General features: G+C 48.4%; 68 protein-coding genes, 1 rRNA gene and 1 other annotated feature (1 of these 70 running past the window's edge). Of the genes, 4 read left to right on the top strand and 65 right to left on the bottom strand.

Annotated elements, in window-relative coordinates; genetic code table 11:
* From secY to cysE, 43 genes are all read right to left on the bottom strand, one after another.
* On the bottom strand, positions 1–44 hold the beginning of the coding sequence (secY, locus tag AB4124_RS31915; RefSeq protein WP_076326217.1) for a preprotein translocase subunit SecY. It extends 1,255 nt beyond the left edge of the window; 44 of the gene's 1,299 nt are visible here — the first part of the coding sequence; the start codon lies at positions 42–44; the stop codon falls past the left edge of the window.
* Entirely contained in the window at positions 44–484 is a 441-nt protein-coding gene (rplO, locus tag AB4124_RS31910; RefSeq protein ID WP_006212903.1) for a 50S ribosomal protein L15, read from the bottom strand. Before rplO ends, secY begins: the two co-directional genes overlap by 1 nt.
* A gap of 46 nt (positions 485–530) precedes the next feature.
* Complete coding sequence (gene rpmD, locus AB4124_RS31905; protein WP_076326218.1) at positions 531–716, bottom strand: 50S ribosomal protein L30; 186 nt, start codon at positions 714–716, stop codon at positions 531–533.
* A 12-nt stretch (positions 717–728) separates the two neighbouring features.
* Entirely contained in the window at positions 729–1,226 is a 498-nt protein-coding gene (rpsE, locus tag AB4124_RS31900; protein ID WP_009589212.1) for a 30S ribosomal protein S5, read from the bottom strand.
* 26 nt (positions 1,227–1,252) lie between these two features.
* A complete protein-coding gene (rplR, locus tag AB4124_RS31895) occupies positions 1,253–1,621 on the bottom strand; it encodes a 50S ribosomal protein L18 (RefSeq protein ID WP_076326219.1) in 369 nt (122 codons plus the stop codon).
* Between the two features lie 111 nt (positions 1,622–1,732).
* A complete protein-coding gene (gene rplF, locus AB4124_RS31890; RefSeq protein WP_076326220.1) occupies positions 1,733–2,275 on the bottom strand; it encodes a 50S ribosomal protein L6 in 543 nt (180 codons plus the stop codon).
* A gap of 29 nt (positions 2,276–2,304) precedes the next feature.
* Positions 2,305–2,703, bottom strand: coding sequence for a 30S ribosomal protein S8 (gene rpsH / locus AB4124_RS31885; RefSeq protein WP_006212908.1), 399 nt, complete (start codon positions 2,701–2,703; stop codon positions 2,305–2,307).
* Between the two features lie 33 nt (positions 2,704–2,736).
* Complete coding sequence (locus tag AB4124_RS31880) at positions 2,737–2,922, bottom strand: type Z 30S ribosomal protein S14 (protein ID WP_074961883.1); 186 nt, start codon at positions 2,920–2,922, stop codon at positions 2,737–2,739.
* A 46-nt stretch (positions 2,923–2,968) separates the two neighbouring features.
* Entirely contained in the window at positions 2,969–3,511 is a 543-nt protein-coding gene (rplE, locus tag AB4124_RS31875; protein WP_076326221.1) for a 50S ribosomal protein L5, read from the bottom strand.
* A gap of 28 nt (positions 3,512–3,539) precedes the next feature.
* Complete coding sequence (gene rplX / locus AB4124_RS31870; RefSeq protein WP_076326222.1) at positions 3,540–3,896, bottom strand: 50S ribosomal protein L24; 357 nt, start codon at positions 3,894–3,896, stop codon at positions 3,540–3,542.
* 78 nt (positions 3,897–3,974) lie between these two features.
* Positions 3,975–4,343, bottom strand: a complete 369-nt coding sequence (rplN, locus tag AB4124_RS31865; RefSeq protein WP_006212911.1) for a 50S ribosomal protein L14 — start codon at positions 4,341–4,343, stop codon at positions 3,975–3,977.
* Between the two features lie 36 nt (positions 4,344–4,379).
* Positions 4,380–4,646, bottom strand: coding sequence for a 30S ribosomal protein S17 (rpsQ, locus tag AB4124_RS31860; protein ID WP_009589223.1), 267 nt, complete (start codon positions 4,644–4,646; stop codon positions 4,380–4,382).
* A 44-nt stretch (positions 4,647–4,690) separates the two neighbouring features.
* Positions 4,691–4,888 carry a 50S ribosomal protein L29 gene (rpmC, locus tag AB4124_RS31855; RefSeq protein ID WP_007132561.1) on the bottom strand — a complete coding sequence of 66 codons (198 nt, stop codon included), beginning with the start codon at positions 4,886–4,888 and terminating at the stop codon, positions 4,691–4,693.
* Positions 4,878–5,312 (bottom strand): 50S ribosomal protein L16, encoded by a 435-nt coding sequence (gene rplP, locus AB4124_RS31850; protein WP_009589221.1) that lies wholly within the window; start codon positions 5,310–5,312, stop codon positions 4,878–4,880. Before rplP ends, rpmC begins: the two co-directional genes overlap by 11 nt.
* Positions 5,313–5,314: 2 nt before the next feature.
* Positions 5,315–5,980 (bottom strand): 30S ribosomal protein S3, encoded by a 666-nt coding sequence (rpsC, locus tag AB4124_RS31845; RefSeq protein ID WP_006212915.1) that lies wholly within the window; start codon positions 5,978–5,980, stop codon positions 5,315–5,317.
* A gap of 13 nt (positions 5,981–5,993) precedes the next feature.
* A complete protein-coding gene (gene rplV / locus AB4124_RS31840; RefSeq protein WP_015737624.1) occupies positions 5,994–6,326 on the bottom strand; it encodes a 50S ribosomal protein L22 in 333 nt (110 codons plus the stop codon).
* A gap of 36 nt (positions 6,327–6,362) precedes the next feature.
* Complete coding sequence (gene rpsS, locus AB4124_RS31835; RefSeq protein ID WP_023964919.1) at positions 6,363–6,638, bottom strand: 30S ribosomal protein S19; 276 nt, start codon at positions 6,636–6,638, stop codon at positions 6,363–6,365.
* A 71-nt stretch (positions 6,639–6,709) separates the two neighbouring features.
* Positions 6,710–7,540 carry a 50S ribosomal protein L2 gene (gene rplB / locus AB4124_RS31830; protein WP_076326223.1) on the bottom strand — a complete coding sequence of 277 codons (831 nt, stop codon included), beginning with the start codon at positions 7,538–7,540 and terminating at the stop codon, positions 6,710–6,712.
* 29 nt (positions 7,541–7,569) lie between these two features.
* Positions 7,570–7,863: a 50S ribosomal protein L23 gene (gene rplW, locus AB4124_RS31825; protein WP_006212919.1), complete on the bottom strand. Its 294-nt coding sequence runs from the start codon at positions 7,861–7,863 to the stop codon at positions 7,570–7,572.
* Positions 7,863–8,486 carry a 50S ribosomal protein L4 gene (rplD, locus tag AB4124_RS31820; RefSeq protein WP_076326224.1) on the bottom strand — a complete coding sequence of 208 codons (624 nt, stop codon included), beginning with the start codon at positions 8,484–8,486 and terminating at the stop codon, positions 7,863–7,865. Before rplD ends, rplW begins: the two co-directional genes overlap by 1 nt.
* A 26-nt stretch (positions 8,487–8,512) precedes the next feature.
* Positions 8,513–9,136, bottom strand: coding sequence for a 50S ribosomal protein L3 (rplC, locus tag AB4124_RS31815; protein WP_076326225.1), 624 nt, complete (start codon positions 9,134–9,136; stop codon positions 8,513–8,515).
* A gap of 41 nt (positions 9,137–9,177) precedes the next feature.
* Positions 9,178–9,486: a 30S ribosomal protein S10 gene (rpsJ, locus tag AB4124_RS31810; RefSeq protein WP_006212922.1), complete on the bottom strand. Its 309-nt coding sequence runs from the start codon at positions 9,484–9,486 to the stop codon at positions 9,178–9,180.
* A gap of 456 nt (positions 9,487–9,942) precedes the next feature.
* Entirely contained in the window at positions 9,943–11,133 is a 1,191-nt protein-coding gene (gene tuf / locus AB4124_RS31805; RefSeq protein ID WP_076326226.1) for an elongation factor Tu, read from the bottom strand.
* 95 nt (positions 11,134–11,228) lie between these two features.
* A complete protein-coding gene (gene fusA, locus AB4124_RS31800; RefSeq protein ID WP_339268319.1) occupies positions 11,229–13,310 on the bottom strand; it encodes an elongation factor G in 2,082 nt (693 codons plus the stop codon).
* A gap of 48 nt (positions 13,311–13,358) precedes the next feature.
* Positions 13,359–13,829: a 30S ribosomal protein S7 gene (gene rpsG / locus AB4124_RS31795; RefSeq protein WP_006212929.1), complete on the bottom strand. Its 471-nt coding sequence runs from the start codon at positions 13,827–13,829 to the stop codon at positions 13,359–13,361.
* A gap of 53 nt (positions 13,830–13,882) precedes the next feature.
* Complete coding sequence (gene rpsL / locus AB4124_RS31790; protein WP_006212930.1) at positions 13,883–14,302, bottom strand: 30S ribosomal protein S12; 420 nt, start codon at positions 14,300–14,302, stop codon at positions 13,883–13,885.
* A gap of 140 nt (positions 14,303–14,442) precedes the next feature.
* Positions 14,443–14,694 carry a ribosomal L7Ae/L30e/S12e/Gadd45 family protein gene (locus tag AB4124_RS31785; protein ID WP_006212931.1) on the bottom strand — a complete coding sequence of 84 codons (252 nt, stop codon included), beginning with the start codon at positions 14,692–14,694 and terminating at the stop codon, positions 14,443–14,445.
* 168 nt (positions 14,695–14,862) lie between these two features.
* Positions 14,863–18,477: a DNA-directed RNA polymerase subunit beta' gene (gene rpoC, locus AB4124_RS31780; RefSeq protein ID WP_441975277.1), complete on the bottom strand. Its 3,615-nt coding sequence runs from the start codon at positions 18,475–18,477 to the stop codon at positions 14,863–14,865.
* Positions 18,478–18,570: 93 nt separating this feature from the next.
* Positions 18,571–22,116, bottom strand: coding sequence for a DNA-directed RNA polymerase subunit beta (gene rpoB / locus AB4124_RS31775; protein ID WP_076326229.1), 3,546 nt, complete (start codon positions 22,114–22,116; stop codon positions 18,571–18,573).
* 348 nt (positions 22,117–22,464) lie between these two features.
* Entirely contained in the window at positions 22,465–23,070 is a 606-nt protein-coding gene (locus tag AB4124_RS31770) for a class I SAM-dependent methyltransferase (protein WP_098749104.1), read from the bottom strand.
* Between the two features lie 183 nt (positions 23,071–23,253).
* Positions 23,254–23,616, bottom strand: coding sequence for a 50S ribosomal protein L7/L12 (gene rplL, locus AB4124_RS31765; protein WP_076326231.1), 363 nt, complete (start codon positions 23,614–23,616; stop codon positions 23,254–23,256).
* Positions 23,617–23,684: 68 nt separating this feature from the next.
* The gene (gene rplJ / locus AB4124_RS31760; RefSeq protein ID WP_090914113.1) at positions 23,685–24,188 is read right to left on the bottom strand and encodes a 50S ribosomal protein L10; all 504 of its coding nucleotides are present in this window, start codon (positions 24,186–24,188) and stop codon (positions 23,685–23,687) included.
* Positions 24,189–24,246: 58 nt separating this feature from the next.
* Positions 24,247–24,405: a sequence feature (ribosomal protein L10 leader region), on the bottom strand.
* A gap of 69 nt (positions 24,406–24,474) precedes the next feature.
* On the bottom strand, positions 24,475–25,167 hold the full coding sequence (gene rplA, locus AB4124_RS31755) for a 50S ribosomal protein L1 (RefSeq protein ID WP_009591966.1): 693 nt from the start codon (positions 25,165–25,167) through the stop codon (positions 24,475–24,477).
* An 80-nt stretch (positions 25,168–25,247) separates the two neighbouring features.
* Positions 25,248–25,673 carry a 50S ribosomal protein L11 gene (gene rplK / locus AB4124_RS31750; RefSeq protein WP_076326233.1) on the bottom strand — a complete coding sequence of 142 codons (426 nt, stop codon included), beginning with the start codon at positions 25,671–25,673 and terminating at the stop codon, positions 25,248–25,250.
* 71 nt (positions 25,674–25,744) lie between these two features.
* Positions 25,745–26,278: a transcription termination/antitermination protein NusG gene (gene nusG, locus AB4124_RS31745; RefSeq protein ID WP_006212939.1), complete on the bottom strand. Its 534-nt coding sequence runs from the start codon at positions 26,276–26,278 to the stop codon at positions 25,745–25,747.
* Between the two features lie 21 nt (positions 26,279–26,299).
* Entirely contained in the window at positions 26,300–26,491 is a 192-nt protein-coding gene (secE, locus tag AB4124_RS31740; RefSeq protein WP_006212940.1) for a preprotein translocase subunit SecE, read from the bottom strand.
* Between the two features lie 24 nt (positions 26,492–26,515).
* Positions 26,516–26,665, bottom strand: a complete 150-nt coding sequence (gene rpmG, locus AB4124_RS31735; protein ID WP_006212941.1) for a 50S ribosomal protein L33 — start codon at positions 26,663–26,665, stop codon at positions 26,516–26,518.
* Positions 26,666–27,238: 573 nt separating this feature from the next.
* Positions 27,239–27,883, bottom strand: a complete 645-nt coding sequence (gene sigH / locus AB4124_RS31730; protein WP_006212942.1) for an RNA polymerase sporulation sigma factor SigH — start codon at positions 27,881–27,883, stop codon at positions 27,239–27,241.
* 205 nt (positions 27,884–28,088) lie between these two features.
* Positions 28,089–28,607, bottom strand: a complete 519-nt coding sequence (locus tag AB4124_RS31725) for an NYN domain-containing protein (RefSeq protein WP_076326260.1) — start codon at positions 28,605–28,607, stop codon at positions 28,089–28,091.
* Between the two features lie 5 nt (positions 28,608–28,612).
* Complete coding sequence (rlmB, locus tag AB4124_RS31720; protein ID WP_076326234.1) at positions 28,613–29,365, bottom strand: 23S rRNA (guanosine(2251)-2'-O)-methyltransferase RlmB; 753 nt, start codon at positions 29,363–29,365, stop codon at positions 28,613–28,615.
* A gap of 87 nt (positions 29,366–29,452) precedes the next feature.
* The gene (locus AB4124_RS31715) at positions 29,453–29,896 is read right to left on the bottom strand and encodes a Mini-ribonuclease 3 (protein ID WP_339268328.1); all 444 of its coding nucleotides are present in this window, start codon (positions 29,894–29,896) and stop codon (positions 29,453–29,455) included.
* Complete coding sequence (cysS, locus tag AB4124_RS31710; RefSeq protein WP_441975276.1) at positions 29,893–31,299, bottom strand: cysteine--tRNA ligase; 1,407 nt, start codon at positions 31,297–31,299, stop codon at positions 29,893–29,895. Before cysS ends, AB4124_RS31715 begins: the two co-directional genes overlap by 4 nt.
* 58 nt (positions 31,300–31,357) lie before the next feature.
* A complete protein-coding gene (gene cysE / locus AB4124_RS31705) occupies positions 31,358–32,047 on the bottom strand; it encodes a serine O-acetyltransferase (protein WP_076326261.1) in 690 nt (229 codons plus the stop codon).
* A gap of 181 nt (positions 32,048–32,228) precedes the next feature.
* Between cysE and AB4124_RS31700 the strand changes: the two genes are divergently transcribed.
* Positions 32,229–32,444, top strand: coding sequence for a hypothetical protein (locus AB4124_RS31700; protein WP_379415338.1), 216 nt, complete (start codon positions 32,229–32,231; stop codon positions 32,442–32,444).
* Between the two features lie 276 nt (positions 32,445–32,720).
* Here the strand turns inward: AB4124_RS31700 and gltX are convergent, their stop codons facing one another.
* The 4 genes from gltX to AB4124_RS31680 form a co-directional block, all read right to left on the bottom strand.
* On the bottom strand, positions 32,721–34,184 hold the full coding sequence (gltX, locus tag AB4124_RS31695) for a glutamate--tRNA ligase (RefSeq protein ID WP_441975275.1): 1,464 nt from the start codon (positions 34,182–34,184) through the stop codon (positions 32,721–32,723).
* A gap of 69 nt (positions 34,185–34,253) precedes the next feature.
* Positions 34,254–34,742 carry a 2-C-methyl-D-erythritol 2,4-cyclodiphosphate synthase gene (ispF, locus tag AB4124_RS31690; protein WP_441975274.1) on the bottom strand — a complete coding sequence of 163 codons (489 nt, stop codon included), beginning with the start codon at positions 34,740–34,742 and terminating at the stop codon, positions 34,254–34,256.
* On the bottom strand, positions 34,739–35,434 hold the full coding sequence (gene ispD, locus AB4124_RS31685) for a 2-C-methyl-D-erythritol 4-phosphate cytidylyltransferase (RefSeq protein WP_430113181.1): 696 nt from the start codon (positions 35,432–35,434) through the stop codon (positions 34,739–34,741). Before ispD ends, ispF begins: the two co-directional genes overlap by 4 nt.
* A gap of 76 nt (positions 35,435–35,510) precedes the next feature.
* Entirely contained in the window at positions 35,511–36,599 is a 1,089-nt protein-coding gene (locus AB4124_RS31680) for a PIN/TRAM domain-containing protein (protein ID WP_441975273.1), read from the bottom strand.
* 385 nt (positions 36,600–36,984) lie between these two features.
* Here AB4124_RS31680 and AB4124_RS31675 point away from each other — a divergent pair, with 385 nt between their 5' ends.
* On the top strand, positions 36,985–37,380 hold the full coding sequence (locus AB4124_RS31675; protein WP_076326241.1) for a DUF1573 domain-containing protein: 396 nt from the start codon (positions 36,985–36,987) through the stop codon (positions 37,378–37,380).
* Between the two features lie 123 nt (positions 37,381–37,503).
* Here AB4124_RS31675 and pssA read toward each other — a convergent pair whose 3' ends face one another.
* The 17 genes from pssA to AB4124_RS31590 all read right to left on the bottom strand — a co-directional run bounded on the left by pssA (position 37,504) and on the right by AB4124_RS31590 (position 54,792).
* Positions 37,504–38,238 (bottom strand): CDP-diacylglycerol--serine O-phosphatidyltransferase, encoded by a 735-nt coding sequence (pssA, locus tag AB4124_RS31670; protein WP_076326242.1) that lies wholly within the window; start codon positions 38,236–38,238, stop codon positions 37,504–37,506.
* Positions 38,239–38,289: 51 nt separating this feature from the next.
* The gene (disA, locus tag AB4124_RS31665) at positions 38,290–39,366 is read right to left on the bottom strand and encodes a DNA integrity scanning diadenylate cyclase DisA (protein ID WP_076326243.1); all 1,077 of its coding nucleotides are present in this window, start codon (positions 39,364–39,366) and stop codon (positions 38,290–38,292) included.
* Positions 39,367–39,379: 13 nt separating this feature from the next.
* Positions 39,380–40,747, bottom strand: coding sequence for a DNA repair protein RadA (radA, locus tag AB4124_RS31660; RefSeq protein ID WP_009594669.1), 1,368 nt, complete (start codon positions 40,745–40,747; stop codon positions 39,380–39,382).
* Positions 40,748–41,061: 314 nt separating this feature from the next.
* Positions 41,062–43,518 (bottom strand): ATP-dependent protease ATP-binding subunit ClpC, encoded by a 2,457-nt coding sequence (gene clpC / locus AB4124_RS31655; protein WP_076326245.1) that lies wholly within the window; start codon positions 43,516–43,518, stop codon positions 41,062–41,064.
* A 110-nt stretch (positions 43,519–43,628) separates the two neighbouring features.
* A complete protein-coding gene (locus AB4124_RS31650) occupies positions 43,629–44,693 on the bottom strand; it encodes a protein arginine kinase (protein WP_441975272.1) in 1,065 nt (354 codons plus the stop codon).
* A gap of 38 nt (positions 44,694–44,731) precedes the next feature.
* Complete coding sequence (locus AB4124_RS31645) at positions 44,732–45,256, bottom strand: UvrB/UvrC motif-containing protein (RefSeq protein WP_430113177.1); 525 nt, start codon at positions 45,254–45,256, stop codon at positions 44,732–44,734.
* A gap of 24 nt (positions 45,257–45,280) precedes the next feature.
* Positions 45,281–45,742, bottom strand: coding sequence for a CtsR family transcriptional regulator (locus AB4124_RS31640; RefSeq protein ID WP_006212959.1), 462 nt, complete (start codon positions 45,740–45,742; stop codon positions 45,281–45,283).
* Positions 45,743–46,102: 360 nt separating this feature from the next.
* Positions 46,103–46,819 (bottom strand): GntR family transcriptional regulator, encoded by a 717-nt coding sequence (locus AB4124_RS31635; RefSeq protein WP_441975271.1) that lies wholly within the window; start codon positions 46,817–46,819, stop codon positions 46,103–46,105.
* 8 nt (positions 46,820–46,827) lie between these two features.
* The gene (locus AB4124_RS31630; RefSeq protein ID WP_339291813.1) at positions 46,828–47,844 is read right to left on the bottom strand and encodes a sugar kinase; all 1,017 of its coding nucleotides are present in this window, start codon (positions 47,842–47,844) and stop codon (positions 46,828–46,830) included.
* Positions 47,837–48,592, bottom strand: coding sequence for a 2-dehydro-3-deoxy-phosphogluconate aldolase (dagF, locus tag AB4124_RS31625; protein ID WP_076326250.1), 756 nt, complete (start codon positions 48,590–48,592; stop codon positions 47,837–47,839). The genes AB4124_RS31630 and dagF overlap by 8 nt, the downstream gene beginning before the upstream one ends.
* A 1-nt stretch (position 48,593) precedes the next feature.
* A complete protein-coding gene (locus tag AB4124_RS31620) occupies positions 48,594–49,697 on the bottom strand; it encodes a DgaE family pyridoxal phosphate-dependent ammonia lyase (protein ID WP_441975270.1) in 1,104 nt (367 codons plus the stop codon).
* A complete protein-coding gene (locus AB4124_RS31615) occupies positions 49,675–50,778 on the bottom strand; it encodes an amidohydrolase/deacetylase family metallohydrolase (protein ID WP_441975283.1) in 1,104 nt (367 codons plus the stop codon). The genes AB4124_RS31620 and AB4124_RS31615 overlap by 23 nt, the downstream gene beginning before the upstream one ends.
* Before the next feature lie 346 nt (positions 50,779–51,124).
* Positions 51,125–51,871 (bottom strand): hypothetical protein, encoded by a 747-nt coding sequence (locus tag AB4124_RS31610; protein WP_441975269.1) that lies wholly within the window; start codon positions 51,869–51,871, stop codon positions 51,125–51,127.
* Positions 51,868–52,569, bottom strand: a complete 702-nt coding sequence (locus AB4124_RS31605; RefSeq protein WP_179090740.1) for an ABC transporter ATP-binding protein — start codon at positions 52,567–52,569, stop codon at positions 51,868–51,870. The genes AB4124_RS31610 and AB4124_RS31605 overlap by 4 nt, the downstream gene beginning before the upstream one ends.
* 23 nt (positions 52,570–52,592) lie before the next feature.
* Complete coding sequence (locus AB4124_RS31600; protein ID WP_076326254.1) at positions 52,593–52,958, bottom strand: GntR family transcriptional regulator; 366 nt, start codon at positions 52,956–52,958, stop codon at positions 52,593–52,595.
* Between the two features lie 45 nt (positions 52,959–53,003).
* Positions 53,004–53,762: an ABC transporter permease gene (locus AB4124_RS31595; RefSeq protein ID WP_076326255.1), complete on the bottom strand. Its 759-nt coding sequence runs from the start codon at positions 53,760–53,762 to the stop codon at positions 53,004–53,006.
* Positions 53,755–54,792, bottom strand: a complete 1,038-nt coding sequence (locus tag AB4124_RS31590) for an ABC transporter ATP-binding protein (protein WP_441975268.1) — start codon at positions 54,790–54,792, stop codon at positions 53,755–53,757. The genes AB4124_RS31595 and AB4124_RS31590 overlap by 8 nt, the downstream gene beginning before the upstream one ends.
* A gap of 193 nt (positions 54,793–54,985) precedes the next feature.
* Between AB4124_RS31590 and AB4124_RS31585 the strand changes: the two genes are divergently transcribed.
* A complete protein-coding gene (locus AB4124_RS31585) occupies positions 54,986–55,285 on the top strand; it encodes a metalloregulator ArsR/SmtB family transcription factor (RefSeq protein WP_441975282.1) in 300 nt (99 codons plus the stop codon).
* 2 nt (positions 55,286–55,287) lie between these two features.
* Positions 55,288–55,998: an SRPBCC domain-containing protein gene (locus AB4124_RS31580; protein ID WP_441975267.1), complete on the top strand. Its 711-nt coding sequence runs from the start codon at positions 55,288–55,290 to the stop codon at positions 55,996–55,998.
* Positions 55,999–56,093: 95 nt separating this feature from the next.
* On the opposite strand, the gene rrf is transcribed toward AB4124_RS31580, so the two are convergent.
* Positions 56,094–56,207, bottom strand: a 5S ribosomal RNA gene (rrf, locus tag AB4124_RS31575); the annotation flags it as partial.

Raw genomic sequence — 56,207 nt, 5'->3', positions numbered from 1 at the left:
CGAAGGTCATCCACACGCCATATATTTTTCAGGGTCTTAAACATTAGATCACCTCGGTTTTACCGCCGGCAGCCTCGATCTTCTCTACCGCAGATTGAGAAAACTTATTAGCTTTTACAGTCAAAGAAACGGTAACCTCACCGTTGCCAAGAATTTTGATTCCGCTCTTTGTATTGTTAACAATACCGCTCTCAACCAAAACTTCTGGAGTCACTTCAGTACCTGCTGCAAAGCTGTTAAGTTCTTCGATGTTCACAATCGCGTACTCTTTCCGAGTTGGGTTTACGAAACCGCGCTTCGGAAGACGACGGTACAATGGGTTCTGTCCACCTTCGAAGCCTGGACGTACACCACCGCCGGAACGAGAGTTTTGTCCTTTGTGACCGCGACCCGATGTTTTACCCGTACCACTACTAGTACCGCGTCCAACGCGCTTGCGCTCTTTGCGGGATCCAGGTGCCGGGCTCAGCTCATGTAACTTCATCGTTCGTTGCACCTCCTTAATATGTCCGGGAATACGTTGCCCGGGATTAACCTTCGATTTCTTTAACAGAAACCAGGTGATTTACTTTCTTGATCATTCCGCGAATTGCAGCATTGTCGCTTTGAACCACGGAATGGTTGAGTTTACGAAGTCCGAGTGTTTTCACGGTTGCACGCTGATCCTCTGGACGACCAATCACGCTGCGTACGAGGGTGATTTCAAGTTTAGCCATGAGATTCCCTCCTTAACCCAACAGCTCTTCGACGGATTTGCCGCGAAGCTTGGCAACATCTTCAACACGCTTCAGGCGGGACAATCCCTCCAAAGTCGCATTGACCATGTTCATGGAGTTCGAAGAACCTAGAGATTTTGTCAAAATGTCGCCTACGCCAGCCAGTTCAAGTACTGCACGAACCGGTCCGCCAGCGATAACTCCAGTACCTTCAGATGCCGGCTTCAACAATACTCGGCCTGCTCCGAAGTGACCTGTTACGAGGTGAGGAATAGTTGTTCCAACAAGTGGAATGTGAATCAGGTTTTTCTTAGCATCTTCAATACCTTTGCGGATTGCATCCGGTACTTCGCCTGCTTTACCGATACCTGCTCCTACCCAACCTTTGCCATCACCGACAACTACCAGTGCGCTAAAGCTAAAGCGACGTCCGCCTTTTACAACTTTAGCAACGCGGTTAATGTTTACTACTCTTTCAGTCAGTTCTAAAGTGTTAGGATCTACACGCAAGTCGTTTACCTCCTTTTGAAAATATCTTAGAATTCAAGGCCTGCCTCGCGAGCTGCCTCTGCAAGTGCTTGAATACGTCCATGATACAAGTATCCACCGCGATCGAATACGATCACTTTGTAACCTTTGTCTGCAGCACGTTTTGCAACGAGTTCGCCGACTTTACGAGCGGATTCAACGCTTCCGCCGTTCTTGATATCAGTAGCCAATTCTTTATCCAACGTAGAAGCTGATGCCAAAGTCACGCCAGCCACATCGTCGATCAATTGAGCATAGATGTGTTTCGAAGAACGGAACACGTTCAGACGTGGACGTTCTGCTGTGCCTTGGATTTTCTTACGGACACGCAGGTGTCTTTTCAGACGAGCTTTGTTCTTGTCTTGTTTCGTGATCATGTTTCCATTTCCTCCCTTCAGTTTTGCCTTAAGAGCTTCGCTTTTAGACGCATCGGGTAAGTATGGGAGAAGAAGCAAGTTATCCACCAGGTGAGACCCCGGTTAGCTAACTTATTTCTTCTTACCAGCTTTACCTTCCTTACGGATAATGCGTTCACCTTCGTATTTAATACCTTTACCTTTGTATGGCTCAGGCTCACGTACGGAACGGATCTTAGCTGCGTATGCACCTACGCGCTCTTTATCGATACCGCGAACGGTGATTTTTGTGTTTGTTGGTACTTCGAATTCGATACCAGCTTCCGGTGTAATTTCAACTGGGTGGGAGTAACCCACGTTCAGAACGATTTTATCTCCGGTTTTGCTTGCACGGTACCCGACACCTACCAACTCAAGGTTTTTCGAGAATCCTTCAGTTACACCGTTGACCATATTTGAGACAACGCTGCGGGTCGTGCCGTGAAGAGAGCGATGTGTTTTGTTGTCGGAAGGACGAACAACATTGATCTCGTTGTTTTCTACTGTAATTTGCATGTCTTTATGCAGTTCACGAGTCAAGGTACCTTTAGGTCCTTTTACAGTGATTACAGTGTTATCCAGTGTGACTTCCACACCGTTAGGAATAGCAATTGGTTTACGACCAATACGGGACATTCATTACACCTCCTATCTTGTGACGTTGATTACCATACGTAGCAGAGAACTTCTCCGCCAGCTTTGGATTGACGAGCTTCTTTGTCGGTCATAACTCCCTTAGACGTGGAGATGATCGCAATACCCAAACCACCAAGTACGCGAGGTACTTCGTTGCTCTTCGTGTAAACGCGAAGACCTGGTTTGCTGATTCTTTTCAGACCTGTGATTACACGTTCGTTGTTGGAACCATATTTCAGGAATACACGAATGATCCCTTGTTTATTGTCTTCCACAAACTCTGCATCACGGATGAAGCCTTCACGCTTCAAAATGTCAGCGATTTGTTTTTTAATCGTCGAAGCAGGCATTTCTACTGTTTCGTGGCGAACCGTGTTCGCGTTACGAATACGAGTTAGCATATCTGCAATTGGATCGGACATAGTCATGTAGGATAAACCTCCTTCCCGTTTATAAACTTCTTACCAGCTTGCTTTTTTCACGCCAGGAATCTGGCCTTTATAAGCTAATTCACGGAAACAAATTCTGCAAATTTTAAACTTCTGCAGTACCGAATGTGGGCGACCACAACGTTCACAACGGGTATATGCCCGTACTTTATATTTCGGTGTACGTTGTTGTTTAACTTTCATCGAAGTTTTTGCCACTTAGCCTGACACCTCCTAAATAGTTTCGGAGAAAAGGACAACCGTCTTATTTCGCGAAAGGCATGCCCAGTTGAGCAAGCAGTTCACGGGATTCTTCGTCGGTTTTAGCAGTCGTTACGATAACGATGTCCATACCGCGAACTTTATCCACTTTGTCATACTCAATTTCAGGGAAAATGAGTTGCTCTTTCAGACCGAGCGTATAGTTACCGCGTCCGTCAAATGCTTTCGTGGACACGCCTTGAAAGTCACGTACACGTGGAAGTGTAACGTTGAACAGCTTGTCGAGGAAGTAGTACATACGCTCACCGCGCAGCGTTACCTTCACACCGATAGGCATGTTCTCACGCAGTTTGAATCCCGCGATGGATTTCTTCGCACGGGTGATAACCGGTTTTTGACCAGCAATCAGCTGCATGTCGTTCACAGCGGAATCAAGCACCTTCGAGTTAGCTACAGCGTCACCTACACCCATGTTGACGACAACCTTCTCGATTTTTGGTACTTGCATTACTGTCTTATAGCTAAACTTCTGCATCAGAGCAGGAGTTACTTCGTTCAAAAAACGTTCTTTCATTCTTGCTGCCATGATTCAAGGACCTCCTTTCTAAACCGTCTTATTTATCGATAACTTCTCCGGATCTTTTTGCTACGCGAACTTTTTTACCGTTGTCCAGTACTTTGTAACCGATACGGGTTACTTTTCCGCTCTTCGGATCAACGTGCATAACGTTCGATACATGGATCGGAGCTTCCTTCTCGATGATACCGCCTTGTGGGTTCATTTGGTTTGGCTTCTGGTGCTTCTTGATCATGTTCACACCTTCAACCAAAACACGATTTTCACGAGGGTACGCTGCGATGACACGGCCTTTTTTGCCTTTGTCTTTACCGCTGATGACGATAACAGTATCATCCTTTTTCACGTGCAGTTTGTTGCTATGGGATTCCAGATCTTTTTTCACTTTAGGCATTCGTTACACCTCCTATGACTAGCCAGTTCAACTATTTATCGGGTTCCCGAAAAGTTACGTCACTTTTTGGGGTGTTATTTAGATTACTTCCGGAGCCAAGGAAACGATTTTCATGTAGTCTCTTTCGCGAAGTTCGCGAGCAACTGGTCCGAAAATACGAGTTCCGCGTGGGCTTCTGTCGTCTTTAACAACAACAGCTGCATTCTCGTCAAATGAGATGTAGGATCCGTCTTTACGACGTACAGAACGTTTCGTACGAACGACTACCGCTCTTACTACATCACCCTTTTTGACAACGCCGCCTGGTGTTGCTTGTTTGACGGAACATACGATCAAATCACCGATTTGAGCTGTACGACGACCAGTACCACCCAATACGCGGATACACATCAGTTCCTTCGCACCGGAGTTGTCAGCAACAGCTAAACGTGTAAATGGTTGAATCATTTAAATTTCCTCCTTCCATCAAAAACTGATCATATCTTAGATGATAACCGCTTTTTCAACCACTTCTACCAATCTCCAGCGCTTGTCTTTGGAGAGAGGGCGAGTTTCCATGATTTTAACGGTATCTCCGATTTGAGCTTGATTGTTCTCATCATGCGCTTTAAATTTTTTCGTGTATTTAATGCGTTTGTGATACAAGTCATGCTTCTTATAAGTTTCAACAGCTACAACAATGGTTTTATCCATTTTATCGCTGACAACTTTACCAATTTGCACTTTACGAGCATTGCGTTCTTCGCTCATTTGTTAGCCTCCTTCCTGAATTCAGAACAGTGAGTTCCGTTTCATTAACTAATCCCAAGTTCTCTTTCACGGATAACGGTTTTAGCACGAGCTATTTCTTTGCGAACGTCACGGATCCGAGTCGGGTTGTCAAGCTGGCCTGTGGCCAATTGAAAACGGAGGTTAAAGAGTTCCTCTTTAAATCCGGCGATTTTTTGCTCGATTTCTGCAGTGGTTAAGTTGCGCAGTTCATTAGCTTTCATTTGCTTCACCACCCACTTCTTCTCGTTTCACAAACTTCGTTTTAACAGGCAGCTTGTGAGCGGCGAGACGCATCGCTTCGCGGGCGATTTCCTCGGACACGCCTCCAAGTTCAAACATGATCTTGCCTGGTTTTACAACGGCAACCCATTTCTCTACGTTACCTTTACCGCTACCCATCCGCACTTCGAGAGGCTTTTGAGTAATCGGCTTATCTGGGAAAATCTTGATCCATACTTTACCGCCACGACGAATGTAACGAGTCATCGCGATACGAGCAGCTTCGATCTGACGGTTCGTGATCCAGCCTGGTTCTGTAGCTTGCAGACCGAATTCGCCGAAGTTCAGTTCAGTACCGCCTTTAGCTTGACCTCTCATATGGCCGCGCTGTTGTTTGCGGTGTTTTACACGTTTTGGTACCAACATGATTAGTTGCCTCCTTCCTGAGCAGCTTGTTTCTTAGCCGTAGGAAGAACCTCTCCACGATAGATCCATACTTTCACGCCGATACGGCCGTAAGTCGTATGCGCTTCTGCTGTACCATAGTCGATGTCTGCACGAAGCGTATGAAGTGGAACAGTTCCTTCACTGTAGCCTTCCGTACGAGCAATCTCGGCTCCGCCAAGACGTCCGCTGACCGATGTTTTAATCCCTTTAGCTCCAGAGCGCATAGTTCTTTGAATCGCTTGTTTCAGTGCACGACGGAAAGACACACGACGTTCCAACTGTTGTGCAATGCTTTCAGCAACAAGAATAGCGTCCAGCTCAGGGTTTTTAATTTCAGAAATGTTGATGTGAACTTTTTTACCGCCGGCAATTTTAGTCACTTGTCCGCGCAGTACTTCTACTTCGGAACCACCTTTACCGATAACCATACCAGGCTTCGCAGTGTGGATCGTCACGTTCACACGATTAGCCGCTCTCTCGATTTCGATACGAGATACAGCGGAGTCTTTCAATTTATTTTTCAGGTATTCACGGATTTTCACGTCTTCCAGCAAAAGATCACCGAAGTCTTTGCCTGCATACCATTTGGATTCCCAATCACGGATAATACCGATACGGAGTCCTACTGGATTTACCTTTTGGCCCACACGTTTTCCCTCCTTATTTTTCAGCTACCACCAAAGTAATGTGGCTGGTGCGTTTATTGATCCGGCTTGCACGTCCCATCGCACGCGGGCGGAAACGTTTCATAGTCGGTCCCTGGTTGACATAAGCTTGCGTCACAACCAATTTAGTTACATCCAAAGAGTAGTTATGCTCAGCGTTTGCGATAGCCGAGTTCAAAAGCTTCTCAACAACCGGAGATGCAGCTTTCGGAGTGTGACGAAGAATTGCGATCGCTTCGCCCACTTGCTTACCGCGGATCAAGTCAACAACGAGTTGAGCTTTACGAGGAGCAATACGAATCGATCTAGCATGTGCTTTTGCTTCCATATGTTTAACCTCCTCTCAAACAAAGAGCTTCATTAATTATCTTCTTGTTTTCTTATCATCTTCATGACCTTTGTAAGTACGAGTTGGAGCGAACTCACCCAACTTGTGTCCTACCATGTCCTCTGTTACATATACAGGTACATGTTTACGGCCATCGTATACTCCGAACGTGTGACCGATAAATTGCGGGAAAATAGTGGAGCGGCGGGACCAGGTTTTGATCACAGCCTTTTTGCTTGCGCTGTTCATGTCCTCCACTTTTTTGAGCAGATATCCGTCAATAAAAGGTCCTTTTTTCAAACTACGGCTCATATTGAAATCCTCCCTTCACCAAATTGTCTCGTTACCTTCGAGCCTGTCACGAAGCTATGCACAATCGCGCATTACTTCGTGCGGCGGCGAACGATATATTTGTCAGAAGCTTTACCTTTTTTACGTGTTTTGTAACCAAGGGTTGGTTTACCCCATGGAGACATAGGCGATTTACGTCCGATTGGAGCGCGGCCTTCACCACCACCGTGAGGGTGATCGTTAGGGTTCATTACCACACCACGTACTTCAGGACGTTGTCCAAGCCAGCGGCTACGACCAGCTTTACCGATTTTGATCAACTCATGGTCTTGGTTACCCACAGAACCGATGGTTGCACGGCAAACTTTCAGGATGCGGCGAACTTCACCGGAAGAAAGACGAACAGTTACGTACTTATCTTCTTTACCGAGAAGTTGAGCTTCTGTACCAGCAGCACGAACCAATTGTCCGCCTTTACCTGGTTTCAATTCGATGTTGTGGATAACGGTACCTACTGGAATGTTTTCCAGTGGAAGTGAGTTACCAATCTTGATGTCAGCACCTACTCCAGATACTACTTGGTCTCCAACTTTCAGACCTTTAGGAGCGATGATATAACGCTTTTCACCATCTACATAGTGAATCAGAGCGATGTTGGAAGTACGGTTCGGGTCGTATTCGATTGTAGCAACGCGACCTGGAATGCCGTCTTTATTCCGTTTGAAGTCGATGATACGGTATTTACGCTTGTGTCCGCCGCCATGGTGACGAACTGTAATTTTACCTTGGTTGTTACGGCCAGCTGTTTTGCTCAGCGGAGCCAGCAACGATTTCTCCGGCTGATTCGTGGTGATTTCTTCGAAAGTCGACACGGACATGTTGCGTCGAGCCGGGGATGTCGGTTTATACTTTTTAATAGGCACTGAATTTTCCCTCCTTACTTAAGAAATTCTTATTCAACCGATTCAAAGAACTCGAGCGGTTTGCTGTCTGGAGCCAAAGTCACGATCGCCTTTTTCCATTCGGTTGTGTAACCGGAATAACGGCCATAACGCTTTGGTTTAGCAGGGACACGCATCGTATTCACGTTCGATACTTTAACTTTAAAAATAGATTCGACAGCTTGCTTGATCTCGGTCTTGTTAGCGCGGATATCCACTTCAAAAGCATATTTCAGCTCTGCCATGTAGTCAGCCGTACGTTCCGTGATCACCGGGCGCTTGATTATATCGCGTGGGTCTTTCATTACGCGAGCACCTCCTCTACCTTCTGAACTGCTTCCTTCGTAATGATCAGTTGATCGTACGACATTACGTCAAGAACATTAATGCCGTCAGCCGCTACGAATTTCACACCAGGAATATTACGTGCGGAAAGGGCTACATTATCATCATAGCTTGGAGCAACGATCAGAGCTTTACGGCCTATTTTCAGGTTGCTAAGGATGTTAGCAAACTCTTTCGTTTTCGGCGTATTCAGCGTCAATTGATCCAATACGATAATTGCGTTGTCAATCACTTTGGAAGACAATGCGGATTTGATAGCCAAACGACGAACTTTCTTAGGAAGTTTAAACGTGTAGCTGCGCGGAGTTGGTCCAAATACCACACCGCCGCCTTTCCATTGTGGAGAACGGATCGAACCTTGACGAGCACGGCCAGTACCTTTTTGTTTCCAAGGCTTACGTCCGCCGCCGCGTACTTCAGAACGTCCTTTTACTTTGTGGGTACCACGACGAAGGGAAGCGCGCTGCAACAATACTGCACTGTGCAGTACGTGTACGTTCGGCTCGATGCCAAACACAGCTTCATTCAATTCTACTTCGCCAACTTGGCTACCGCTGACATTATAAAGTGCTACTTTAGGCATTCTTTGTTCCTCCTTTCTTTAGGCGATTATTTCTTCACCGTTTCTTTGATTTGAACGAAACCTTTTTTAGGTCCAGGAATGGAGCCTTTAACAAGGATTACGTTACGCTCTGTGTCGACTTTGACAACCTCGAGCTTTTGAATCGTAACTGTCTCATTGCCCATGTGACCTGGCAGGCGTTTTCCTTTAGGAACACGGTTTGCCTGGATCGAACCCATGGAACCTGGTCTACGGTGATAACGGGAACCGTGAGACATTGGTCCGCGGCTTTGGCCCCAACGTTTGATTACACCTTGGAAACCTTTACCTTTGGAAATACCCGTTACGTCAACAAATTCGCCTTCTGCGAAGACATCAGCCTTCAGCTCTTGTCCAACCTCGACACTCGCGAGGTCAACACCGCGAATTTCGCGAACGTAGCGCTTAGGCGCAGTGTTTGCTTTTTTCGCATGGCCTGCTTCTGGTTTGTTAGATCTGTTCTCTTTCTTATCAGAGAAACCGACTTGAATCGCTTCGTATCCGTCGTTTTCCAGATCTTTCTTTTGAAGAACAACACAAGGACCTGCTTCGATAACCGTTACAGGAATTACAACACCCTCAGGGGTAAACACTTGAGTCATTCCGAGCTTTCTACCTAAGATACCTTTCATGTTGACACCTCTTTTCTCTTCTCTAATTCATTATGCAATGCTTACAGTTTGATTTCGATATCTACACCGGACGGCAGGTCCAAGCGCATCAAGGCATCCACAGTTTGTGGAGTCGGGTTCACGATGTCGATCAAGCGTTTATGTGTACGCATTTCGAACTGTTCCCGAGAATCCTTATACTTGTGCACCGCACGGAGAATGGTAATTATTTGTTTCTCAGTTGGAAGCGGGATCGGACCGGATACACCAGCACCCGAACGTTTTGCTGTCTCAACAATTTTCTCAGCGGATTGATCAAGAACTCTGTGGTCGTATGCTTTCAAGCGAATACGAATTTTTTGCTTTGCCATTTTATTCCCTCCTTCTATCGCCCAATTTGGTATCGGACATACTCCGCGAAAATTTTCCAACCACCCACCTCATGGCAAAGGGGCCGGGTGTGTCGGTAACCTCTCACATCATCGCAACGTCGCAGAACAACATTCACTATTATATATAAAAGATAGGCGTATTGCAAGCACTAATTCATAATTAATATGTATTTACATCTTTAACCGAAGGTTGCAGAACTTGGCTAATAGATTTCATCGCTTTTCGCATATCATATTGTAACGCACTCTCTATTCTATATAATAGAAAGTTTCGAATTAAATAACTGATATCCATCAGAGAATGTAATCAGATTATTGGGCTGATCCCTAAAGAAAAGAGCCTGATCCAAAGGATCAGACTCTTTTATCAGGACATCACATTGTTGCTCGTTACAATATACTGTTGCTATATTCAAGGCTATTTGTAAGCCTTAATTATTTAATGATGGAAGCAACGGAACCAGCACCTACGGTACGGCCGCCTTCACGAATGGAGAACTTAGTTCCTTCTTCAATCGCGATTGGGTTGATCAGGTTAACCGTTACAGTGATGTTATCACCAGGCATAACCATTTCAGAACCCTCTGGCAAGTTGATCACACCAGTTACGTCCGTAGTACGGAAGTAGAACTGTGGACGGTAGCCAGTGAAGAAAGGCTTATGACGTCCGCCTTCTTCTTTGCTCAGTACGTATACTTGAGCTGTGAACTCTGTGTGTGGTTTAACGGAAGCAGGCTTAGCAAGTACTTGACCGCGCTCGATTTGAGTACGCTCAACACCACGAAGCAATGCACCGATGTTGTCACCAGCTTGTGCGGAATCCAGCAATTTACGGAACATCTCAACGCCCGTAACAACGGATTTCTTAGTTTCTTCAGCAATACCAACGATTTCGATCTCGTCACCAACTTTGATCGTACCACGCTCTACACGACCTGTAGCAACGGTACCACGACCAGTGATGGAGAATACGTCCTCGACAGGCATCAAGAAAGGCTTGTCAGTGTCGCGCTCAGGCAATGGGATGTACTCGTCGATTGTTTTGAACATTTCAACGATTTTTTGTGCCCATTCGCCATCTGGGTTTTGCAGAGCTTCACGAGCGGAACCACGAGTGATCGGAGTGTCGTCGCCTGGGAAGTCATACTCGTTCAGCAGGTCGCGAACTTCCATCTCAACCAATTCCAAGAGCTCTTCGTCTTCAACCATGTCGCATTTGTTCAAGAATACAACGATGTAAGGAACGCCTACTTGGCGGGACAACAGGATGTGCTCGCGAGTTTGCGGCATTGGGCCGTCAGCTGCGGATACAACCAGAATTGCTCCGTCCATTTGAGCTGCACCAGTGATCATGTTTTTAACATAGTCAGCGTGACCTGGGCAGTCAACGTGTGCATAGTGACGAGCGTCAGTTTCATACTCTACGTGGGAAGTAGAGATTGTGATACCGCGTTCGCGCTCTTCTGGAGCTTTGTCGATTTGATCGAAAGACATTGCAGCACCACCGTAAGTTTTGGACAATACAGATGTGATTGCAGCTGTCAAAGTTGTTTTACCATGGTCAACGTGACCGATAGTACCGATGTTAACATGGGGTTTCGTACGTTCGTATTTAGCCTTTGCCATTTGAACAATTCCTCCTTAAGGGGATATATATGTTGGGCCGGAAGCGGAGTTAACGGGATGTTGATCCCGCCTCCTATCCAGCAGGTAAAACGTTATTACTCTCCGCCTTTGATCTTGGACACAATTTCATCGGAGATATTTTTAGGAACTTCTTCGTAGTGGGAGATTTCCATGGAGAACACACCGCGTCCTTGTGTACCGGAGCGAAGGGTAGTGGAGTAACCGAACATTTCGGAAAGAGGTACTTTCGCACGGATAATTTGAGTACCACCACGGGAGTCCATACCTTCGATACGTCCACGGCGGGAGTTCAGCATACCCATTACGTCGCCCATGTATTCCTCAGGCACGGTAACTTCAACTTTCATAATAGGCTCGAGCAGGACAGGCTTACACTTGTCTTTAGCTGCTTTCAAAGCCATGGAACCGGCGATTTTAAACGCCATTTCATTGGAGTCAACATCATGGTATGAACCGTCGACGATGGTTGCTTTAACGTCAACAAGCGGGAAGCCGGCGAGTACACCGTTCTTCATTTGCTCTTCAATACCTTGTTGAGCTGGACCAATGTATTCTCTTGGTACAGAACCACCGACAACCTTGCTCTCGAATTGATTACCGCTACCTGCTTCCAGAGGTTCGAACTCAACCCATACGTGACCGTATTGACCACGACCACCGGACTGACGAACGAATTTACCTTCAACGCGAGCTGGTTGACGGAATGTTTCGCGGTAAGCTACCTGTGGTTTACCCACGTTGGTTTCTACTTTGAACTCACGACGCATACGGTCGATGATAATGTCCAAGTGAAGCTCACCCATACCTGCCAGGATCGTTTGGCCTGTTTCTTCATCGGTATGTGCACGAAGAGTTGGATCCTCTTCAGTCAACTTACCGAGAGCTACACCCAATTTATCTTGGTCAGCTTTTGTTTTAGGCTCAACTGCGATTTCGATAACCGGATCAGGGAAGTTCATGGACTCCAAGATAACCGGGTCCTTCTCATCACATAGTGTATCACCTGTACCCGTATCTTTCAAACCTACGGCAGCTGCGATATCTCCGGCGAATACTTCGGAAATTTCTTGACGGCTGTTCGCATGCATTTGAAGGATACGACCAATGCGCTCACGTTTGCCTTTAGTTGCATTCAGTACGTAAGAGCCGGATTGCAGTACACCGGAATATACGCGGAAGAATGTCAGCTTACCAACATAAGGGTCCGTAGCGATTTTGAATGCCAAAGCCGAGAACGGCTCTTCATCGGAAGAATGCCGGATAGCTTCAGTTCCATCTTCATGGGTACCCTTGATGTCTGGAACATCAGTTGGAGCCGGCAAATAATCGATTACGGCATCAAGCATCAACTGAACGCCTTTGTTACGGTAAGAAGATCCACAGATAACTGGGAAGATCTTAACTTCGACAACACCTTTACGCAGAGCAGCTTTCAACTCAGCTATGGTGATTTCTTCACCTTCAAGATATTTCATTGTCAAGTCTTCGTCAAGTTCTGCTACCTTCTCAACAAGCTCGTTGCGTAGCTCTTCCACTTGATCCTTGAATTCTGCTGGAATTTCGGTTTCTTCGATGTTTTGACCAAGGTCATCCTTATACATAAAGGCTTTTTCCTCGATAACATCGATGATGCCAATGAAATCATTCTCTGCACCGATCGGAAGCTGAATCGCTACCGCGTTCGCTTGCAGACGCTCTCTCATATCTTTAACTACGTTCAAGTAGTCGGCACCGATAATATCCATTTTGTTTACGTATGCGATCCGCGGTACACCGTAACGGTCTGCTTGTCTCCAAACCGTCTCCGACTGAGGTTCTACGCCCTCTTTCGCACTGAATACACCTACTGCCCCATCCAATACACGAAGGGAACGTTCAACTTCTACTGTGAAGTCAACGTGCCCCGGGGTGTCGATAATATTAACGCGGTGACCCTTCCAAGAAGCGGTAGTCGCGGCGGAAGTAATGGTAATTCCGCGCTCCTGCTCTTGCTCCATCCAGTCCATAGTAGCGGAACCCTCATGGGTTTCACCGATTTTATGAGTACGGCCTGTGTAGAACAAAATCCGCTCTGTTGTGGTCGTTTTACCAGCATCAATATGCGCCATGATCCCGATATTACGTGTATTTTTCAAGGAGAACTCTCTTGTCGCCATGCGAATAGTCTCCCTTCAAAATTAAAGTGTAAAATTAGTTGCTGAATCCTACCAACGGTAGTGAGCAAACGCTTTGTTCGCTTCAGCCATTTTGTGTGTATCTTCGCGTTTCTTAACGGAAGCGCCTGTGTTGTTGGAAGCATCGATGATCTCAGCCGCCAAACGCTCTTCCATGGTTTTCTCGCCGCGGTTGCGGGAGTAGTTTACGAGCCAACGTAATCCAAGGGATGTACGTCTCTCTGGTTTAACTTCGATTGGAACCTGGTAGTTAGCACCACCGACACGACGAGCTTTAACTTCCAATACTGGCATGATGTTCTTGATAGCTGCTTCAAACACTTCCATCGGATCATTACCAGTACGTTCCTTGATGATGTTGAACGAATTGTAAAGGATGCTTTGAGCAACACCTCTTTTACCATCCAACATGATGCGGTTGATCAGACGAGTTACCAGCTTGCTGTTATACACTGGATCTGGCAGCACGTCTCTTTTAGTTACTGGACCTTTGCGTGGCATGGATATCCCCCTTTCTTCAGTCATGAGTCATGTTACGAAAACATGAGCATCAATTAGCTTTTTGCTTTAGGACGCTTCGTGCCGTATTTGGAACGAGCTTGCATCCGGTTGTTTACACCAGCGGTATCAAGTGCGCCGCGAACGATATGGTAACGTACACCCGGAAGGTCTTTTACCCGTCCACCGCGAACCAATACAACACTGTGCTCTTGCAAGTTATGTCCGATACCCGGAATGTAAGCCGTCACCTCAATGCGGTTCGTCAAGCGAACACGAGCATATTTACGAAGTGCGGAGTTCGGTTTTTTCGGCGTCATTGTGCCTACACGAGTGCATACACCGCGTTTTTGCGGAGCACTCAAGTCGGTCTCCTCACGTTTCAAAGCGTTAAAACCTTTTTGAAGAGCTGGAGATTTCGATTTGTAAACTTTAGCTTGACGGCCCTTGCGAACCAGTTGGTTAATTGTTGGCATGCTAGCCACCCCCTTCCCGTATTTATCATCCTAATTACAACCCCGTTTAAGTCCACAGACCCAGGCGGTTCATAAAAGGACAAATGAAAAGTTTTTGCCGAGAGAAGTAACGCCTTCTCCAACAAAAACGATTTCTCAAATCATGATTTCAAGACAGCTACCATAGCTGCACCAACTTCAATACCGCATGCTTCTCCAAGCTCTATCATCGTGGGTACATAGTTGATATGCACACCATTCTTATCACACTCGGATACGACTTTTGAAATCAAACGCTGGTCGCAATCTTCAGCCACATAAACCTCTGCAGCCAAACCGGATTCAACGGCCTTCATCGTTTGTTTGGTGCCAATCTTGATGTGTGCATCCTGTAATCCTTTATCATTAGACACAAGTCATTCCTCCAAAAGAACAGGGAACAAAGAAACTATTCACGCACCTTTGCTATATTAGCATCTGCCCTAAGCGATGTCAAGCTATTAAATCAGGAAAAAGAAACATTGGGACGGAGAAATTCAGCATCTTACGACGCGAAAATCTCCCCGTCACCTGACTGTCTCTTAATCTATAGAAGCTGTTTCGAGTTCCTGACTTTCGTCATTCACATCGTTTTGTCCCGCGAACTTCACGCTGCGATAACGGTTCATACCCGTTCCCGCAGGGATCAGTTTACCAATGATAACATTCTCTTTCAGACCAAGCAGTTGATCGACTTTACCTTTGATTGCAGCGTCAGTCAACACGCGAGTTGTCTCCTGGAAGGAGGCCGCTGACAAGAACGAATCGGTTTCGAGAGATGCTTTTGTAATCCCGAGGAGAATCGGTTTGGCAACCGCTGGTTCTTTCCCGGAGAGAATAGCGTCTTTATTGGCTGTCTCGTATTCATGCATATCCACGAAGGAGCCAGGCAACAGGTTCGTATCTCCCGCATCCACGATACGGAATTTACGCAGCATCTGTCTGATCATAACTTCAACGTGCTTATCGTTAATTTCTACGCCTTGGTTACGGTATACGCGTTGTACTTCCTGAAGGATGTAGTTCTGCACACCACGGATACCTTTGATGCGAAGCATTTCCTTCGGATCAATGGAACCATCGGTCAGTTCATCCCCGGCTTCAATGTGCTTGCCTTCGCTTACGCGCAGACGGGAACCGTAGGTAACTGCGTAAACCTTAGTTTCAGCTTCACCTTGAATTTCGATTTCACGACGGTCCTTCGTTTCGCGGATTTCTTTAACCACACCATCAATCTCACTAATGGTCGCTTGACCTTTAGGATTTCGGGCTTCAAAGAGCTCCTGGATACGCGGAAGACCTTGTGTAATATCATCACCGGCAACGCCGCCTGTGTGGAACGTACGCATCGTGAGCTGTGTTCCCGGTTCGCCGATGGATTGAGCTGCGATAATACCAACCGCTTCACCAATCTCAACATGCTTACCAGTAGCCAGGTTACGACCGTAACATTTTTTGCAGACGCCATAACGTGCACGGCAGCTCAAGATGGAACGAATTTGCAGCTTCTCAACACCAGCTGCTACGATTTCCTCAGCTTTGTCGGAGTCAATCAATTCGTTGCGATTCACGATGATCTCTTTCGTTTCCGGATGACGAACGGTCTCAAATGCATAACGTCCCTCGATACGATCATAGAGATCCTCGATAACTTCTTTACCGTCCTGAATACGGCTAACGGTAAAGCCTTTATCCGTGCTGCACTCATCTTCGCGAACGATAACATCCTGGGCCACGTCAACAAGTCGACGAGTCAAGTAACCGGAGTCAGCGGTACGAAGCGCTGTATCGGCAAGACCTTTACGCGCACCGTGCGTGGACAGGAAGTACTCGAGTACCGTCAGTCCTTCACGGAAGTTCGATTTGATTGGGAGTTCGATGATACGACCCGACGGGTTCGCCATCAGACCCCGCATACCACCGAGCTGAGTGATCTGCGATTTGTTACCCCGCGCTTTGGAATCCACCATGAGCATGATGGAGTTAAAGCGATCCATCGATTTCATGAGTACTTCCGTAATATCATCCTTGGTCTTGGACCAGATGTCGATTACACGGTCATAACGCTCTTCATTCGTAATCAAGCCGCGGCGATATTGGTTCGTTACCACTTTAACCTTCTCGTCGGACTCTTTCAGAATTTCATTCTTCTCGTCAGGTACGATAACGTCGGATACCGCAACGGTTACGCCTGCACGAGTAGAGTATGTGAAACCGATCTGCTTGATTTTATCCAAAATCACAGAGGTTTCGGTTGTATGGTACGTTTCAAAGCAGCGTGCAATGATGGAACCCAGATATTCCTTACCAACAGCACCGCTGATTGGCAGTTCTTGAATCACTTTTTGAATATCTGCACCCTTCTCATATACGAAATACTTCTCAGGCGTACCTTGCAGCAGGTTCGTACGAGTCGCTTCATTGATATAAGGGAAGCTGGCAGGGAAAATCTCGTTAAAGATAATCCGGCCGATCGTCGTAACCAACATCGCATTCTGCTGTTTTTCCGTAAAGCATGTTTTGCCCAGGGCTTTAACCGGAATCGCTACGCGTGCATGCAGACCAGCTGCTTCACGCTGATAAGCGGAAACCGCTTCGTTCACGCTGCCCAGAATCATGCCGGTACCTTTCTCTTCCTTGTTATCCATCGTGAGATAGAAGGAACCCAGTACCATATCCTGAGAAGGCGTAACAACTGGCTTACCGTCTTTCGGGTTCAGAATGTTACCCGATGCCAGCATCAAAAGACGCGCTTCAGCTTGAGCTTCGGCAGACAAAGGAACGTGAACCGCCATTTGGTCACCGTCAAAGTCAGCGTTATATGCTGTACATACGAGCGGATGAAGACGGATCGCATGGCCCTCAACCAGAATCGGTTCAAATGCTTGGATACCGAGTCTGTGAAGCGTCGGTGCACGGTTCAGAAGAACCGGATGCTCTTTAATAACCTCTTCGAGCACATCCCATACTTCTGGACTTACACGTTCTACTTTGCGCTTCGCACTCTTGATATTATGTGCAAGGCCTTTGTTGACCAATTCTTTCATAACGAACGGCTTGAAGAGCTCAAGCGCCATTTTCTTAGGCAGACCGCATTGGTACATTTTCAGGTAAGGACCTACAACGATAACGGAACGACCAGAATAGTCAACCCGTTTACCGAGCAAGTTCTGACGGAAACGTCCTTGTTTACCTTTCAGCATGTGGCTGAGGGATTTAAGCGGACGGTTACCAGGACCTGTGACCGGACGACCGCGACGGCCGTTATCGATCAGTGCATCGACAGCTTCCTGCAGCATGCGCTTCTCGTTCTGTACGATAATATCCGGCGCACCGAGATCCAGCAATCTTTTCAGACGGTTGTTCCGGTTAATAACGCGACGGTACAGATCGTTCAAGTCGGAGGTCGCAAAGCGTCCACCATCAAGTTGAACCATCGGACGAAGCTCCGGTGGAATGACGGGCAGCACATCCATGATCATCCACTCCGGATTGTTGCCGGAGTTACGGAACGCCTCAATCACTTCCAGGCGTTTGATGGCCCGGTTGCGGCGTTGACCCTGTGCAGTGCGCAGTTCTTCTTTAAGGAACTCAAGCTCTTTGTCAACATCGATGTCTTGAAGAAGCTTCTTAACCGCTTCAGCACCCATGCCTGCTTGGAATCCGTAGCCGTACTTTTCACGGTAGCTGCGGTATTCCTTCTCGGACAACAGCTGCTTCTTCTCCAGCGGTGTATCTCCTGGATCGGTTACAACATAAGATGCGAAGTAAATGATCTCTTCAAGAGATCTTGGGGACATATCCAGAGCCAGACCCATACGGCTTGGAATCCCTTTGAAATACCAAATATGCGATACAGGAGCCGCAAGCTCGATATGGCCCATCCGTTCACGACGGACTTTAGCGCGTGTTACTTCAACGCCACAGCGATCGCAGACTACTCCCTTATAACGGACACGCTTATACTTACCGCAATGACATTCCCAGTCCTTCTGCGGACCGAAAATCCGCTCACAGAACAGGCCTTCTTTCTCCGGCTTCAATGTACGGTAGTTAATCGTTTCCGGCTTCTTCACCTCTCCGCGAGACCAAGAGCGAATTTTTTCCGGTGAAGCAAGACCGATTTTCATGTACTCAAAATTGTTAACGTCCAACAAGGAGCAACCCTCCTCAACCTAGTCCTATTTATGTGCTATACGACCATAACACCACCGCCGACCTATAAGCCGACGGGGGTGAATGATTGACCGTTATTCCACTCCGACTTCAGTGCCTTCCAAGTTAAGGCTCAGTTTATCACCTTGAGCATCGTCTTCGTCATCGAGTTCTTTCATCTCGATTTCCTCTTCATTCTCGCTCAGGATTTTGACATCCATACCGAGAGACTGAAGCTCTTTAATCAATACCTTGAACGATTCAGGAACACCCGGTTCCGGAACGTTCTCGCCCTTGACGATGGATTCGTAGGTTTTCACCCGGCCGACCACGTCATCCGACTTGACGGTAAGAATTTCTTGCAGGGTATAGGCAGCACCGTAAGCTTCAAGTGCCCATACTTCCATCTCACCGAAGCGCTGTCCACCGAACTGAGCTTTACCACCCAGCGGCTGCTGTGTAACGAGTGAGTATGGTCCCGTAGAACGGGCGTGAATTTTATCATCAACCATGTGCGCGAGTTTGATCATATGCATGACGCCGACGGTAACTTCACGTTCAAAACGTTCACCCGTCCGTCCGTCGTACAATACGGTCTTACCATTGCGCTGCATGCCTGCTTCTTCCATCGTATCAAACACGTCATACTCGCTTGCGCCGTCAAATACCGGTGAAGCCACGTGAATGCCGAGCTGGAGCGCGGCCATACCCAAGTGAACCTCGAGCACCTGACCGATGTTCATCCGTGATGGAACCCCTAGAGGGTTCAACACAACTTGAACCGGTGTGCCATCTGGCAGGAACGGCATATCTTCTTCAGGCAAAATACGGGCAACGACACCTTTGTTACCGTGACGTCCGGCCATTTTGTCACCTTCGGAGATTTTACGTTTCTGTGCGATGTAAACGCGAACCAGTTGGTTAACGCCCGGCGGCAATTCGTCACCGTTCTCACGTGTAAACACCTTCACATCCACAATGATCCCGTCACTACCGTGAGGAACGCGCAGCGAGGTATCGCGCACTTCGCGAGCCTTCTCACCAAAGATCGCATGCAGGAGACGCTCTTCCGCCGTCAGTTCGGTTACACCCTTAGGCGTTACCTTACCCACGAGGATGTCTCCGGCGCTGATTTCGGCACCGATGCGGATAATTCCGCGCTCGTCAAGGTTCTTCAGTGCTTCTTCCCCTACGTTAGGAATATCACGCGTAATTTCTTCTGGTCCGAGCTTCGTGTCACGAGCTTCGGATTCGTACTCCTCGATATGAATCGAAGTGTACACGTCCTCTTTGACCAGTTTCTCGGAGAGAAGAATCGCATCCTCGTAGTTGTAACCTTCCCAAGTCATGAACGCCACAACGACGTTGCGGCCCAGTGCCAATTCGCCCATCTCCGTAGATGGACCGTCTGCGAGAATATCACCTTTTTTGATGACATCGCCGCGTTTAACGATTGGACGCTGATTGATGCATGTTCCTTGGTTCGAACGCATAAATTTGTGTAATTTATGTTTAATAAGATCGCCTTTGACTTCTTGTCCGTCGACATTTTCCACACGGCGGACCCAGATTTCATTAGCGGATGAACGTTCAATAATCCCGTCATGTTTGGACACAATACATACACCGGAGTCTTTTGCAGACTTGTGTTCCATTCCAGTTCCGACCAGTGGAGCTTTAGGAATAAGAAGTGGAACAGCCTGCCGCTGCATGTTGGATCCCATCAGCGCGCGGTTGGAGTCATCGTTCTCAAGGAACGGAATGAGCGCCGTCGCTACCGACACTACCTGCTTCGGCGAAACGTCCATGTAGTCTACACGGTCGCTCGGCATAGGAAGGATGTTATCGGATTGTTTGTTATAACGGACGATAACCATTTCGTCAGTGAAGGTACCATCTTCGTTGAGCTCGGCGTTCGCCTGGGCAACGATATAGTTATCCTCTTCGTCTGCAGTCAGGTAATCGATTTGGTCCGTTACTTTACCGGTCTTCGGATCCACCCAACGATACGGAGCTTCAATGAAGCCATATTCGTTGATGCGCGCAAACGTCGACAAGGAGTTGATCAGACCGATGTTCGGTCCCTCCGGCGTCTCTATCGGACACATACGGCCATAGTGACTGTGGTGAACGTCCCGCACTTCAAAGCCCGCACGCTCACGCGTCAAACCGCCGGGTCCGAGAGCAGACAGACGACGTTTATGCGTCAGTTCCGCAAGCGGGTTGGTCTGATCCATGAACTGGGACAGCTGGGAGCTACCGAAGAACTCTTTAATCGATGCGATAACCGGACGTATGTTGATGAGCGCCTGCGGCGTAATCACATTAGCATCCTGAATCGACATTCTTTCACGAACGACACGTTCCATCCGGGACAAACCGATACGGAACTGATTTTGAAGCAATTCGCCTACAGAACGCAGACGACGGTTACCCAGGTGATCGATATCATCCGTATTGCCGATTCCATGCAGCAAGTTGATGAAGTAGCTGATGGAAGAAATGATATCCGCCTGCGTAATGTGCTTCACGGATTTATCAATGTTTGCGTTCGCGATGACTTTCACGACTTTTGCATCCTCGATTGGAGAGAATACATCGATCGTTTGCAGCGGGATATCCTCGCTGTCCATCACACCGCCGGTAACATGATAATTCTTAAAGCCTACGCTCTTCTCAAGGTAAGGCATGATCTCGTCCAAAAGACGACGGTCTACGGTTTGACCAGCTTCTGCAATGATCTCACCCGTATCGATGTCTATCAAACTCTCTGCCAAACGTTGATTAAAGAGACGGTTCTTAATATGAAGCTTCTTGTTGATCTTGTAACGACCAACGTTAGCCAAATCATAACGCTTCGGATCGAAGAAACGGGCAACAAGAAGGCTCTTCGCATTCTCTAGTGTTGGCGGCTCACCCGGACGAAGACGTTCATAGATTTCGATGAGCGCTTTTTCCGTGGAGTCGGTGTTGTCTTTATCCAGCGTATTTTGAATATATTCATCATTGCCCAGAAGATCCAAAATCTCGGCATCTGTACCAAAACCAAGTGCACGTAAAAGTACCGTTACAGGGATTTTACGGGTACGGTCGATCCGGACATAGATAATGTCCTTCGCGTCCATCTCCAGTTCAAGCCAAGCGCCGCGGTTAGGGATAACTGTTGCAGTGTACGTCGTCTTACCGTTTTTATCCACTTTTGTGCTGAAATAGACGCTGGGAGAGCGAACCAACTGGCTGACAATAACCCGTTCGGCACCATTGATAATGAATGTTCCGGTTTCCGTCATTAACGGGAAGTCTCCCATGAACACTTCCTGCTCCTTGACCTCTCCGGTCTCCTTGTTAATGAGCCGGACTTTCACGCGGAGCGGCGCCGCATAAGTAACGTCGCGTTCTTTCGCGTCATCGACGGTGTATTTCGGTTCTCCAAGGCTGTAGTCAATGAACTCTAGTACCAAATTACCTGTGAAATCCTGAATCGGCGAGATGTCCTGGAACATTTCGCGGAGTCCTTCCTCCAAAAACCATTCATAAGATTTTTGTTGGATTTCAATCAGGTTCGGAACTTCGAGCACCTCGTTAATACGAGCATAACTTCGCCGAGTGCGTCGACCATATTGAACAAGATGTCCTGCCAACTTAAACTCACCCCTCATGTCTACTCACTTTAAAAATTTCATTGCGAACCTCTGTTTGTAACACTATAATGGAACATACAGAGGACACTCCCATAAATAGAGAAAAGCCCTTATCGAATACCTTTTCGAAAAAAGAGCAGCTTATCCATGGTTATGATAATCATCTCATATCCTGTAGATTTGCCCAAAATGTACATATTATACGTCAATATGATCGACTTTATGCATCTTTCCACACATTAAGTCTTGACATTTCAGCCAACTAAAGACAAAGAGACCATCCTAATACTGACATTTTATAATAATACCATACCAGCATACCCAAGTCAACAGCCTAGTCGAACTATTTTAAGAAGATTTAGTCGCTCTGAATATCCGGTATCCTTTATCCTTCGTTACTTCCTCAACCTGATGAAATAAACTCTCCAGTTTCGCTTTCGCTGAAGGTGCGCCTTGCTTCTTCTGAATCACAACCCACAGTTGCCCATTCTCACGCAAATGCTTCCACGATTCTTCGAATATAGCATGTACCGTCTCTTTCCCGGCACGGATCGGCGGATTGGTTAGAACCACGTCAAATTGCTGATCCTGAACCGCGGCAAACAAATCGCTCTCCAAGATGGTCACATTGGATATACCATTACGTTTCGCATTCTCCTTGGCTAATTCGACAGCGCGGCTATTGATGTCGATCATCGTCACATGTCCTTGCGCAGCCATTCTTGCCGCCGACAGACCGATCGGACCATATCCACAGCCTACATCCAACACTTGGGCATGCTGGTTAAAATCCATAGCCTCTATTAATACCTTGCTGCCATAATCCACGCCACTCTTAGAGAATACGCCCGCGTCACTGATAAAGTTGAAAGTCTGCCCCCGAAGCTCCGTCTTTAACTCCTTACGGTCATGAGCAATTTCCGGCTGATTCGAGTAATAATGTTGATTCGGCATCATTTCCTCCGTCTTGAATCAAAGTCTACCCGCCTAAGATATTTCACTCTTAAGCGCTCTTATTTCAGTATAACCTTAGTTGCGGAGAATCAGTACCTTGTGGTCTCCCCGCCACAATAACAAACCCCTTGAACAAATATTCAAGGGGTTTGATTCTTGCTGACGTGAATCTCAAGAAGCTAATTACTTAACTTCTACGGATGCGCCTGCTTCTTCCAATTTAGCTTTAACAGCTTCTGCTTCTTCTTTAGCTACTTTTTCTTTCAATGGTTTTGGAGCGTTGTCAACCAGTTCTTTTGCTTCTTTCAAGCCAAGACCTGTGATTTCGCGAACCACTTTGATTACGTTGATTTTGGACGCGCCTGCGCTAGTCAGGATTACGTCAAATTCGGATTGCTCAGCAGCTTCAGCTGCACCAGCGCCACCTACAACAGCTACTGGAGCTGCAGCAGTTACACCAAATTCTTCTTCGATTGCTTTTACAAGATCGTTCAGTTCCAGAACGGACATACCTTTAATTGCTTCCAAGATTTGCTCTTTGCTCATTTAAGTTGAACCTCCATTTATTATTAAGATTTTATAGTTGTTGTTACACAGCTTCAGCAAGACAAAGCTTATGCGCCTTGTTCTTCCTTCTCAGCAACAGCTTTAACTGCAAGCGCGAAGTTGCGCACTGGAGCTTGAAGCACGCTGAGGAGCATGGAGAGGAGACCTTCGCGGGACGGAAGTTCTGCCAGAGCTTTGATTTCGCTCTCTCCGATTACACGGCCTTCTACTACGCCGCCTTTCAATTTCAACGCGTCGTTTTTCTTAGCAAAATCATTAAGGATTTTTGCTGGAGCGACAGCGTCATTGGTACCAAATGCAACAGCTGTTGGACCAGTCAGGACTTCGTCCAGATCAGACAGCTCTGCTGCCGCAGTTGCACGGCGAAGCAGTGTGTTTTTCAGTACTTGGAACTCGACGCCAGCTTCACGAAGCTGTTTACGAAGTTCAGTTACTTGCGCAACGTTCAGTCCGCGATAGTCAGCAACTACTGTCGATACGCTTTCGCGCAGTTTAGCAGCAACGACATCAACCGCTTCTTGTTTCGCTTGGATCACTTTTGCGTTTGCCAATGATTACACCTCCTGGTTGTATTAGTAGCGTAAGAGCACCAAGCTCTCCGCTCTTCCTACGGGCACTAAAAAAGCCTCCGTAGAATCACGAAGGCCTGATGAATCATCATTTGGCCGGTGTAACCGGACAAATTGTTGACGTTCTATCATAACACCTCGGTAGGAAATTAAGCCTGCTTAGGGCACCTACTGTCTACGGTAAGCATATTCAACTTCAAGGGTCAGTCTCGAAGACTCACAACTGTTACATAATATCAAACTTCATTGACCAAAGTCAATGGTAATATTATCTGTAAACGGTTGTGTTCACGCGAGCGCTTGGTCCCATAGTCGAGGAAACAGCGATACCTTTCAGGTAAACACCTTTAGCAGCAGCTGGTTTCGCACGATTCAATGCATCGATGAGAGCTTTGAGGTTCTCATTCAATTGAGCTGCATCGAAAGACACTTTACCGATTGGCGCGTGAATTTGACCTGCTTTGTCCAGACGGTACTCGATTTTACCGGCTTTGATTTCTTGAACAGCCTTAGCAACATCGAATGTAACCGTACCAGCTTTAGGGTTAGGCATCAGGCCTTTACCACCGAGCAGACGGCCAAGTTTACCGACTTCACTCATCATATCAGGTGTAGCTACGCAGACATCAAACTCGAACCAGCCTTGTTGAATTTTGTTGATCATGTCTTGATCGCCAACAAAATCAGCGCCAGCCGCTTCTGCCTCTTTCGCTTTTTCACCTTTTGCAAATACCAGAACGCGTTGTGTTTTACCTGTGCCGTGAGGCAAGACGACAACACCACGAACAGCCTGGTCTTGTTTACGTGGGTCTACACCCAAACGTACAGCCGCTTCAACAGTTTCGTCGAATTTGGCAGTTGCAGCCTTCTTCACAAGCTCTACAGCTTCCAAAGGCTCATAAGTTGCTTCGCTGTCAATCAGCTTCGCAGCTTCAACGTATTTCTTACCGTGTTTAGCCATGTTTGTTTTCCTCCTTTGTGGTGTTAGCGGAAATTCCTCCCACATAATCCGAACCTCGTTCGGTTTCAATCGAGAGACAATTAGTCTTCGATTGTGATACCCATACTACGGGCAGTACCTTCTACCATCTTCATTGCAGCTTCAACAGATGCAGCGTTCAGGTCAGGCATTTTTGTTTCAGCGATTTGACGAACAGCGTCACGCTTAACAGTAGCCACTTTCTTCTTGTTAGGCTCGCCGGATCCTTTTTCGATCTTAGCAGCCACGCGAAGCAGAACAGCAGCCGGTGGAGTTTTAGTGATGAATGTAAAGGAACGATCTTCAAACACCGAAATTTCAACCGGAATGATCAGACCTGCTTGATCAGCAGTACGTGCGTTGAATTCTTTACAGAATGCCATGATGTTGACACCCGCTTGACCCAATGCAGGACCTACTGGAGGAGCCGGATTCGCTTTACCTGCAGGAATCTGCAGTTTCACAATCTTGATAACTTTCTTAGCCATGGTTGACACCTCCTTGCATCAATAGTGGTAGCGGACGCTTTGACACGCCCTCCCACAAGAAACCTGAAGAATTAAATCTTCTCCACTTGAGTATAATCCAACTCCAGCGGGGTTTCCCGTCCAAACATGTTGACGTGAACTTTCAACTTGCTCTTTTCAGCCAAAATCTCTTCCACGGAGCCCACAAAATTCGCAAAAGGACCAACCTTGATACGAACGGATTCCTTGATGTCGAATTCGATCTTCGGTTTCGGCTCTTCCATGCCCATATGCTTCAGAATCTGTTCTACTTCTTCTGGAAGCAAAGGCGTCGGTTTAGAACCGGACCCTGTCGAACCAACAAAACCGGTCACTCCTGGTGTATTGCGGACAACATACCAAGAATCATCGGTCTGAATCATTTCGACCAAGACATATCCCGGGTAAACTTTACGCATGACGGTTTTTTTCTTGCCGTCTTTGTTTACGATTTCTTCTTCCATCGGAACAAGAACGCGGAATATTTTGTCCTCCATGCCCATGGACTCGACACGTTTTTCCAAATTGGCTTTGACTTTATTCTCATACCCAGAGTAGGTATGAACTACGTACCATCTTTTTTCCATATCAAGCCACCTGGGACCCTTCTAAATTATCGCTTCGATCACAGCGGAAATACCGATGTCTACAACCCAAAAATAAATCGTGACAAACACTATGGTGCCGAGAACAATTAAAGTATAGTTCGTCAGTTCTTTACGATTGGGCCAGCGAACTTTTTTAAGTTCCGCCCAGCTTTCAGAGAAAAAGGAAAACAGAGACTTGAAACCACGTTTCACGCCGACTACACCTCCAAAAGAAAACTATCTGGTTTCGCGATGAGGAGTTTGCTCGTTACAGAACTTGCAAAATTTCTTCATCTCCATGCGGTCGGGGTGATTTCGCTTGTTTTTGGTGGTTGTGTAGTTTCTTTGTTTGCAGCTTGTACAAGCCAAAGTGATAATTACCCGCATGATGTGCACCTCCCGAAGACGTCCTTCTTTGTCAGAAGAATCGATATTGATCCTAGTAGAAACAACCTTGTTCTCATCGAAACTCGGTTATTTCTGCGAGATGAATAAAACCGTTGTTCCAAAAACTGTAACAACGATCCATTCATAAAACACGCGAATTTAGGCCTACCTAAAACACTTTATCACAAGGGTAGCGCCATTTCAAGCCTTTTTCTCTCTGATTGTGGGCTGCAATAAATGCCATTGCCAGCTAGACCAGGGAATTCGTCCCCGGAATATTGTAAACACCTCGCTGTAAAAAACTGTGGCGTTTCACAGTCTTTGTCCATCCTGCATAGCATTTAGTCTATATCCAGTATGTTCAATCTTCCAACAGATGAAACACCAAATATTACACATTTTGCTTTTGCGAAAATGGACATCCTTGATTATCGTTCTATCCTGTCTGCCAACTAAAAATAATGGCGACAAAGTATACGGAGATCCTTCGCCGGCCATCCTGATTTAAAAAGCGATCAGGCAATTAAAAAAAGGCTCTGATTGAGCCTTCTGCTTCTTATCCGACACTTGCTATTAATTATCCCTGACTTCCAGATAACGTTCAAGCTTGCGCTTTACCCGCTGGAGTGCATTGTCAATCGATTTTACATGACGCCTTAAATCTACCGCAATCTCTTGATAGGATCGACCGTCCAAATAGAGCATCAGGACTTTCCGTTCCAGATCGCTTAAGATTTCTGACATCTTGTCTTCCAGGCCGACAAATTCCTCTTGATTAATAATCAGTTCCTCCGGATCGCTTACCGCAGTGCCACAAATGACATCCAACAGTGTACGGTCCGAATCCTCATCATAAATCGGCTTGTCCAATGAGACATACGAATTGAGCGGAATATGCTTCTGTCTCGTAGCGGTCTTAATTGCCGTAATGATCTGTCTAGTAATGCAGAGCTCGGCAAAGGCCTTGAACGAAGACAGCTTATCCCCTTTAAAATCACGAATTGCCTTGTACAGCCCGATCATGCCTTCCTGGACAATATCTTCCCGGTCAGCACCAATCAGAAAATAGGAGCGGGCTTTAGCACGTACAAAATTCCGGTATTTATTGATCAAATACTCCAGCGCCCCGCTATCACCCTCGCGGACCGCCTCGACAATGTCTTCATCGCTTATCACATCATACCCTGACAACATGACTTCCTTGAGGTCCACACTCAATAGAATCCCTCCGGCCCGGAACGCACGGTAGCCCGTCACTCTCTTGAAATATATGACAAGTATATATGATGTCTACTAGACCGTCAACCACGTTCTACCTAAAATAGACCGATAATAACATTTAATGTAAACTTTTCCGTAGATTCATATACCGTTTTCATTCTCCAAATGAGCCGACCTTTCGTCCCTATTGTGTAAAACAGTTCTATTCCCTTCGCCAGCGCTCGAACATCTGTCTCACATCCGGCGGCAGCTTCCCGTCAAGTGTATTCCGGCTCTTGGTCTGCTCTTTCGTTATTTTCTGCTTCACTTCGCGCTCGCTCTGTTCCACTTCGTTTAGCAATTCCCGGGCGGACAACCTGAGTGCTCCCCGAGCAAAAATCACATGCTGCTCAATTAAATCGCTGGTCGCCACATAAATTTTTCGCCGGCGGTGGCTGAACTCTCCGACTAGTCGTTCAATGCACTCATCTGCGGTTTCTTTTTCCTTAGTAAAAAACACCTGAACCTTGCCTTGCGTGTAGGATTTCCCCAGCCCAGGGACCCGGTATGCGTCAAAAATCACCACGACTCTGAGGCCGGAATACGCCTGGTAATCCGCTAATTTCTCCAGCAGCAGGTCTCGCGCATCATGCATGCTGCTATTGGCGAGCTTCGCAAGATATGGCCAGCCGCCGATCATATTATAACCGTCGACCAGCAGCACATCCCGCCAATCGGCCATCATTGCTAACCTTGAAGGCGGCGACGGCGAAGCACTTCGTACATAACGACACCTGCGGCAACCGAGGCGTTAAGCGAGTTGATTTTTCCGGCCATCGGCAGTTTCACAAGCACATCGCATTTTTCACGGATCAGACGCCCCATTCCTTTACTCTCATTACCGATAACGATAGCAACCGGCCCGTCAAAAACCTCAGTGTCATACAATTCCTGAACAGCATCAACGACCGTCCCGACAACCCACACACCCATTTCCTTGAGCTGATCGATGGTTTGGCCCAGATTGGTCACTCTGGCTACGGGTACATACTCTACTGCGCCAGCAGATGTTTTGGATACCGTTGCCGTTACTTGTGCGGATCTGCGCTTAGGCAGTATGACGCCATGAGCACCCGTGCAGTCTGCCGTACGGAGAATCGAGCCCAGATTGTGCGGATCCTCGATCTCGTCAAGCAGCAGCAAGAAAGGCGGTTCGCCCTTTTCCTCCGCAACCTTCAGCAAATCTTCCACTTCCACATAGGCATACGGTGCCGCTTGGGCAACCACGCCTTGATGCTGTACCCCTGGAACCATCTGATCCAGCTTGCGTTTGTCCACATGCTGAATGACAATGCCCAGTTTCTTCGCTTCCGCGATGATCGGCAGGGTCAGATGTTTTTGCGCATTTTCGGCAATCCATATTTTATTGATCGTACGTCCTGATTTGAGCGCTTCCGTTACGGAGTGCTTACCAGCTACTACTTCCTCTTCTTGCAACATGTAGGTCTCCTCCTGCATATCAGCCGGCGTCCCCTTTGAGAAACACCGGCTGTATCGTTTCAATGTTGATCTCTATTGCCTGACGGTCTATTTAACAGACCCCTCAATAAACTCGATGCTCTTCCCAATGAGCTCGCGGAGACGATCCTGCTCCCCCGTATAATATAAATACCCAACGAGCGTCTCAAATGCCGTTGCATGCCGATATTCGAGCACGTCGGCATTTTTGGGGATGCTGCCTGATTTGGCATTGCGTCCTTGACGCACAACATCGCGTTCTTCTTCCGTCAGCTCCGGATCCAGATAAGCCAATATTCGGCTCTGTGCCTTCGCCGACACAAATCCTGTTGCTGTCCGGTGCAAGTGATGGGGGCGGAGATTCGCTCTTGATATCAAAAACTGCCGCACCGCCACCTCATAAATGGCATCTCCGATATAGGCAAGCACGATGGGCGGGATTAACCGGGCCGGCTTCGACGGCGGAAAATCGAACCAGCCTACCGCGGGATCATGATGCTCAGGCCCGCTCATTTACGCCGCCAGCGCATACCTTGCGCCGTATCCTCAAGCACGATGCCTTCGTCCGCCAGCTTGTCGCGGATTTCATCCGCTCGCGCCCAGTTTTTATTCTTCCGGGCTTCGATACGTTCGGCAATCAGAGCTTCAATCTCCTCATCCAGCAATTCATCCGTGCCTGTATTTACGATGCGCAGCACGCCGTTCATTTCGTTGAAAGCACGCAGCACTTCATGCAAGTCAGCTGCAGGAATCGAGGCTTCCTTCAGCAGCTGATTCGCCTCGCTGGCCCATTGGAACATGGCGGTGATGGCATCCGGCGTGTTGAAATCATCCTGCATTTTCTGATGGAATTCGACAAGAACGGCCGATATTTTATCCGCAACTTCCTGGCTTACGTTATCGTCCTTCGAACCGATCGCGGTACTCAATCGATGCTCGACATTAGCCGCCGCATTCGCCAGACGTTCCACGCTGTTCTGTGCCTGCTCCATCACCTCATCGCTATAATTCAGCGGGTTGCGGTAGTGGGTGGACAACATGAAATAGCGAACAGCTTCTTTTGTATATTGTTCACGAAGTTCCTTAACCAATACACCATTACCTAGCGATTTCGACATTTTCTCGTTATTGATGCGGATATAACCATTGTGCATCCAATAGTTCGCCAGCGGTTTGCCTGTCAGCGCCTCGGACTGCGCCACTTCGCATTCATGGTGCGGAAACTGCAGGTCTTGACCGCCGCCATGGATATCCAGCGTATCCCCGAGATAACGACGGGCCATGGCGGAGCACTCAATATGCCAGCCCGGGCGGCCGTCGCCCCAAGGGCTGCTCCAGTAGATCTCTCCGGGCTTCGCAGCTTTCCATAGCACGAAGTCCTCCGGGTTTTCTTTCCGCTTATCCACTTCAATCCGGATACCGAATTGCAGCTCATCGAGATTTTGCTGGGACAGCTTGCCGTAATCGTCAAATTTGCGGGTCCGGTAAAAGACATCTCCCCCGTTCTCATAAGCAAAGTCGCGGTCAATGAGCTCCTGGATAAATTCAATAATGCTCTCCATATTGTCCGTTACCCGCGGATTTAATGTCGCTCTCGGTATACCGAGACCGTCCAGATCCTCGTAATAGGCGTTAATAAACTTATCCGCGACCTCCGGAACGGTAGTCCCGGTTTGCTCCGCTTTCCGGATCATTTTGTCATCCACATCCGTAAAGTTCACCACGTAACTCACATCATTACCCTGATTCTCAAAATAAGCTCGAACTACATCGAAAAAGATCATCGGACGGGCATTCCCGATATGGATATAATCGTACACGGTAGGACCGCACACGTAGATCTTTACCTTTCCAGGTTCCTGAGCAACAAACGTTTCTTTCATACGGGTTAACGTGTTATAGATTTGAAGTGCCATAGGGTATCATCTCAATCCTTTCATTCCATCGCTTATTGTTCCTTCACGGCTTACGGGTTTACTCTTCTTTGGCCGAAGACACAACGACCTCGGATACCATGCCTTTAGGTTGGTTTCGTTTGCTCTCATGAAGCTCCGCCCGGAGCTGATCGATTTCCTTCTGCATTGAACGCAGCATATCCACAATCGGATCGGGCAGATTCGTGTGATCCAGCCGGTCGCGCACCCGCTCCCCGTTCTGTTTCACAATTTTTCCCGGATTGCCGACAACGGTGCTGTTTTGGGGGACTGGTCTTAGTACGACTGCATTGGAACCAATGTTACAGTTATCCCCAATCGTAAAGGAACCTAGCACTTTCGCCCCCGATCCGATGACCACGTTGTTGCCGATGGTCGGGTGCCGCTTGCCTTTCTCCTTACCGGTTCCACCAAGCGTAACCCCTTGGTAGATCACCACGTCATCCCCAATCTCACAGGTCTCTCCAATGACAACCCCCATCCCATGGTCTATGAACAGCCGATGCCCGATACGGGCTCCCGGATGAATCTCAATCCCTGTCATAAACCGGCTGAACTGGGAGATCAACCGGGCCAGCGTATACCATCGCCGCTTAAATAATGCATGAGCTACCCGGTGCGCCCACAGTGCGTGAAGCCCCGAGTAGGTGAATACCACTTCAAAAAGTCCCCGGGCAGCCGGGTCATTCTCGAACACTGTCCGAATATCCGATTTCATCTGTTTAAACATGAACGCTCCCTCTTTCCCCTCTTCCAATCGCGCATGCAACTTGCCATCCATCGTTATTCCTGTAAATAAAAAACGCCCCTGCAGCTTATCGCTGCAGAGGCGCTAGACCGCGGTTCCACTCTGCTTAGAACCGGCACAAGCCTCCTCCCTTCGTCAGGGACGGATTCTACCGATTCTCTTCATGTCATTAACGGCAGACGACCGGCATGATCTAACGATTGTGTTCGCTTCAACCATGCAGCTCACAGGTGCATTTCCGCTGCAGGCGACGGGACAACTCTCAGCCGGCAAATTCAAGTGGTCCTTGTCTTTTGCCGATTGTCCTCTCTGGAACGTGCCTGTTTTACGCGTACTTCTCCTGATCGTAGCTTTTATACGTTTATATTTGTTGATCTAGGTGAGGGAAACAACGCTCTATAGAACGCTGCGCTGACGGATTGTGCTTCCGATCGCTGTTGCCTTCCGATTTCTTTAACGATATCACATAGGTGGAAATCGGAAGACAAAGGCGAACGCTGCGCTTCTACAGCACAATTCCGTCCTCTCCGCTGCTTCTCCGTATGAGTTATTGCTACCTAACCTAGATCAAAGAATATTTCACTTATAGTTTGGTGTAATTATAACTGATGATATACGGGCTGACAAGGAACGTTTATTCGAAGAAGCACCCGAATTATGCGCCCTTGATCTGAGAACGCAAACGGTCAAGCACACGATCCTTACCAAGCAGCCAAATCGTCTGGTTCAGGTCCCGGCCATGGGTTTGTCCCGTCAAGGCTACGCGGATCGGCATAAAGAGCTGTTTGCCCTTAAATCCGGTCTCCTTCTGGACTTCCTTGATCAGTGCCGCAATCTTCGGAGCGTTAAACTCATCCGACTGCTCGATCTTCGCAAGGAATGCCGACAATACGACGGGCACCTGCTCGCCGCCCATCACTTCAATCCCTTCGGAATCCAGCTCCAGATGTGTGCGGAAGAACACTTCCGACAGATCCACGATATCCGAAGCAGCAGTCAACTGCTCCTGATAGAGCGCCACGAGCGCGCGTGCCCATTCCTCTTGCTTGGCCGTAAGCTCGGACGGCAAGCGACTGGCTTTCTGCAAATGCGGAATGGCTAGATCGGCAATCCGATCCGGATCCGCATTCTTGATATACGTGTTGTTCAGATGAGCCAGCTTGTTTGTATCGAATACCGCCGGGCTCTTGGATAATCGATGCTCATCAAAGATCGAGATCAACTGCTCTTGGGAGAACACTTCCTCTTCCCCTTCCGGAGACCAGCCAAGCAGCGAGATGAAGTTGAACAGCGCTTCAGGCAAATAGCCAAGCTGGTCATACTGCTCAATGAACTGAATAATCGATTCATTACGCTTGCTCAGCTTCTTATGATCCTCGCCCACGATCAGGGTCATATGTCCGAACTGAGGAGGCTCCCAGCCAAAGGCTTCATAGATCATCAGCTGACGGGGCGTATTGGAGATATGATCCTCCCCGCGGAGTACATGGCTGATCTTCATCAGATGATCGTCCAAAGCTACAGCGAAATTGTAGGTAGGAATGCCGTCTTTTTTAACGATGACGAAGTCGCCCGTCTCTTTGCTGTTAAACGAAATCGTGCCCTTCACCATATCATCGAACGTGTAGATACGATCTTCCGGAACGCGGAAGCGGATGCTGGCCACCCGGCCTTCGGCCTCAAGCGCTTGGCGCTGCTCTTCCGTCAAATCCCGGTGCTTCCCGGAATAGCGCGGTGTTTCGCCGCGAGCCATCTGCTCTTCCCGCTCCTGCTCCAGCTCTTCCTCCGTGCAATAGCAGCGGTAAGCAAGCCCGCGATCCAGAAGTTCCTGCCAATACTCTTTATAAATATCAAGACGCTCGGTCTGGCGATAAGGTCCGTACTCGCCTCCGACATCCACGCTCTCATCCCAGTCCATGCCCAGCCACTTCAAGTATTTCAGCTGGCTTTGCTCTCCGCCTTCTACGTTGCGTTTCACATCCGTATCCTCGATGCGGATAATGAATTTCCCGTTGTTCTTGCGGGCAAATAAATAATTGAATAATGCCGTTCTGGCATTGCCGATATGTAAATGTCCCGTTGGACTCGGTGCATAGCGCACGCGGACTTCTCCGGTCATTGTAACCCCTCCGCTTCCCTATTCTTTCAAGATTCCTCGCTCAAAAAACTCCCTTATTGAACACATACTTCAAGATGATAGCATACCTTTTACGAGGCAGACAACCGATTGCGCGGCGATACCTTCGCCCCTGCCAGCAAACCCGAGCTGCTCGGTGGTGGTCGCCTTCACGTTAACCTGATCCACCTCGGCATCCAGCGCTTTGGCGATCACTTCCGCCATCTGCGGAATATAAGGCGCCATCTTCGGCTTCTGCGCAATAATTGTAGAATCGATATTACCAAGTCTATACCCGCGTTCCTTCGCCATGACCCATACCTGCTCCAAAAGCCTCAGGCTGTCGGCGTCTTTAAAGGCAGGATCGTTATCAGGAAAATGACGACCAATGTCGCCAAGCCCAAGCGCTCCCAAAATTGCGTCCGTTACGGCGTGCAGCAGCACGTCGGCGTCGGAGTGCCCGAGAAGCCCCTTGTCATAAGGAATCGTGACGCCTCCGATAATGCACGGCCTTCCTTCTACGAGCTGATGTACGTCAAACCCCTGTCCTACTCGAATCATCCCATGTCCTCTCCCTTACGTTTCTGTAAAAAAGCTGCATATTCCAGATCCTCCGGTGTGGTTATCTTAATATTGCTGTATTTCCCCTCCACTACGGTTACCGGATGTCCTGCTCGCTCCATCAGCATGGCATCGTCAGTGCCTGTAAACCCATCCTTCGCAGCAGCCTCATGTGCAGACAGCAGGTCGGAAAGACGAAAAGCCTGTGGGGTCTGGACGGCCCACAGACTTTGACGGTCCGGGGTGCCTGTAATCAGCCCCTTACCGTTCACCTGTTTAATCGTATCCTTCACGGGGACCCCAAGTACCGAGGCGCCCTCACGGATTGCCGCATCGCGGCAGACTTCAATTTCCTCTTGCGTTACGAACGGCCTTACGCCGTCATGTATCATTACCCACTCTGAAGAAATTTGCTTGATGCCCTGGTATACGGACTGCTGCCTCTCGCTTCCCCCGGGGATTACAGCGGACACCTTGTTCAAACTGTATTCCTGAATCCAGGATTCGCAGCGAGGGACATCCTCTATCCCCGTCACAAGCACAATTTCCTGCAGCCATGGTATCCGGCTGAATGCTTCAAGCGTATGAACGATAATGGGCTTTCCGTTTAGAGCCAAGTACTGCTTGCTCTCCCGGGTGCCCATCCTCGTTCCTTTTCCCGCCGCTACAATGACAGCGCCGAAGTTACTCATCAAGCACCAAACTCCTGTCTCACCCAACACGTCCCAACGGACGAATAGCGGATATGTATATCCCCATCATACCCCTTTACTGGGCTTTTTCCAACAGTTTTGGTTTCGCGAAGATCATCCGGCCCGCTGAGGTTTGCAGTACGCTGGTAACGAGCACCTCCATCATCGTGCCGATGTACTCGCGACCGCCTTCCACGACGATCATCGTGCCGTCATCCAAATAAGCGACGCCTTGACCATGCTCCTTGCCGTCCTTGATAATCTGTACCAGAATTTCCTCCCCCGGCAGAACCACCGGCTTCACCGCGTTGGCGAGATCATTAATGTTCAGTACCGACACACCCTGCAGCTCACATACCTTATTCAAGTTGAAATCATTCGTGACCACTTTGCCTTGAAGCACTTTGGCCAGTTTCACCAGCTTGCTGTCGACTTCGGATATTTCCTCAAAGTCCCCTTCATAAATGAGCACCTTGACGTCCAGCTCTTTCTGGATTTTGTTCAAAATATCAAGACCCCGCCGGCCGCGATTTCGCTTAAGAAGGTCTGAGGAATCCGCAATATGCTGAAGCTCCTCAAGAACAAACTCAGGAATGACAATCGTTCCTTCGATAAATCCGGTCTTGCAAATATCTGCAATTCTCCCGTCAATGATGACACTCGTATCCAAAATTTTATGTTCCTCTATGCGCCGGCCCTCAGGCTCAGCAGCTTGACTCCACTTGCCCGACATCCATAGAGAAGCCAGTTCATCCTTCTTTTCCAGTCCAATGCGAAACCCGATGTAACCACCGAACAGCGTAATGCCAACCTGCAGCAGCTGCCCTGCTTGTCCGAGCAAGGACAACCCTGGTGACAGCAATACAGACAGCAGCAGGCCGCTCAACAGTCCGGCAGTACCCGCAGCCAGCTCATTCATCGGAATCCGGGAGAACGAAGAGATCAAGCTGTGCAGCCATCTCGTTACCCGATCCGCTGACAGCACGCCGATCATGCCAAACAATAATCCTCCAAGCACCGCGAAGGCTCCGCTTCCCGCTGCAAATAAACCTTGTCCAAAAATAGGCGAGAGCCCTGAGAAAGACCGTTCCATTGTATGATATAACGTATACCCGCCCCATGCTCCGCATAATACTGTAAATGCTAAAATAGCTTTTTTTACCATGAGCTTCCGCACACCTCCTTTTTATACATAAATATCTTTGCTTCTATTTTCCAGTATGGTCCAATTTATAAAGTCGTAATCGTGCCGACCCATCTTTTTTAAGATAAAAGTTTTCAGTGAAACCAAATGAATTGGATAATAGCAAGAAAAACATCCTCAAATATGCAGTCTATCTTCTGTAAAAGTGCGCCTATTGACGCTTTTTTATCCTATTTCCATATCCCCATATCCTGCCGGTTTTGCCCACCCCCATCAGGCTTTGACGTGTACTTACATCAACCTCACAAATGGAATTGACCGCCTTCGGACACCTGAAATTGGTTGAAATCGCCTGAAGTAGTGGAATATAATGAACTCAATTCATAATATCGAGGTGGATGTATAAATGAGCGCTCCTAGTTTACAGGCTTTTCAGGACCAAGTTTCCGAATTGTTGCTCCGTCACCGCAGTCTCTTGGATGTTCTGTCTAAAAATGGTCAAAGCAATGCTTCAGTCAACCGGGCCGTAACCAAGGCCATCACAGAATGCGGATGCATCGAGCTCCACGCCACGAAGCAATCCTTCGATATGGGCGCTGATCTCGAATCAGCCCGGGAATTAGCTGGCACGCACGTCGAAGGCCATCTGTGCGAGAATTGCCGTGAAGCGGTAAGCACCGAGCTTGGCCGCAACCTATTTTATATGTCTGCTCTTGCGAATCTTCTGGACATTCAACTGGATGAGGTTGTTGACAAGGAGTCGCAGAAATGCTCCACATTGGGTATTTTCAACCTGTCGTAAAGCCGCTAACATGAAAACGGTTTGTAACGGCAAGGTACTCCATGCATACAAAAAAAAGCATTTATCTCGCTGCGCTAGCAGGGAAATAAATGCTTTTTATTTGGATTATGTCACAAATCTGTCCTATCGGTCAGAGGATTGAAAAGCCTCATCTGATTTGGGATCATCCTTTTTACGACGTTTTTTGCGGTTCAGCCTGCGGAAATTCTGTTGCAAGCCATAACCTGCGTACAGGACCAATGGCAAGAATATCAGCTTGGAGGTCTGCTCTGGTAAGAACACGGCAACCATGACTGCGCCAATGATGACGAGCGGTGTAAATTTAATCGCTGTTTTCGGAATGCCAATCTTCTTGAAGTTCGGATACTTGACTGCGCTAACCATGAGGTAAGAAAGTAGTAATATGGCAATAATCATATAAGTTGCTGTAATCTCTTCATGGAATAACGCCAAGGTTGCCAGCACGCCTCCCGCAGCGGGGATCGGCAGGCCGATAAAATATCCCGGTATGCCCGGACGAACATTAAATCTTGCAAGACGCAGTGCGCCGCACATCGGAAATATGGCGGTCACTGTCCAAGCCAGTGCTGTATTAATATCCGTAAACGCTACGGTATACATAATGAGTGCCGGTGCTACGCCAAATGATATTACATCGGATAATGAGTCAAGTTCCTTGCCGAGCTCGCTTTGGGCATTCAATGCCCGAGCTACCCGACCGTCCAGTCCATCAAGGAGCATGGCAATGATAATCATTATGGCGGCCATACTCGTTCGACCTTCCGTCGCCAAGATGATACCAATCATTCCGAGAAACAGATTACCTAAAGTAAACATATTCGGAATTGATTTCGTCATTTTTTTTATTCACCTCATTAATGTTACGTACGAACATCGATTGTAGGTCTTTTAGATTTGTCTGTCAATGAATACTTGTTCTTGCAATCGTTTCAGGCCTTCTTTAATGGTCCGTGCGCGAACTTCGCCAATCCCGTCCACTTCATCAAGTTCATGGATGGAAGCGATCATAATGCTGGATAAATCATGGAACTGGTCGACCAGATTACGTACGATCACATTCGGAAGGCGCGGGATTTTGTTCAAAATCCGGTAACCACGCGGCAGTATTTCTTCCTCCGAAGCAGCGGCGGAAGCCGGATAGCCAAGAAGCCTTACAATATGATGAATGTCCAGCAGTTCCTCATCCGTTGAACGCTTCAACGCAAGAATGATCTCGCGGATCTTCTCCTCGCTGTACTCCCGGGCATAGTCCGCATACAGCAGCCAAGCCTCTTCCTCTATGTTGCTTACAAGCTCATCCATCTGCATGCTGATCAAACGACCTTCGTTGCCGAGCTCGTTGATATAGCGCTTGATCTCCTTCTTGATGCGGAGCACCATCTCGACGCGCTGAATCACATTCACGACTTCCGGAATGGTGACCAATTCTTCAAATTCAGATGCCGAGAGGTTGGTAAGCGATTGATTAAGCACCACTCGGTATCGCTCCAAGGTCTGTATAGCCTGATTCGCCTTGGTTAAGATTACGCCGATTTCCTTCAATGCATACCGCAGCGACCCTTGATACAGCGTAATAATGTTTCGGCGCTGCGAGATGGACACAACCAGCTTGCCTGTCTGTTTCGCTACCCGCTCCGCTGTTCTGTGCCGTATCCCCGTCTCGATGGAAGAGATCGAAGAATCCGGAATCAACTGGGTATTCGCATATAAGATACGTTTCAAGTCTTCACTTAGGATGATGGCGCCGTCCATCTTGGCCAGCTCGTATAAATAGTTTGGCGAAAAATCGCAGTTAATGGAGAAGCCGCCGTCGACAACTTCCATTACTTCCGGGCTGTAGCCCACAACGATCAGGGCGCCCGTCTTTGCCCGCAGCACGTTCTCCAGTCCGTCGCGAAACGGCGTTCCCGGTGCTACCAGCTTTAGCAAATCATTCATTTTGTCCAGTTGGCTCGTTTCTTTCACCTTCGTATGCCCCCTAATCTAACGCAACCGCTAATGCATCTGCAACGGTGTTTACTCCTATAATTTGTATTCCTTTCGGATGCTTCCATCCCTTTAAACTCTTCTCCGGCATGAGTACGCGCTTAAAGCCCAGCTTCTCGGCTTCCCTTACCCTTTGTTCCGCTCTGGAAACGGCACGAACCTCGCCGGTCAGACCAACCTCGCCAAAGATGACATCATACGGCTTGGTCGGAATGTCGCGGAAGCTGGATGCAATGCTAACCGCTATGGCCAAATCCACCGCTGGCTCATCGAGCTTCACGCCGCCGGCAACATTCAGATAGGCGTCTTGCGTTTGCAGGTACATGCCCATCCGTTTCTCCAGCACGGCAATGATCAAATTCATGCGGTGGTGGTCCACCCCTGTGCCCATCCGGCGCGGGGACGGGAAGTGGGTTGTGGAGATGAGCGCCTGCAGCTCGACCAGAACCGGACGAGTTCCCTCCATGCTTGCAACAACGGTCGAACCGGCTACCCCTAAGGGCCGTTCAGATAAAAACAGTTCCGATGGATTCCCGACTTCCCGAAGTCCGTCCTCACCCATCTCAAAAATACCAATCTCATTCGTCGAACCGAAACGGTTCTTTACCGCACGAAGCAAACGGTAAGTATGGTGACGCTCTCCTTCAAAATAAAGCACACAGTCCACCATGTGCTCCAGCATCCTTGGGCCTGCAATAGCGCCTTCCTTGGTCACATGACCGACCAGGACGGTCGCTATGCCCTTTACCTTCGCCAATCGCATGAAGCGTGCCGTACACTCCCGCACCTGGGAAACGCTGCCCGGCGCACTGGTTACCTCCGGCAAATACACCGTCTGAATGGAGTCAATGACAACAAAGCCAGGTTGCACGTTCTCAATGGCTTCCTCAATCGATTCCAGATTGGTTTCACACAGGACAAACAGCTCCGGAGACAGCGCCCCGAGCCGATCTGCACGCAGTTTGGTCTGGCGTACGGATTCCTCACCGGAAATGTACAGAACGCGAATACCGTTCTGGGCCAATCGATTGGAGGCTTGCAGCAGCAGCGTGGATTTGCCGATGCCGGGGTCACCGCCGACTAACACCAGCGAGCCCGGAACAAGCCCGCCGCCGAGCACGCGGTTCAATTCCGCAATGCCCGTCTGGATTCTGGGTTCTTTACCGCTTTCTATATTTATGATCGAAAGGGGTTTTTCTTTACTATGAAAAAGAGGGGAATTCATCCCCTGCGTCTTGATTACCGTCTCGGTCTCTTCTACCATGGAGTTCCATGATTGGCAGCCCGGACATTTTCCGAACCATTTAGGCGCTTCATAGCCGCACTCGGTACAGAAAAATTTCGTTTTAGTTTTTGCCATGTAAGTCTCCTTTATGTCGCACATCATTTGTCGGATTTCGTAAAACCCTGCAAAATCAGGCATTACTCAAAGTTTACCATTTCTTATAATTGGGCGTAAAGGTTAATTGGAAACTTTACGCGAGATGTTTCGAATTTGAAGGGTCGTTAAACCACACATGTCCGCTTCGCTGCCGGATCGTTCTTACGATCGCGTCATTGCATTCAATGACTTCTGAGCATCCAAGTCTCTGCCCCAACAAAACCTTCATCTTCCATTAACATTAAAATCAAAAACCCCCGCTGGTTTTAATCCAACGGGGGTTGAAGTTACACTTATTCCGTTTCGGCTGATGCGGCAGTGACGCTCTCGTTCTTGTGTACAACCAGCTCGCCATTTGCCTCATCAATGGTGAGCGAGTCACCCTTGGCCACAGTACCTTTCAGCAGCTCCTCGGAGAGGCGATCCTCGATGTGCTTCTGGATAGCCCGGCGCAGTGGGCGTGCACCGAAGGCCGGATCGTATCCTTCCTTCGCAATGAAAGCCTTCGCTTTGTCTGTGAGCTCGAAATGCACCTCGAATTCCTTCAGACGTTTACGCAGCTCGTCGGACATCAATGTCACGATTTGGGCAATGTGTTTCTCTTCCAGAGAGTGGAACACGATGATCTCGTCAATCCGGTTCAAGAACTCCGGACGGAAGCTCTTCTTGAGCTCATCCATCACTTTGCCTTTCATGTTGTTATAATCGCGACCTGCATCCGTCACTGCAGTAAACCCAAGCGTAGAGTTCTTCTTGATGGCTTCCGCTCCCACGTTGGAGGTCAGGATGATCAGGGTGTTGCGGAAGTCCACCACGCGGCCCTTGGAGTCGGTCAAGCGTCCGTCTTCCAGCACCTGAAGCAAGATGTTGAATACCTCAGGGTGTGCCTTCTCGATTTCATCGAGCAGCACAACGGAATATGGTTTGCGGCGTACCTTCTCGGTCAGCTGACCGCCTTCTTCATAGCCGACATATCCCGGAGGCGCTCCGACGAGACGTGATGTGGAATGCTTCTCCATGTACTCGGACATATCGATCCGCACAACCGCATTCTCATCTCCGAACATCGCTTCCGCAAGGGCGCGTGCCAGTTCGGTTTTACCTACCCCGGTAGGACCCAGGAAGATGAAGGAGCCCATTGGGCGCTTCGGATCTTTCAGGCCTGCACGTGCCCGGCGAACCGCACGGCTGACCGCTTTGACCGCTTCCTCTTGACCGATCACCCGGCTGTGCAGAATTTCTTCCAGATTCAGAAGACGCTCGGTCTCTTCTTCTTTCAGTTTATTCACAGGAATACCAGTCCAGTTGGCTACAACGTCTGCGATATCCTCCGGAGTTACCTCGGAATCGGTACGTCCTTGTTTTTCTTTCCATTGATTCTTCGTAATTTCAAGCTCTTCACGCAGCTTCTGCTCCGTATCGCGCAGCGCTGCAGCTTTCTCGAATTCCTGGCTTTGGACAGCTGCGTCCTTCTCTTTGCGGATGTCCTCCAGATGCGCTTCTTGATCTTTCAGATTTGGCGGTATGGTATACGTATGAAGGCGAACTTTCGAACCGGCCTCGTCAATCAGGTCAATCGCTTTATCCGGCAGGAAGCGGTCCGTAATGTAGCGGTCGGACAATTTCACAGCCTGCTCGATCGCTTCATCCGTAATTTTCACGCGGTGATGCGCTTCGTAACGGTCACGCAGTCCATACAGAATCTGAATGGCTTCCTCCGGCGACGGTTGGTCCACCGTAATCGGTTGGAAACGACGCTCGAGAGCAGCGTCTTTTTCAATATATTTGCGGTATTCATCCAGGGTGGTTGCCCCGATGCACTGAAGCTCTCCGCGAGCCAATGATGGCTTAAGAATATTGGAAGCGTCAATCGCACCTTCTGCACCGCCTGCACCGATCAAGGTATGAAGCTCATCGATGAACAGAACAATGTTACCCGCTTGACGAATCTCATCCATAATTTTTTTCAGGCGATCCTCAAACTCGCCGCGGTATTTGGTTCCAGCAACAACCGAGCCCATATCCAGCGTCATGACGCGTTTGTCACGCAGTGTCTCCGGAATTTCGTTGTTAATGATGCGTTGTGCCAGGCCTTCGGCAATCGCCGTTTTACCTACCCCTGGTTCACCAATCAACACCGGGTTGTTCTTCGTACGGCGGCTCAGCACCTGAATCACGCGCTCGATTTCTTTGCTGCGTCCGATGACCGGATCCAGATTGCCTTCTTTGGCAATGGCGGTCAGATCGCGAGCGAGACTGTCGAGTGTAGGCGTGCTTACGTTTTGCGGCGTGCCATGATGGCTCGATACCGCTTCGCTGCTGCCAAGCAGCTGCAGTACTTGCTGGCGGGCTTTGTTCAGGCTAATGCCCAGGTTGTTTAGCACACGTGCCGCAACCCCTTCGCCTTCACGAATGAGCCCCAGCAGAATATGCTCAGTACCTACGTAGGTATGACCAAGCTTGCGAGCTTCGTCCATGGAGAGCTCAATTACTTTTTTCGCTCTAGGCGTATAAGCAATGTTGGTAGGCTGCTCCTGTCCGCGTCCGATTAATGTTTCGACTTCATCCTGAATTTTCTCAAGACCAAGTCCAAGTCCGATCAGCGCTTTGGCTGCAATGCCGTCTCCTTCACGAATAAGTCCTAGCAGGATATGTTCTGTGCCGATATTGTTGTGACCCAGACGTACCGCTTCTTCCTGAGCCAATGCAAGCACCTTTTGTGCACGTTCCGTAAATCTGCCAAACATCATAGTATTGCACCTCCACGTTTCAATTAATATATTGAACCTCGCGGATTTCGGTGTATCGTCAGCTATAGGACGCTTACACCGTCATCCAACTGTAAAACGAGTATAGATCCTTAATGGGTACCCAGTGTTTCTCTGATGAGCCTAGCCCTGTACATGTCGCGTTCGGAAGGAGTCATTCCTTCTCCATAGGTCTTCTGCAGAAAGCCCGGCTGTGTCTTCACATTCAGTTCATTCATGACCGGGATTTCCGGGCCTTCCAAGAGGCCGAGATCCACACCAAGCCGAACATCGGATAAACGCTGGGCTGCTTCCTTGGAATCCATCACCGCCGCATAGGACAGTATGCCATAGGAGCGCATGACCCGATCCGTAATCCGAAGCTTGGATTCACCCAAGAGCCGGGCTCTGGCATTCTTCTCATGCTCGATGATTTGCAGGGCGACGCTGTGAAGATTCTCAATGATCTCCGACTCGGTTTGACCGAGCGTAATCTGATTCGAGATTTGAAACAGGTTGCCTAACGCTTCACTGCCTTCACCGTAAATCCCTCTTACCGTCAAGCCTACCTGCGATACAGCTGAGAGAATCCGGTTAATCTGCTGTGTCATAACAAGAGCGGGCAAATGCATCATGACGGATGCGCGAAGACCGGTGCCGACATTCGTCGGACAGCTTGTAAGATAACCTCGCTTGTCATCAAACGCATAATCGATCTCGGATTCAAAAACATCATCCAGCGCCGTCGCACGTGCCCATGCCTCACGAACCTGAAATCCGGGATATAAACACTGGATGCGCAGGTGATCCTCTTCATTGATCATAATGCTGACGGATTCATCTTCAGTAAGGATGACTGCACCGTTTCGGGATTCATTCGCCAGATTGGGACTGATTAGATGCTTCTCAACAAGAACCTTCTTATCCAGCTCATCAATCTCACTTAATTTAATTACATGCAAATCCCCGAATTCCTGCAAATCGTCCTTATTCTTCAATACATCCGTCAGGCGCTCTAGCACTTCTCCTGACTGCTGATCCGTTGCCAGCAGCGGGAAAGGAAGATGCTGCAGATTGCGCGCCACCCTGACACGGGTGCTGATGACAATGTCGGAATCCTGACCGTTCCCGCGCATCCACTCGCTCAGCGCCGAATCGGTAAACCGGAGATTAGACATCACGCATTCCTCCTACTAAAGTGCAAAATCTTACAATCTTATTCCTGAGCCATATTTCGCTCCAGCTCACGGATTTGGTCCCGTATCTCGGCAGCCGTTTCAAACTCCTCCTGCACGATCCGAATTTGAAGCTCCTTCTTAAGGTCATCGATTTGGCGTTTGATCTGAATCCGGCCACCCGTACGCTTCGGCACTTTGCCGACATGGGAAGTCCCCCCATGGACTCGCTTAAACAATGGATCCAATCGATCCGAGAAATATTTATAACACGAGCTGCAGCCGAACCGGCCAAGCTTGCTGAACTGGGAATACGTCATACCGCATTCTTCACATTGCAGCGTCTGAGCCATTTTTGCACCGGGGCTCTGGCCCTTGCCTGAAGGATCCAGATCCAGAAGACCTGACAGCAAACTGTGTATAGAAAAACCATTCGACGTGCCGGGGATCAATTCCCCTTTTTCACGGGCACAGGTTTCACAAAAATGAAACTCCGTTTTCTCCCCGTTCACAATTTTGGTGAAATGAAGTGTCGCCGGCCGTTTACCGCATTCTTGGCATAACATAATCCGATGCCTCCTTACACAGACTCACTTACCTAATAAAGAAATAAGCATCGCCTTCATAATCCTTGCACGCAGCTCATCCCGATAAGGAAGCTTCACATTCAGGCACTCCCTCGAAATGGCGGCCCGCATCAGGCTGGCCTCCCGCCTCGTTAAAAACCGGGATTCCTCCAGCTGGTAAATCAATCCTTCAGCCACCGTCTGATCAATCATGCTGCCAATGGTATGGTGAAGATGCTGCTGGAGTGCAGTATGCTGGGGAAGCTCGATACGCTGGATGCGTATGTACCCGCCCCCGCCGCGCTTGCTCTCGACAAGAAAGCCCTTCTCAAGCGTGAACCGTGTACTGATCACGTAGTTGATCTGGGAAGGAACGCAAGAAAATTGCTCCGCTAGATCGTTGCGTTGAATTTCAACGGTACCCTCCGGACTTTCCTGCAGTATGCTCTTCAGGTATTGTTCGATAATATCAGAGATATTACGCATTGGTCTGTTCATCCTCCACTGTTTGAAACGTTAAGACGGATAGTGATCTTACACGTCCGCACAGAGCCTTGCTTATACTTAATTTTAACCATAATCAAAATCAGCGAACCCTCTCGTTGACTTTGACTTTCTTTGACTTTAATCTCATTATAGCACATTTTTTCATTTTGCCAAGAGGGTTCTTCTCAATTTATCGCGTTAGCAGTTATTCTTATTGTACCCAGTTCTTTGACCGCTTATAGCCTCTTTCCCAAGAACAATTCATTTCAAAGGGCAACAAAAAAGAAGCAGCCTTCATGCCGGGTGAAAACCGGTCTCAAGGCCACTTCTCCATATCGTGCTCCTGTATCGTCTACATCTTCAAGCGTCATAACTGATCAAGTAGTGCTGTAATTCCGTATTGTAATAACCGATGCTGTATTCAATGATACTGCCTGTCCCATCATAAGAGGATCTGAGCCGCTTCAGTAACGGCGCGCCTATACTTACTTCAAGCAAGGAGGCAATCTCGTCATTTGCCACGGTCGCCAGGAAACGGTCGCGGAAATTCTCCAGCGTAATTTGACTCTCCTCGATGCGGTCATACAGAGACGGCAGTTCGGTGGAACCAAACTCTTCACCCATATCCACTTGGGATGACACATAGTGGGTGTAGTAAATGAAAGGGCTCCCGTCCAGTAAATACAAACGTTCAATAAGCAGGCACCGCTCCCCGAATTTTAAGAACAATTCGCTATCCGGCTCATTGAGCACCCATTCCGTCTTCAGGTGGCGTTTCCGAATCTGGTGTCCTTCTTCGACCAGAATTTCGGTGAATAGCTTGCCTTTGGAAAGCTTGGAGAAGGAAGTGTTCCGGGTCACAATCGTTCCTACCCCGCTCCGCTTCTCTACATACCCTTCCTGATACAACTCCTGGATTGCATTGCGGACCGTCATTTTGCTAACGGTAAATTCCTGTTCCAGCTGCGGCTCGGAAGGAATATGGGAGCCAAGTGGATACTCCCCATGCAGAATCCGATCTTTTATGATCTTCTTGATTTGCAAGTATAACGGACCGTTCTTCCGCGTGATCGACATGCTTCCTCCTACCTTTCCACGTCAGACATATGATGACTCATTGCCTGAAGCACTTCGCGTTCGCTCGCCGTCGGCGTATCCCCTGTTACGGTATGGGCAAGCATCGCCGCAGCTGCGGCAAAATCAACCGTCCGATTCGGTTCATATCCCTCCGAGATCCCGTGAATCACCCCACTGGCGTAGGCATCACCTGCGCCGATACGGTCATGGACGGAAAACGTCAAGGTTTTGGAAAAGTGAAACGCTCCATCCGTGTAGAGATAGCCTTGCAGGGAATGAGTGTTATCCCCGTTGATCTTGCGGTGGGTACCCGACGCAACCGTAATATTATACTTCGCTGCCACCTTCGGGATCAACTCCTGCAGTTGTTCGCTCTGATCCTCCCGGGTCGTCTCCATGCCAAGGATATAGATGGCATCTTTCTCATTCATAAAAACGATATCCGCTAAAGACAGCATTTCCTCATAGTGCGGCTTGGCAAACTCGTAGCGGTCCGCCCCCCATAAAGTGGGACGATAATTGCAATCGAACACAACGGTTCCGCCGTTTTTCTTAACTTCACGAGCCAGTGTCTTCATTTGGCCCCGTACCGTATCGTTCATGGAAAGGGTAATCCCGCAAAAATGGACCATGTCTATCTTTTCGGCAATCGCACCGAAATCGTACATGGCATCCTCCGCCGTATTAAAGCTGCTGCCCAGTCGATCCGTATAAGTTACACGTCCGGGTCTTACACCAAAGCCATTCTCCAAAAAGTACATGCCGACATATTTGCCTCCGCGGCTAATGAGCGCAGTGTCGATGCCAAGCTTGCGCAGGTAGGAAATCGCCGCTTCACCAAGCGGGTTATCCGGCAGCGTGCTGACCAGATATCCGTTATGGCCGAACCTTGCCACGGCCGACGCGATATTTACCCCCGTCCCGGAAAAAGAGTAATTCAGATGGCTCTCTTGAGCCAAGGAAGCATATCCCGGTACTTGAAGACGCATCATCACTTCGCCATATGCGGCAATCGTCTTAGGCATATTGATCAACCAGCGCTTTTAGCTTGAGATGCAGCTCTTGAACATCGCTAATGATCGTATCTCCACTGGCCGAGTCGATAATCGAAGAGTACACGTGCGGGATGACCTGCTGCACTCCCGCTTCGAATGCGATGCGCACGATGGCTTCAAAATTCTCTTTATCAATCCCGCCTGTTGGTTCAAGCGCGAATCCTTCCTCCGCACATGCCTTCGCTACCGCGCGGTACTCATCCTCCAGCTCCAAGCCTTGCATCGGGAAGTACTTCAGTGCGTTACCGCCCATGTCGCGCACAAGCGCGATGGCCGCTTTTACAGGTACGATGGCTTTGTCTGATCCGGCAGCGCTCACCGGTCCAGTTGAAATATTTACATAGCCCACTTGACCTGAAGGAGACACAAGGCTGTTAATCCAGCTTTCTTTGCCATCCAGATTGGCACGTGTAGCACCAACTGCTGGGAACACCTGATTGATATGCGTGCCTGGGTAGCTCTTCACAATCTCGGCTACCACCCCAGCTTGACGGTTATCGCCGGCACCCAATCCGATCGATACCGCATCTTCGATAACGGCGCCGTACTCCTTCATCGCAATAACGGCTTCTTGCGCGTTCGGATAATTTTTGGATAATACGCCGACCACCACATGCCCTTCCGCAGCTTCGAAAATTTCCTTCGCATTCTGAATGCTGCCTGCAAGTACGTTCAGTGCCGCGCGATTTCTATAAAGACGTTTCTCCATATTTGCCATTTTAGTTTCCCCCTGCAATCTGTTGTATTCTCGTTATAATGACTTGCAAATCATCCCCGGAAAGCGAGCGAGGATCAATATCAAAATACCCCTGGCGAACGCCGTAATCCCTGGTGTATACGGCAATATCGCCTTCGCGAAGCTGATCGTTCATGGACTTTGCACTAACCCCGGCAGCATGTTCATCGACTTTCACGCGCCCCCGGAAGATCGCCCTTCCCGCTTCGTCCTGCACAATGGTTACTTCAATGCCCGGCAATTTCGATAAGGACTTCATTTCCTCCAGCGCCGCTTTCTCCTGCTCACTCTTATCTTCCTTCACCATATACTCGTCCAGCGCCTGAAGCAATCCAAACGTTGTTTCCTTGCCGACCTTCATACTGCGCCCAATACCATGCAGCTGCGCTTTCACCCACTCCACATATTGGCGTTTGCCGCCGACAATGCCGGAGGTCGGGCCTTCAATTGCCTTGGATCCGCTGTATATGGCCAGATCCCCGTATTTCACATATTTCTGGATATCCTCTTCAGCAGCAGCATCAATGATTAGCGGAAGTCCATGCGCCTGAGCCACTTCTGCCGCTTCTTCCACCGAGATCATATTTTTCTGCACGCAGTGATGAGATTTCACGTACAAAATGGCTGCAGTACACTCATTTATCGCTTCCGCGATGTGCTCCTTACGCCCTTCGTTGGCATACCCGACTTCAACGACCTTGCCGCCTCCGAGATAAACCATCGTTTCAACAGGTGCCCCATATTGCACGTTATGTCCCTTAAACATGATAATCTCGTTCTTCGCGATTGGCTCCTGGTGTAATCGGTCACTGCGCCTGCGATTGCCTTCGGTGACGATTCCAGCCACGGAAAGAGCGATACCGCTGGAAGCGGAATTGACAACAACCGCTGCCTCGGAACCGAGAATTCGCGCCATGTAATCGCCTGCTTTATCAACCAGATCCGCGATCTCCACGTAACTCTGCCCACCGATCCGCATCGCTTCCATGACGGTATCCGTCGGTGCCGATACGCCAAGAATACTCATGCGCCCGCTGGCATTAACTACGCGCTTCAACCCATATTTAGCATGTAATGAATGATCCATTGACTACCACTCCTCTGGCTTCGATATATCGATCAGCGATCCGGGTCTCCCCTTCGGAATCCGTTAAACTCATAGCCCCCTGCTGCATCGCAAACAGTGTCAGGTGAGCGGCATCGCCGACTTGGATTCGGCCAAGCTCCGGACGGCGCAGCCATCCTGCTGCATGGTCCGTTACCGCTGAGATCACCTCCTGCAAGCTGTATCCCAAATAAAGAAACTTCGTCAGAACATTAGCCAAGCTGTACACCGGACCATTAATGCGATTCCCGCGATAGATATCGGTGCTGATCGTGTCAGGTTTAATCCCTTGGGTCTTGGCATACTCTGCCACCAAGAACGAGAAGCTTGCCGTTCCATGGCCCACATCCAGATGAACGCCACGAGCTATCGCCTCCACCAGGGCAGGAATCGGCTTTCCGTCGGAATCAAATAAATTGTTGGCCTTCCCATTTAAATAATGAGTGATAATGTCATCCTTCTGAAGCAGTTCCAATACTTCCTCAATCGGCGGTGGCCCGGACCCGATATGTACCATTAGCGGCAACGACGTTTTTCCTGATATTTTTCTTGCAAGACGAAGCGGCTCTACCCCATTCTCCTTGACTACGCTTTTGCTGATTCTGGCCTTGAGTCCAATGATCAGATCTGGATAGGTGCATACCGCCTTTGTTGCCTTCTCAGCATCGATCCATTCCAAACTGGACAACTCGTCGACCCGCTGCAGACCGATATGGGAAATATTCAAAAAAGCAAACACATTCGTCTTGGACCTTGCAACCTCGGATGCCAGCTCTCCAATTGTATCCGCGCCACAGCTCCCTGCGTCGATAATGGTGGCAACCCCTTGCTTTACGCCTATCTCGTCGATGGCATCTCCGTAAGGCTCCAGCTTAGCGACCGCATGGACGTGCATATCGATCCAGCCGCTGGACACATATAGTCCCGTACCATCAAAACTGTTGGCACCGTGTGCCATGTTCGCATCCGTTATTTCGGTTATGAACCCGTTCTCCATGACAATGTCAAAAGGTTTATCCTCATGCACCGTCTTTACATTGCGTATAATAAAACGCTGTTCCAATATCTTCATAACTTCACTCCTTCAGCCTTGCCGGACCAGCCTTAGATCCTCTTATCCCGTCGGTTTACATTGTATAAGTTGAGTGTCGTGATTATAGCATAGCACAGAACGTGCGTTACGTGAATATAACGTTATAATGTTTAAACTATTTCTATATTTATTAGAATGATGCAGTGAAGGGTTGCGCTCTTGCTCAGTACGGGTATGGGTATGGTTCTAGTTCTGTTTTCCCCGTGTTATCTCCTTCCATATGCAAAAAAACTGCCTTCGATAGGCAGTCTCTTTGTTCGTTCTATAGTCTAGACCTTCTTCATTCATCTTCCGGATTTCCAAGTACTCTTTTTTGTTAAACCTCAACTTTCCGGTCGATGAGGTAAACTGTTGCATACAAGATCAAGGCGGCCATGATCACTTCAAAAGCAAGTCCCCCCCATGCTAATGTATATTGCATTGTCGACACCGTAATGTCTGCTTCTTTCTCAAAAAATGAAATGTTAGCCATAGGGCCGACCCACGCTGCCTCATCTCCGAAGAGTACTTGGCTAAGCCAGCCAAGAACATATTGCAATACGAAGAACACCAGAATGCCGATCCATGTACTGCCCTTCTTCGTGATGCTCCTGGACACGGTAATTGCAAAAAATATCGCAATCATCAAATAGATGAATTTCCATATCATCAGCAGGGCAAACCCGACATAATACGAAACGGGAGCATCAGCGAAATTGATATTTTCCCAAATGCCGGCTGAGCTCCAGTAATACCATAAATGCAGAGCCATCAATATGCCAAGTGCCAGTAAGCTTACACATGCAAGTAAAAGTGATGAAACCACATTCCACACGGAACGTACGGGGAGTAAACGCCGGTGATATGCCTTTATGTTATAGCCGAAGTTCTTTCCAGTGACTACAAGAAGGAGAACACTCACAGAGCCATAAGCCAGCATACTTAAACCCAACTTTACTCCAAGCTCCCAATCTTTTATAGAGCCCGTTACGGTGATCGCTATCTGAACGATGAGAAGGATCGCGAAGGCACCGAGCAACGTGGTCGAGTTTCTCTTCCAGTCGTATTTGAACAGTTTCATCATTCCGCATACACCTCTTTAAACATCTCATCCACGCTTTTTCCGTGTTTTAGGCGGATGTTCTCAACTTCGTCATGCATCACTACTTCGCCGCCCTGAATAAAGATCACTTCATCAAATATCCGCTCAATATCCCGGACCAAATGGGTTGAAATGATAATGCTGCTATCCTCATTGTAGAATTCAACTATCGCATCCAAAATTTTGCCCCGGGCTACCGGATCCACTCCGCCAATCGGCTCATCCAGCATATACAGCTGGGCTTCACGGGACAAGGCCAGTGTTAACTGCAGGCGCTCATTCATTCCTTTGGACAAGGAACTGATGCGGTCTTGGGTCTTTAAATTCATGAATTCCAGCATGTTGCGGGCCTTCTCCACATTAAAGTCCTCATAAAAATCTTTAAAATATGCCACCGCATCCGATACCTTCATCCAAGATTCCGTCACGGGCCGGTCCGGCATAAAGGAAACGATGGCTTTGGTTTCCAAGCCGACCGGTTTGCCATTCACGTAAGCGCCGCCCTTTGTCGGCTGCATCAACCCAGCCGCAATCTTCATGAGCGTACTCTTTCCGCTGCCATTGGTGCCCAGCAAACCAATGATTTTTCCACCGCTGATATCCAGATTGACATCCTGTAACGCTCTGCGACCACCGGCATATGTTTTGGTCACGTTTCTTACCTGTAACAGATTCTCCACCGTGATTTCACCTCCACTATGGATCATGGCTGCTTCACAGCATCTTCCACGATCGATATGATGTCCTGATCTTTAAAGCCAAGCTCCTGCATACCGCGAATAAAGCGTTCCAGCAGATCGCCGGCCATTTCTTTTTTGATTTCCATAATTTTGGATTCCTCGCTTGTCACGTATCGGCCCAATCCTCTCCGTGTCTCCACAATACCCTCACGCTCCAATTCCTGAAAAGTTCGCTGCACCGTGTTTGGATTTATTTGAAGCTCACTCGCTAATTCTCGAACCGATGGGATTTTATCACCGGGCTGCAGTTTACCGATGATGATTTCTTTCTTTAGATACGTCATGATCTGTAAATAGATCGGCAGATTATTGTCGAATTCTATACTCACTGTCGGGTTGCTCCTTTCCGCCGCTCTACCTCGAACTCAGGTCCCTTATGCGACATCCCGTTTTTTAAACGTAACAAAGCCTATCGCAAGAAACAAGAGGAGATATACAGCGAGCATCATCATTGAGAATGTTAAACTCATGCCTGGAATTGGGGAGCCTGCCCCTCCGCTGTACATGGAGAGATCCACGTTCAGGAACAGCAGGTATTTAGACCAGGAGTAACGCGCAAGCAGCTGTACCACCATACTTTCCATAATGACCATGAACATGCCGATGCCGATTGCAGGACCGGTAGATCTCGTTAGAATGCCTACCATAAAGGTTAGCGTTACATAAACGATCGTATACACCAGGTTGTTCACTGCTCCAATGAGCACATCTCCAAGCGTAACGGAGCCGACATCCATACCGAACGTAATTTGACCAGTCAGCACGGCTACAGCAAACATGAAGGCCACCAGTGTTAAGATGTAAATCAATACGGCAACATATTTCGATGCCAAAATCTTGGTGCGGCTCTGTGCACGTATAAGCAGCAATTTGATCGTTCCCATGCTGTGCTCCTTCGCTACGGCTCCGGCCGTCACGACAATGGCAAGCAAAGTCAGTACTTGCCCCATTCCCTTGGTTGTTACTGCTATCTCGGCAAATTCATAACCGGTACTTCCCCCACCGGAAAACTTATAGAGCAAGAACGCCATGAAGATCACCATTCCGGCTAAAAGCGCATATGGCAGAAAGAAGCTGCGTTTCTTAAACATTTTGAGCCATTCATTCCAGACGAGATTTCCAAAGCTACGCAATGCGGTTGCCTCCTGTCCATTTTAAGAATTCTTCTTCAAGTGACGATTTGATCTCTTCTACCCTGTAAATCCGTACCCGTGCATCACACAGTGACTGGATTAGCGCAGGAATATTTTCTTCATGAAGTTGAAGGGTAATGGTTCCTTCTTCCATTTGAGTGTTGAGCAATGTGATGTTTTGTAAGTGTCTAATCGTTTGTTCAGCCATGGCCACGTCATTCACGCGGAAGCTTACCGTGGTAAATTCTTCATTAACGACTGTCCCCCCGATAGATCGCTCCGTTACAAATTTACCTTCCTGGATAACGACCACACGGCTGCACATCAGTTCCATCTCCGACAGCAGGTGACTAGATACGAGAATGGCAATTCCCTCATCTTTGGCGATTTGCTTCAAGTAATCCCGCATCTCGCGGATACCGGCTGGATCCAGGCCGTTCGTCGGCTCGTCAAGAATGAGGATGGATGGATTGTGCAGCAAGGCCTGCGCTATTCCAAGCCGTTGGCGCATTCCCAGGGAATAAGCACGCACCTTCTTGTGGATGGCATCCTGGAGCCCAACAAGCTTAACAACCTCCATGATTCTCGTGATGGTCACACCCTCGGACATCCGCTGGTACTGTCTCAGGTTGTCATAACCGCTCATGTACGGGTAGAATTCCGGATTCTCGATGATGCCCCCGATATGACGAACGGCTTGAACGAAGTCCTTCTTGATACTGTGTCCTTTCACCTGTACATCGCCTTGGGTCATCTCAATCAACCCTACAATCATCCGAATGGTTGTTGTTTTGCCCGCGCCGTTCGGCCCAAGCAAACCAACAATTTCGCCGCGATGAATGTCAAAGGAGAGTCCATCGACAATATTCTTCTTTCCAATCGTTTTGGTGACTTGTTCAACGGTCAGAACGACTGGTCCTTGCTTGGCATTCTTCCTTTCCGTGGAGGCTGAAGCGTGTACTCCGTTCTTTAAATCCGTTGCGGCATTCTCTATATTGGTTGTTGCCTCATTTGATGCGTTCCTATTCATGGTTCTTCATTCACTCCTTCATGTATCGGTGTCATAGTTAAATAGTACACTAGTGTCTTGGTTCTGTAAAGCCCAATTTTTTTTTAAAATATTTCGTATTGACATCCAACCGTTGGATAATTATGATTAATTTATTCATATAACCAAAAGGTTATATTTAAAAGAGATGGGAGGACTCCAACTCTTGAGTGATATGTACCGCGCCGTTTCAGATCCCATCCGAAGGAAAATCCTAACTATGGTAGCTCATCGAGAACTTCCCCAGCTGGAAATCGTGAAGTCATTCCATATCTCACAGCCGGCTGTAAAAAAGCATCTTGCTATCTTGCTGGAAGAGGAGCTGTTACTAGAGCGAAGAGAAGGCAAGTATTGCTACTACCGATTGAATACCCCGACTTTTCAGCGAGGGTATGCGGAACTTCAACAAGAGCTTGGCTCTATTCTGGAGAATAAGTTAAGCAGACTTAAACAATATCTTGAGGAGGAATCATAGGTATGGACTCTATTTTTAACCATGTTCAGCGGGAGATTGTCATCCATACAACACCCGATCGTGTATGGAAAGCATTGACCGATCCGCAAGAACGCAATCAATGGGAGACTCGCCATTGTGAGATCGACCTGAAGGTAGGCGGTCAAGTCGCTCTTGATTACGGCTGGGGCGTATCCTATGTTGGTACGATTGAGGAACTTATCCCTTACAGAAAACTCACGCTCAAGGGAGAGGACCAGGAACTTACTATTTGGGCCATTGAACCACATACCGAGGGAACCTTGGTCCACATCGAGTACACGGGATCATGGTCCAATGAGCGAGAGTATATGATGATGGATAACATGGCCTTTGGTACATACCGATTCATGCGGAATATGAAGAGCGTGCTGGAGACGGACCAAGATATTCGGTCCACCTTCTGGTCCAGCTGGATCGGCATGAACCATTATACATACCGCCGTGAGGGTATAGAGGGCGTCAAAGTCATTGAGGTGTTTGCCCATACACCAGCAGACGGTGTCATTGAGGAAGGCGATATCATTTCAAGAGCGGCTGGCCAGGTCATTCGGAGTTATGATGAGCTCGAGGATAAGGTCACATCGATGCAGCCTGGCCAGCAGATTGTCATCGAATTCGTCCGACATGGCGAACCCAGCAGCGCTACCCTTACGGTGCTGCCTTATGGACAGCGGAACGTGGTTGAAGCATAAGTCATGAAGTGCAGTAAGTAATGAAGTAGTTCAAATTATCTGCATATAGGAAAAGACCGTTATCGATTACTCGATAACGGTCTTTATGGTTGTTCGCTTGGCGACGTCCTACTCTCCCGGGACCCTTCGGTCCAAGTACCATCGGCGCTGGAAGGCTTAACGGTCGTGTTCGGTATGGGAACGCGTGGAACCCTTCCGCCATCGCCACC

Source organism: Paenibacillus sp. 2KB_20, from assembly GCF_052115765.1.
GTDB lineage: Bacteria > Bacillota > Bacilli > Paenibacillales > Paenibacillaceae > Paenibacillus_AQ.
This window is presented reverse-complemented; position numbering and strand designations above follow the sequence as displayed.

Excerpts from the sequence above, each read along its gene's own strand:
- rplO (WP_006212903.1), bottom strand. The coding sequence starts at position 484 with ATGAAGTTACATGAGCTGAGCCCGGCACCTGGATCCCGCAAAGAGCGC.
- rpmD (WP_076326218.1), bottom strand. The coding sequence starts at position 716 with ATGGCTAAACTTGAAATCACCCTCGTACGCAGCGTGATTGGTCGTCCA.
- rplR (WP_076326219.1), bottom strand. The coding sequence starts at position 1,621 with ATGATCACGAAACAAGACAAGAACAAAGCTCGTCTGAAAAGACACCTG.
- rplF (WP_076326220.1), bottom strand. The coding sequence starts at position 2,275 with ATGTCCCGTATTGGTCGTAAACCAATTGCTATTCCTAACGGTGTGGAA.
- rpsH (WP_006212908.1), bottom strand. The coding sequence starts at position 2,703 with ATGACTATGTCCGATCCAATTGCAGATATGCTAACTCGTATTCGTAAC.
- rplE (WP_076326221.1), bottom strand. The coding sequence starts at position 3,511 with ATGGCAGCAAGAATGAAAGAACGTTTTTTGAACGAAGTAACTCCTGCT.
- rplX (WP_076326222.1), bottom strand. The coding sequence starts at position 3,896 with ATGCCTAAAGTGAAAAAAGATCTGGAATCCCATAGCAACAAACTGCAC.
- rplN (WP_006212911.1), bottom strand. The coding sequence starts at position 4,343 with ATGATTCAACCATTTACACGTTTAGCTGTTGCTGACAACTCCGGTGCG.
- rpsQ (WP_009589223.1), bottom strand. The coding sequence starts at position 4,646 with ATGAGCGAAGAACGCAATGCTCGTAAAGTGCAAATTGGTAAAGTTGTC.
- rpmC (WP_007132561.1), bottom strand. The coding sequence starts at position 4,888 with ATGAAAGCTAATGAACTGCGCAACTTAACCACTGCAGAAATCGAGCAA.
- rplP (WP_009589221.1), bottom strand. The coding sequence starts at position 5,312 with ATGTTGGTACCAAAACGTGTAAAACACCGCAAACAACAGCGCGGCCAT.
- rplV (WP_015737624.1), bottom strand. The coding sequence starts at position 6,326 with ATGGAAGCAAAAGCACATGCTAGATCGATTCGTATTGCTCCTCGTAAA.
- rpsS (WP_023964919.1), bottom strand. The coding sequence starts at position 6,638 with ATGAGCCGTAGTTTGAAAAAAGGACCTTTTATTGACGGATATCTGCTC.
- rplW (WP_006212919.1), bottom strand. The coding sequence starts at position 7,863 with ATGAAAGACCCACGCGATATAATCAAGCGCCCGGTGATCACGGAACGT.
- rplD (WP_076326224.1), bottom strand. The coding sequence starts at position 8,486 with ATGCCTAAAGTAGCACTTTATAATGTCAGCGGTAGCCAAGTTGGCGAA.
- rplC (WP_076326225.1), bottom strand. The coding sequence starts at position 9,136 with ATGAAAGGTATCTTAGGTAGAAAGCTCGGAATGACTCAAGTGTTTACC.
- rpsJ (WP_006212922.1), bottom strand. The coding sequence starts at position 9,486 with ATGGCAAAGCAAAAAATTCGTATTCGCTTGAAAGCATACGACCACAGA.
- tuf (WP_076326226.1), bottom strand. The coding sequence starts at position 11,133 with ATGGCAAAGGCTAAATACGAACGTACGAAACCCCATGTTAACATCGGT.
- fusA (WP_339268319.1), bottom strand. The coding sequence starts at position 13,310 with ATGGCGACAAGAGAGTTCTCCTTGAAAAATACACGTAATATCGGGATC.
- rpsG (WP_006212929.1), bottom strand. The coding sequence starts at position 13,829 with ATGCCACGCAAAGGTCCAGTAACTAAAAGAGACGTGCTGCCAGATCCA.
- rpsL (WP_006212930.1), bottom strand. The coding sequence starts at position 14,302 with ATGCCAACAATTAACCAACTGGTTCGCAAGGGCCGTCAAGCTAAAGTT.
- AB4124_RS31770 (WP_098749104.1), bottom strand. The coding sequence starts at position 23,070 with ATGCCGAATCAACATTATTACTCGAATCAGCCGGAAATTGCTCATGAC.
- rplL (WP_076326231.1), bottom strand. The coding sequence starts at position 23,616 with ATGAGCAAAGAGCAAATCTTGGAAGCAATTAAAGGTATGTCCGTTCTG.
- rplA (WP_009591966.1), bottom strand. The coding sequence starts at position 25,167 with ATGGCTAAACACGGTAAGAAATACGTTGAAGCTGCGAAGCTGATTGAC.
- rplK (WP_076326233.1), bottom strand. The coding sequence starts at position 25,673 with ATGGCTAAGAAAGTTATCAAGATTGTGAAACTGCAGATTCCTGCAGGT.
- nusG (WP_006212939.1), bottom strand. The coding sequence starts at position 26,278 with ATGGAAAAAAGATGGTACGTAGTTCATACCTACTCTGGGTATGAGAAT.
- rpmG (WP_006212941.1), bottom strand. The coding sequence starts at position 26,665 with ATGCGGGTAATTATCACTTTGGCTTGTACAAGCTGCAAACAAAGAAAC.
- AB4124_RS31725 (WP_076326260.1), bottom strand. The coding sequence starts at position 28,607 with ATGGCCGATTGGCGGGATGTGCTGCTGGTCGACGGTTATAATATGATC.
- rlmB (WP_076326234.1), bottom strand. The coding sequence starts at position 29,365 with ATGTTGCAAGAAGAGGAAGTAGTAGCTGGTAAGCACTCCGTAACGGAA.
- AB4124_RS31715 (WP_339268328.1), bottom strand. The coding sequence starts at position 29,896 with ATGAGCGGGCCTGAGCATCATGATCCCGCGGTAGGCTGGTTCGATTTT.
- cysS (WP_441975276.1), bottom strand. The coding sequence starts at position 31,299 with ATGGCACTTCAAATCTATAACACGTTAACCCGTATGAAAGAAACGTTT.
- cysE (WP_076326261.1), bottom strand. The coding sequence starts at position 32,047 with ATGTTTAAACAGATGAAATCGGATATTCGGACAGTGTTCGAGAATGAC.
- AB4124_RS31700 (WP_379415338.1), top strand. The coding sequence starts at position 32,229 with ATGTCATTAACGGCAGACGACCGGCATGATCTAACGATTGTGTTCGCT.
- gltX (WP_441975275.1), bottom strand. The coding sequence starts at position 34,184 with ATGACCGGAGAAGTCCGCGTGCGCTATGCACCGAGTCCAACGGGACAT.
- ispF (WP_441975274.1), bottom strand. The coding sequence starts at position 34,742 with ATGATTCGAGTAGGACAGGGGTTTGACGTACATCAGCTCGTAGAAGGA.
- ispD (WP_430113181.1), bottom strand. The coding sequence starts at position 35,434 with ATGAGTAACTTCGGCGCTGTCATTGTAGCGGCGGGAAAAGGAACGAGG.
- AB4124_RS31680 (WP_441975273.1), bottom strand. The coding sequence starts at position 36,599 with ATGGTAAAAAAAGCTATTTTAGCATTTACAGTATTATGCGGAGCATGG.
- AB4124_RS31675 (WP_076326241.1), top strand. The coding sequence starts at position 36,985 with ATGAGCGCTCCTAGTTTACAGGCTTTTCAGGACCAAGTTTCCGAATTG.
- pssA (WP_076326242.1), bottom strand. The coding sequence starts at position 38,238 with ATGACGAAATCAATTCCGAATATGTTTACTTTAGGTAATCTGTTTCTC.
- radA (WP_009594669.1), bottom strand. The coding sequence starts at position 40,747 with ATGGCAAAAACTAAAACGAAATTTTTCTGTACCGAGTGCGGCTATGAA.
- clpC (WP_076326245.1), bottom strand. The coding sequence starts at position 43,518 with ATGATGTTTGGCAGATTTACGGAACGTGCACAAAAGGTGCTTGCATTG.
- AB4124_RS31650 (WP_441975272.1), bottom strand. The coding sequence starts at position 44,693 with ATGTCTAATCTCCGGTTTACCGATTCGGCGCTGAGCGAGTGGATGCGC.
- AB4124_RS31645 (WP_430113177.1), bottom strand. The coding sequence starts at position 45,256 with ATGTTATGCCAAGAATGCGGTAAACGGCCGGCGACACTTCATTTCACC.
- AB4124_RS31640 (WP_006212959.1), bottom strand. The coding sequence starts at position 45,742 with ATGCGTAATATCTCTGATATTATCGAACAATACCTGAAGAGCATACTG.
- AB4124_RS31635 (WP_441975271.1), bottom strand. The coding sequence starts at position 46,819 with ATGTCGATCACGCGGAAGAACGGTCCGTTATACTTGCAAATCAAGAAG.
- AB4124_RS31630 (WP_339291813.1), bottom strand. The coding sequence starts at position 47,844 with ATGCCTAAGACGATTGCCGCATATGGCGAAGTGATGATGCGTCTTCAA.
- dagF (WP_076326250.1), bottom strand. The coding sequence starts at position 48,592 with ATGGCAAATATGGAGAAACGTCTTTATAGAAATCGCGCGGCACTGAAC.
- AB4124_RS31620 (WP_441975270.1), bottom strand. The coding sequence starts at position 49,697 with ATGGATCATTCATTACATGCTAAATATGGGTTGAAGCGCGTAGTTAAT.
- AB4124_RS31610 (WP_441975269.1), bottom strand. The coding sequence starts at position 51,871 with ATGATGAAACTGTTCAAATACGACTGGAAGAGAAACTCGACCACGTTG.
- AB4124_RS31590 (WP_441975268.1), bottom strand. The coding sequence starts at position 54,792 with ATGAATAGGAACGCATCAAATGAGGCAACAACCAATATAGAGAATGCC.
- AB4124_RS31585 (WP_441975282.1), top strand. The coding sequence starts at position 54,986 with ATGTACCGCGCCGTTTCAGATCCCATCCGAAGGAAAATCCTAACTATG.
- AB4124_RS31580 (WP_441975267.1), top strand. The coding sequence starts at position 55,288 with ATGGACTCTATTTTTAACCATGTTCAGCGGGAGATTGTCATCCATACA.